The organism is Parabacteroides sp. AM08-6, from assembly GCF_003473295.1.
Classification (GTDB): Bacteria; Bacteroidota; Bacteroidia; order Bacteroidales; family Tannerellaceae; genus Parabacteroides.
The window spans coordinates 230,687-288,357 of record NZ_QRMP01000003.1 but is presented as its reverse complement, the minus strand read 5'-3'; the positions used below and the strand labels follow the sequence as shown (position 1 = coordinate 288,357).

General features: G+C 39.4%; 48 protein-coding genes and 2 tRNA genes (2 of these 50 running past the window's edge). 38 read left to right on the top strand and 12 right to left on the bottom strand.

Annotated features, from left to right (window positions below; genetic code table 11):
* The 24 genes from DW103_RS04710 to DW103_RS04595 form a co-directional block, all read left to right on the top strand.
* Window positions 1-506 carry the 3' end of a RagB/SusD family nutrient uptake outer membrane protein gene (locus tag DW103_RS04710; RefSeq protein WP_122274496.1) on the top strand. 1,318 nt of this gene lie to the left of the window's left edge, so only the last 506 of its 1,824 coding nucleotides appear in the window; its start codon lies beyond the left edge, outside the window; the stop codon is at window positions 504-506.
* A 29-nt stretch (window positions 507-535) separates the two neighbouring features.
* Complete coding sequence (locus tag DW103_RS04705) at window positions 536-1,621, top strand: DUF4959 domain-containing protein (protein WP_122274495.1); 1,086 nt, start codon at window positions 536-538, stop codon at window positions 1,619-1,621.
* Window positions 1,622-1,748: 127 nt separating this feature from the next.
* Window positions 1,749-3,809, top strand: coding sequence for a hypothetical protein (locus DW103_RS04700; RefSeq protein WP_233545602.1), 2,061 nt, complete (start codon window positions 1,749-1,751; stop codon window positions 3,807-3,809).
* 11 nt (window positions 3,810-3,820) lie between these two features.
* Window positions 3,821-5,626 carry a hypothetical protein gene (locus tag DW103_RS04695; RefSeq protein WP_233545601.1) on the top strand — a complete coding sequence of 602 codons (1,806 nt, stop codon included), beginning with the start codon at window positions 3,821-3,823 and terminating at the stop codon, window positions 5,624-5,626.
* Window positions 5,627-5,827: 201 nt separating this feature from the next.
* The gene (locus tag DW103_RS04690) at window positions 5,828-6,547 is read left to right on the top strand and encodes a type III pantothenate kinase (RefSeq protein ID WP_233545607.1); all 720 of its coding nucleotides are present in this window, start codon (window positions 5,828-5,830) and stop codon (window positions 6,545-6,547) included.
* Window positions 6,534-7,820, top strand: coding sequence for a hypothetical protein (locus DW103_RS04685; protein WP_122274493.1), 1,287 nt, complete (start codon window positions 6,534-6,536; stop codon window positions 7,818-7,820). Before DW103_RS04690 ends, DW103_RS04685 begins: the two co-directional genes overlap by 14 nt.
* A 32-nt stretch (window positions 7,821-7,852) precedes the next feature.
* Window positions 7,853-9,217, top strand: a complete 1,365-nt coding sequence (locus tag DW103_RS04680) for a lipopolysaccharide assembly protein LapB (RefSeq protein ID WP_122274492.1) — start codon at window positions 7,853-7,855, stop codon at window positions 9,215-9,217.
* Window positions 9,218-9,219: 2 nt separating this feature from the next.
* Window positions 9,220-9,891, top strand: a complete 672-nt coding sequence (gene lptC, locus DW103_RS04675) for an LPS export ABC transporter periplasmic protein LptC (protein ID WP_122274491.1) — start codon at window positions 9,220-9,222, stop codon at window positions 9,889-9,891.
* A gap of 1 nt (window position 9,892) precedes the next feature.
* Window positions 9,893-11,149: a hemolysin family protein gene (locus DW103_RS04670; protein ID WP_122274490.1), complete on the top strand. Its 1,257-nt coding sequence runs from the start codon at window positions 9,893-9,895 to the stop codon at window positions 11,147-11,149.
* 98 nt (window positions 11,150-11,247) lie between these two features.
* The gene (locus DW103_RS04665) at window positions 11,248-13,383 is read left to right on the top strand and encodes a peptidylprolyl isomerase (protein WP_122274489.1); all 2,136 of its coding nucleotides are present in this window, start codon (window positions 11,248-11,250) and stop codon (window positions 13,381-13,383) included.
* A 118-nt stretch (window positions 13,384-13,501) separates the two neighbouring features.
* Window positions 13,502-14,536, top strand: coding sequence for a 23S rRNA (adenine(2503)-C(2))-methyltransferase RlmN (rlmN, locus tag DW103_RS04660; RefSeq protein ID WP_122274488.1), 1,035 nt, complete (start codon window positions 13,502-13,504; stop codon window positions 14,534-14,536).
* 54 nt (window positions 14,537-14,590) lie between these two features.
* Entirely contained in the window at window positions 14,591-15,622 is a 1,032-nt protein-coding gene (locus DW103_RS04655; protein ID WP_122274487.1) for a DUF4837 family protein, read from the top strand.
* A gap of 16 nt (window positions 15,623-15,638) precedes the next feature.
* Window positions 15,639-16,748 (top strand): 4-hydroxythreonine-4-phosphate dehydrogenase PdxA, encoded by a 1,110-nt coding sequence (pdxA, locus tag DW103_RS04650; protein ID WP_122274486.1) that lies wholly within the window; start codon window positions 15,639-15,641, stop codon window positions 16,746-16,748.
* A gap of 292 nt (window positions 16,749-17,040) precedes the next feature.
* On the top strand, window positions 17,041-17,508 hold the full coding sequence (locus DW103_RS04645; RefSeq protein ID WP_122274485.1) for an adenylyltransferase/cytidyltransferase family protein: 468 nt from the start codon (window positions 17,041-17,043) through the stop codon (window positions 17,506-17,508).
* A 9-nt stretch (window positions 17,509-17,517) separates the two neighbouring features.
* Window positions 17,518-18,243, top strand: a complete 726-nt coding sequence (locus DW103_RS04640) for an SDR family NAD(P)-dependent oxidoreductase (RefSeq protein ID WP_122274484.1) — start codon at window positions 17,518-17,520, stop codon at window positions 18,241-18,243.
* 7 nt (window positions 18,244-18,250) lie between these two features.
* Window positions 18,251-19,138, top strand: coding sequence for a CDP-alcohol phosphatidyltransferase family protein (locus DW103_RS04635; RefSeq protein ID WP_122274483.1), 888 nt, complete (start codon window positions 18,251-18,253; stop codon window positions 19,136-19,138).
* A gap of 10 nt (window positions 19,139-19,148) precedes the next feature.
* On the top strand, window positions 19,149-19,976 hold the full coding sequence (locus DW103_RS04630) for a lysophospholipid acyltransferase family protein (protein ID WP_122274524.1): 828 nt from the start codon (window positions 19,149-19,151) through the stop codon (window positions 19,974-19,976).
* A 100-nt stretch (window positions 19,977-20,076) separates the two neighbouring features.
* Window positions 20,077-21,270 carry a sigma-54-dependent Fis family transcriptional regulator gene (locus DW103_RS04625; RefSeq protein WP_122274523.1) on the top strand — a complete coding sequence of 398 codons (1,194 nt, stop codon included), beginning with the start codon at window positions 20,077-20,079 and terminating at the stop codon, window positions 21,268-21,270.
* A gap of 3 nt (window positions 21,271-21,273) precedes the next feature.
* Window positions 21,274-21,786, top strand: a complete 513-nt coding sequence (locus tag DW103_RS04620; protein ID WP_122274482.1) for an LptE family protein — start codon at window positions 21,274-21,276, stop codon at window positions 21,784-21,786.
* 3 nt (window positions 21,787-21,789) lie between these two features.
* Window positions 21,790-22,557, top strand: a complete 768-nt coding sequence (locus DW103_RS04615) for a hypothetical protein (RefSeq protein ID WP_122274481.1) — start codon at window positions 21,790-21,792, stop codon at window positions 22,555-22,557.
* A 7-nt stretch (window positions 22,558-22,564) separates the two neighbouring features.
* Window positions 22,565-22,933, top strand: a complete 369-nt coding sequence (gene secG, locus DW103_RS04610) for a preprotein translocase subunit SecG (protein ID WP_122274480.1) — start codon at window positions 22,565-22,567, stop codon at window positions 22,931-22,933.
* A gap of 172 nt (window positions 22,934-23,105) precedes the next feature.
* Entirely contained in the window at window positions 23,106-23,411 is a 306-nt protein-coding gene (locus DW103_RS04605; RefSeq protein WP_122274479.1) for a DUF4491 family protein, read from the top strand.
* Between the two features lie 75 nt (window positions 23,412-23,486).
* On the top strand, window positions 23,487-24,662 hold the full coding sequence (locus tag DW103_RS04600; protein ID WP_122274478.1) for a glycosyl hydrolase family 28-related protein: 1,176 nt from the start codon (window positions 23,487-23,489) through the stop codon (window positions 24,660-24,662).
* 56 nt (window positions 24,663-24,718) lie between these two features.
* The gene (locus tag DW103_RS04595; RefSeq protein WP_122274477.1) at window positions 24,719-24,922 is read left to right on the top strand and encodes a hypothetical protein; all 204 of its coding nucleotides are present in this window, start codon (window positions 24,719-24,721) and stop codon (window positions 24,920-24,922) included.
* Window positions 24,923-25,009: 87 nt separating this feature from the next.
* Here the strand turns inward: DW103_RS04595 and DW103_RS04590 are convergent.
* The 4 genes from DW103_RS04590 to DW103_RS04575 form a co-directional block, all read right to left on the bottom strand.
* A tRNA-Gly gene (locus DW103_RS04590) sits at window positions 25,010-25,082 on the bottom strand.
* A 42-nt stretch (window positions 25,083-25,124) separates the two neighbouring features.
* A tRNA-Tyr gene (locus tag DW103_RS04585) sits at window positions 25,125-25,207 on the bottom strand.
* A gap of 56 nt (window positions 25,208-25,263) precedes the next feature.
* On the bottom strand, window positions 25,264-25,743 hold the full coding sequence (ribH, locus tag DW103_RS04580; RefSeq protein WP_122274476.1) for a 6,7-dimethyl-8-ribityllumazine synthase: 480 nt from the start codon (window positions 25,741-25,743) through the stop codon (window positions 25,264-25,266).
* A gap of 80 nt (window positions 25,744-25,823) precedes the next feature.
* Window positions 25,824-26,510 carry a tetratricopeptide repeat protein gene (locus tag DW103_RS04575; RefSeq protein ID WP_122274475.1) on the bottom strand — a complete coding sequence of 229 codons (687 nt, stop codon included), beginning with the start codon at window positions 26,508-26,510 and terminating at the stop codon, window positions 25,824-25,826.
* Window positions 26,511-26,647: 137 nt separating this feature from the next.
* Here DW103_RS04575 and DW103_RS04570 point away from each other — a divergent pair, with 137 nt between their 5' ends.
* Both DW103_RS04570 and DW103_RS04565 read left to right on the top strand, forming a co-directional pair.
* Complete coding sequence (locus DW103_RS04570; RefSeq protein ID WP_122274474.1) at window positions 26,648-27,751, top strand: DNA replication/repair protein RecF; 1,104 nt, start codon at window positions 26,648-26,650, stop codon at window positions 27,749-27,751.
* The gene (locus DW103_RS04565; RefSeq protein ID WP_122274473.1) at window positions 27,748-28,041 is read left to right on the top strand and encodes a DUF721 domain-containing protein; all 294 of its coding nucleotides are present in this window, start codon (window positions 27,748-27,750) and stop codon (window positions 28,039-28,041) included. The genes DW103_RS04570 and DW103_RS04565 overlap by 4 nt, the downstream gene beginning before the upstream one ends.
* 56 nt (window positions 28,042-28,097) lie before the next feature.
* Here the strand turns inward: DW103_RS04565 and DW103_RS04560 are convergent, their stop codons facing one another.
* The 8 genes from DW103_RS04560 to DW103_RS04520 form a co-directional block, all read right to left on the bottom strand.
* Window positions 28,098-28,622, bottom strand: coding sequence for a 5-formyltetrahydrofolate cyclo-ligase (locus DW103_RS04560; RefSeq protein WP_233545606.1), 525 nt, complete (start codon window positions 28,620-28,622; stop codon window positions 28,098-28,100).
* On the bottom strand, window positions 28,567-30,300 hold the full coding sequence (locus DW103_RS04555; protein WP_122274471.1) for a S41 family peptidase: 1,734 nt from the start codon (window positions 30,298-30,300) through the stop codon (window positions 28,567-28,569). Before DW103_RS04555 ends, DW103_RS04560 begins: the two co-directional genes overlap by 56 nt.
* Before the next feature lie 16 nt (window positions 30,301-30,316).
* On the bottom strand, window positions 30,317-30,751 hold the full coding sequence (locus tag DW103_RS04550; protein ID WP_122274470.1) for a dCMP deaminase family protein: 435 nt from the start codon (window positions 30,749-30,751) through the stop codon (window positions 30,317-30,319).
* Between the two features lie 79 nt (window positions 30,752-30,830).
* The gene (gene lepB / locus DW103_RS04545; protein ID WP_147381177.1) at window positions 30,831-31,664 is read right to left on the bottom strand and encodes a signal peptidase I; all 834 of its coding nucleotides are present in this window, start codon (window positions 31,662-31,664) and stop codon (window positions 30,831-30,833) included.
* A gap of 84 nt (window positions 31,665-31,748) precedes the next feature.
* Window positions 31,749-32,993, bottom strand: coding sequence for a 6-bladed beta-propeller (locus tag DW103_RS04540; RefSeq protein WP_122274468.1), 1,245 nt, complete (start codon window positions 32,991-32,993; stop codon window positions 31,749-31,751).
* 153 nt (window positions 32,994-33,146) lie between these two features.
* Window positions 33,147-34,358 carry a 6-bladed beta-propeller gene (locus DW103_RS04535; RefSeq protein WP_122274467.1) on the bottom strand — a complete coding sequence of 404 codons (1,212 nt, stop codon included), beginning with the start codon at window positions 34,356-34,358 and terminating at the stop codon, window positions 33,147-33,149.
* Between the two features lie 498 nt (window positions 34,359-34,856).
* Window positions 34,857-35,828: a 6-bladed beta-propeller gene (locus DW103_RS04525; RefSeq protein WP_122274465.1), complete on the bottom strand. Its 972-nt coding sequence runs from the start codon at window positions 35,826-35,828 to the stop codon at window positions 34,857-34,859.
* A gap of 624 nt (window positions 35,829-36,452) precedes the next feature.
* On the bottom strand, window positions 36,453-38,507 hold the full coding sequence (locus DW103_RS04520) for a M3 family metallopeptidase (protein WP_122274464.1): 2,055 nt from the start codon (window positions 38,505-38,507) through the stop codon (window positions 36,453-36,455).
* Window positions 38,508-38,869: 362 nt separating this feature from the next.
* Between DW103_RS04520 and DW103_RS04515 the strand changes: the two genes are divergently transcribed.
* The 12 genes from DW103_RS04515 to DW103_RS04460 all read left to right on the top strand — a co-directional run.
* On the top strand, window positions 38,870-42,112 hold the full coding sequence (locus DW103_RS04515; protein ID WP_370453454.1) for a SusC/RagA family TonB-linked outer membrane protein: 3,243 nt from the start codon (window positions 38,870-38,872) through the stop codon (window positions 42,110-42,112).
* Window positions 42,113-42,125: 13 nt separating this feature from the next.
* Window positions 42,126-44,042, top strand: a complete 1,917-nt coding sequence (locus DW103_RS04510) for a RagB/SusD family nutrient uptake outer membrane protein (protein ID WP_122274463.1) — start codon at window positions 42,126-42,128, stop codon at window positions 44,040-44,042.
* 35 nt (window positions 44,043-44,077) lie between these two features.
* Window positions 44,078-45,256, top strand: coding sequence for a DUF5000 domain-containing lipoprotein (locus DW103_RS04505; protein WP_233545598.1), 1,179 nt, complete (start codon window positions 44,078-44,080; stop codon window positions 45,254-45,256).
* Window positions 45,257-45,281: 25 nt separating this feature from the next.
* Complete coding sequence (locus DW103_RS04500; RefSeq protein WP_122274462.1) at window positions 45,282-46,394, top strand: DUF4998 domain-containing protein; 1,113 nt, start codon at window positions 45,282-45,284, stop codon at window positions 46,392-46,394.
* Between the two features lie 357 nt (window positions 46,395-46,751).
* Window positions 46,752-49,361 (top strand): hypothetical protein, encoded by a 2,610-nt coding sequence (locus DW103_RS04495; protein ID WP_122274461.1) that lies wholly within the window; start codon window positions 46,752-46,754, stop codon window positions 49,359-49,361.
* 167 nt (window positions 49,362-49,528) lie between these two features.
* The gene (locus DW103_RS04490; RefSeq protein WP_147381176.1) at window positions 49,529-50,158 is read left to right on the top strand and encodes a hypothetical protein; all 630 of its coding nucleotides are present in this window, start codon (window positions 49,529-49,531) and stop codon (window positions 50,156-50,158) included.
* A 145-nt stretch (window positions 50,159-50,303) separates the two neighbouring features.
* Window positions 50,304-51,749 (top strand): hypothetical protein, encoded by a 1,446-nt coding sequence (locus DW103_RS04485; protein WP_147381175.1) that lies wholly within the window; start codon window positions 50,304-50,306, stop codon window positions 51,747-51,749.
* A 101-nt stretch (window positions 51,750-51,850) separates the two neighbouring features.
* Window positions 51,851-52,942, top strand: coding sequence for a hypothetical protein (locus DW103_RS04480; protein WP_122274458.1), 1,092 nt, complete (start codon window positions 51,851-51,853; stop codon window positions 52,940-52,942).
* A 338-nt stretch (window positions 52,943-53,280) separates the two neighbouring features.
* Complete coding sequence (locus DW103_RS04475; protein ID WP_158576669.1) at window positions 53,281-53,790, top strand: DUF4488 domain-containing protein; 510 nt, start codon at window positions 53,281-53,283, stop codon at window positions 53,788-53,790.
* 295 nt (window positions 53,791-54,085) lie between these two features.
* Complete coding sequence (locus DW103_RS04470) at window positions 54,086-56,020, top strand: glycogen debranching enzyme N-terminal domain-containing protein (protein WP_122274456.1); 1,935 nt, start codon at window positions 54,086-54,088, stop codon at window positions 56,018-56,020.
* An 11-nt stretch (window positions 56,021-56,031) separates the two neighbouring features.
* Complete coding sequence (locus DW103_RS04465) at window positions 56,032-57,294, top strand: glycosyltransferase (protein WP_122274455.1); 1,263 nt, start codon at window positions 56,032-56,034, stop codon at window positions 57,292-57,294.
* Window positions 57,295-57,323: 29 nt separating this feature from the next.
* Window positions 57,324-57,671: the start of a polysaccharide deacetylase family protein gene (locus tag DW103_RS04460; protein ID WP_122274454.1), read on the top strand. It continues 954 nt past the right edge of the window; only the first 348 of its 1,302 coding nucleotides appear in the window; its start codon is at window positions 57,324-57,326; the stop codon falls past the right edge of the window.

Below are 57,671 nucleotides of genomic sequence, written 5' to 3'. Positions count from 1 at the left end.
ATAATTATAAATCAGGTATCGGGATGGATGCAGATGGCCTTATGCGTGTTTTCCGTTTGGCTGAATTATATTTGAATTTTGCAGAGGCTGCTTATCAGGCAGTCGGTCCGGATGTTCAGGTCGCTTCTAAAGTTGGAGCAGGTGCTTTATCTGCCAGAGAAGCCGTGAATAAAATTCGAACTCGTGCCGGAATTCCTGCGTTATCGGCCGGCATGTCGAAAGATGCCTTTGAAAAACGTTACAGAAATGAACGTCGCGTAGAATTGGCTTTCGAGGAACATCGTTTCTTTGATGTACGCCGTTGGAAAATTTTAAATGAAACGGATGATTTTGTAACAGGAATGAAAATTATAAAGGAAGATGATGGATCTTTTACTTATAATCGAATCAAACTGGCATCGCGTGGAACAAATACTGATAAATATTTGCTCTATCCGATTAAACAGGCAGAGGTTGCCAAAATGTTGAAACATACAGGTACTAACTGGCAAAATCCGGGATGGTAATTGAGGATATAACTTAAAAAAAGTAGACAATGAAGAAATATATTCTATTAATGATGTTCATCTCGCTTTTTATGTATTCTTGCGATGATGACGATAGTAAAGGGAGCATAGAGCCTGTCAGTAATGTGGAGTGTACACCTTTTATCGGCTCTGTAACATTGAGTTGGACGAATCCTGCTGATGCCGATTATTATTACACGCATATCTCGTATCGGAATTCACAAGGTGAAACGGTCGGTAAAAAAGTTAGTAAATTCGGTGCTGATGCAGAAAATAAAGTATCTGTGATTGTCGGAGGATTTACGGATACGGAAGAACATGAATTTGTTTTGACATCTTATGGTTATAGCGGTGCATCATCATCTTCTGTAACTGTAAAAGGGGTACCTCGCGGTATAGAGGAAGCGAAAGATTATGTAATAGGAACAGTTGAAATGGAATCCGCCAATAATGGCGCTAAACTATCTTGGACGAATGAAACGGCTGTCGGAGTTAATTTAATTGTGACATATTCTGATAAAAATAATGTAAATCAGGAAGTAACGATTGATGCAACTAACACTGGAGTCTCTATGATTACAGGGTTTATCACGGAAACTAAATTGACTGTCTATGCTGTTAATCAAGCTGATGGAAGTAAATCGGAAGAAAAAGTCTTTATGATTACTCCGACTATAGATCCTGATGATGTTATTTATGATGATATTGATTACATAACATTCGGTTCCGGTGCAAACCAAGTTTCCTATACACAGGATAATCCTGAAAATCCGTATGAATATACGTTTGTAACCTCCGGTGGAGACCCGTATCTCAATTGCAATGGGTTAAAACAGTCAATAGCTGGAAAAACTTTAGTTTTCCGTTATAAGGCTACATCTGCATTTGATTTGGAACTCTTCTGGTGTAATGCCGGAGGCGGAGCTGCTGGCGGGCGTTCGACTACAGTGACCGTTCCGAAAAATGATTCGGGAGAATGGAAAACATTCAAATATGATTATTCTGATGCTATGGCGACGCATTCATGGGCTGGAAATGTTGGTGATTTTGCTCGTTTTGATTGGGGTAGTAATTCTGGTGTTACCATTAATATCCGAAATATACATTTTGAATAATTATTGGTAGTAAGATAAATAGAGGGTGTTCATAAGTTATTTATTAAAAAAGCTTTTGTAACGCCCTCTTTTGTTTTATATTTGTAAGTCTGTGTTTTGTTTAATGAATAAATCTAATTGGAGTTGTATGGGAAAGTGGTTTAAAACGTGTATGTGTGTTGTGTTCTCATTGTTTAGCAGCATTCTTTTGGTTATCGGATTGGGAGGATGTAGTTCTAATGCAAAAATGAATACTTCTGTTATTCAGGAAGATACTTGTTGGGATGTTTATCCGGACACTTGGGTGGCAACGGATGCTCTTGGTCGGAAAATGCCGGACTTTAATGAGGTAGGAGCCGTAAAAGAAGATAAAAAAAGGGTGGTAGGTATTTTCTATATTACTTGGCATTCAGATGGATTAGCGAATTTGAAATCGCCTTATCAGGGGGATGTGAGTAAAGTATTGGAACAGTATCCTGAAGCTCGTTTGGATGCCAATCACCCAGCATGGACAGAAGGTTCTTATCATTGGGGAGAGCCGGAATTAGGTTATTTTCTGAGTCGGGATGAGTATGTGATTCGGAAGGATATGTCGATGTTGGCTGATGCTGGTGTGGATGTCTTGGTAATGGATGTGACGAACGCGGTCCGTTACTGGGATGAATGGGAGACCCTTTTTACAACGATGCAGAAAATGAAGGCGGAAGGAAATAAAGTTCCTCAATTCTGTTTCTGGGCATTTAACGGTCCGGTAATTACGGTTGTACAAGATTTATATGATAAAGTGTATAAAGAAAATAAATATAAAGATTTATGGTTCTATTGGGGAGACAAACCCCTGTTATTGTATAATGGAAAACCAACAATGGATGCAAATGGCGGTGGTGTGAAGAATCAGAATCCTCATTATGACCCGAAGGCGTTGACCGATTCGTCTCATCCTCATTATAAAGATCCCGATTATACAAGCGAATATTATACGGATTATACGCAGGATGTAAAAAACTTTTTTACATTACGAACGATGTGGTGGGGATACTATGAATGGGCCGGTGAACGTTTTGTCGGAACCGAGGGGAATTGGAGTTTCGGCTATGACTTAGGGGACGAACGTGTCTGTAAAATGGATCCATCGGAGTTGGTTGCTACTTACCAGGGTGAAAAAGAGCAGGCGGCTGTCACTCCAGCCCAACATCCTATATCCATAATTGGAAAATCCTGGACTCGTGATGAAAAAGAACCGAAATTGAATGAACGTGATATGCCTGAACCAACCTATGTACCGTGGTTAGGAAAAACCGTGGAAAATCCGACAGCTTACGGTATTTATTTTCAAGACCGTTGGAATGAGGCCTTAAAAGATGATCCTCAATTCTTATATTTGAATGATTGGAATGAATGGACAGCCGGTAAATATACATCAGGAAAGGCTCCAGGCTCAGAATTACCGGGACCGACTGAGTTTCTGGGTCGAAAAAATCCATTTTATTTTGTCGACCAGTATAATGCTGAATTTAATCGTACGATTCAGCCGATGAAAGGTGGCTATACGGATAACTATTATATGCAAATGGCTCAAAATATCCGTCGCTATAAAGGAGTTCGCCCAATTCCCGAGAATAAAGGCTATCAGACAATGAGTTTGGATGGGAAATTTGACGATTGGAATAAAGTAAAGATAGAATATCGTGATACGAAAGGGGATGTAACTCATCGTGATTATAAAGGTTATGGAGGCAATCATTATGTAAATAATTCAGGCCGGAATGATATTGTTTTATCAAAGGTAGCCGTAGATAAGGATAATGTTTATTTCTATGTAGAGACAATGGATAAATTGACCCCTTATTCTGACCCGAATTGGATGTTGTTGTTGATAGATGCGGATAATGATTCTTCAACGGGTTGGTATGGTTATGATTTTATTATAAATAAAAGTGTGTTAAACTCCGAGTCTACAGAGTTAATGCGTTATGATGAACAAACGGGGAATTGGAGAACTGTAAATACTCTGTCTTATCGTGTTAAAGGTAACCAATTGGAATTATCTGTCAGCCGTGATAATTTAGGTTTGGTCGGAGATGCTTTTGTGTTTGACTTTAAATGGGCGGACAATCCGTCTGATTTAAAAGATCCTATATCATTATGTGTAAATGGTGATGCTGCTCCTAATCGTAGGTTTAACTATCGTTGTATTTGGAAGAAATGATAATATTTGAAATGAAAAGTAGTATTTTAATAATTCTTTATGGAATTCTGAATCTCACTTTTTTATCTGCTCAAACCCCTGTAGTAAAGAGTGATGGTTGGTCGGCTACAGATGCGCTTGGGCGAAAAGTGAGAGAATATAAAGATGCCGGCGATAAGAAAAAAGATAAATATGTCGCAATCTTTTATTGGACATGGCATCAGGGAGTAGATGATACGACTTATTCGGTAAAAAATATTTCAGAGATTGTTCGTGAATATCCGGAAGCGATGTATTCGTATGACCATCCTGCATGGGGAAGTAAAAAACCTGGTTTCTTTTATTGGGAACAACCATTGTTCGGTTATTACAGGACAACGGATACTTGGGTTTTACGAAAACATGCGGAATTGTTGGCTGACGCAGGTGTAGATGCTGTGTTTTTTGATTGTACGAACGGTAGTTTCACTTGGAAAGAATCATACGAGGCTTTGATGGCCACTTGGGAACAAGCGCGTAAAGATGGAGTAAATGTTCCTAAAATAGCATTTATGTTACCCTTTGCCCCGCTCCCTAATTCTCTAGTCTCGCTTCGTCAGCTTTACCATGATATTTATCAGCCTGGCCGGTATAAAGATTTGTGGTTTATGTGGAAAGGAAAACCCTGTATTATGGCCTATCCTGACAATTTGAGTGCGGATAAAACCGATCAGGAAATTGCCGACTTCTTTACATTCCGCCCCGGTCAGCCTGATTATGTGGACGGACCTAAAAGAAACGACCAATGGAGCTGGTTGGAGATGTATCCGCAACATGGCTATATTCCGACACCAGAAGGAGGCTTTGAGCAAGTATCCGTCGGTGTTGCCCAGAATGCAAATCCGTTAAGTAAAGGACATTGCAGTGCTTTCAATTTACCGAATGCTTATGGGAGAAACTTCACAGTCAGCAAAGGTTTCGATCCCCGTGTAGATGGTTATTTGTATGGTTGGAATTTTCAGGAACAGTGGGATCGTGTTCACGAATTGGAACCGGAACTTGTTTTTGTAACCGGTTGGAATGAATATATAGCCGGTATGTGGCAACCGAAGGACGGTTGGACAGGAGAACCATTTTCTTTTGTCGATCAATATAACTGGAATTGCAGTCGTGATATAGAACCGAATAAAGGCTGGGGTGATAAAGGAGATGTGTATTATATGCAATTGGTGGATAATATCCGAAAGTTTAAAGGCATCTCCAAACCCGAACCGGCATCTGCTCCCAAAACGATAAAATTAGGGGAAAAAGGAAGTTGGGAGGATGTGCAACCTTATTATTCTACCTATAAAGGAAATACAAAGCCCCGTGATTGTGCCGGTCGCTATAATACTTATTACAAAAATACGACAGGTCGTAATGATATAGTCGGTGCCAAGGTGACACATGATGATAAATATATTTATTTTTATGTGGAGACAGCCGATAAGCTAACATCCAGTAAAGACCCGAATTGGATGATGCTTTTTATAGATACCGACCGTGATAAGAAAACCGGATGGAATGGTTACGATTATGTAATCAATCGGACAAGTCCGGATGGTAAAAATGTAGTTATTGAAAAAAGCCGTGAAGGCAAATGGATATGGGATACGGTTGGTAAAGGAAAATTTGTAGTTCGAGGCAATGTATTAGAAATTGCAGTGGAAAAGAATTTGTTCGGTTTGAATCCAACTATCGATATTGAATTTAAATGGAGTGACAACATGCAAGACGAAGGAAATATTATGGATTTCTACGTAAACGGAGATGTTGCTCCCGGCGGACGTTTTAACTTTGTCTATACATCAAAGTTTTAATGATTGACTGATAAGGTTATAAAAGAAAAAAGGGACGGTATAGACTTCAATGAGATTAGAAGTTTGTACCGTCCTTTTTTATTATTAGTCAATAGTAGACACATAAGTTATTTGTAAAGTTTTTTACTTTATGCCTTCGATATATCTGTTATCTCGTCATTTTTGTTTTTCTTTGCGGAAAATTTCAGATACGTGAATCTTATAATAGAACAAGGAAACACTTCATCGAAGGTCGCAATATACGAAAAGAGGCATTTGGTTGCTTCTTTTGTATTTAAGGAATTCGATGTGAAAATAGTCACGACTCTATTTGCAAAATATCCGTTGACACACGGTATTTTTTCAACGGTGATAGATCAGGATGACGAATTGCTCACTTATTTAAGAGGTAAGTTGGAGTATTTTGTGTTTCTGGATGAAACAGTACCTTTGCCGATATCCATACAATATAAAACACCCGAAACATTGGGGCGCGACCGTTTGGCCGCAGCTGTCGGAGCAAATTTCCTTCAGCCGGGAAAAGATTTATTGGTAATCGATGCGGGGACGGCAATAACTTACGAATTGATTGAAGCCTCCGGGGTTTATATCGGTGGAAATATTTCACCCGGTATGACAACTCGTTTTAAGGCTTTGAACTATTTTACGAAAAAGCTGCCATTGGTGTCTGAGCAGGAGGAGATACCTTGGCTTGGCACGGATACGGAAACAGCTATTCAGGCTGGAGTAGTAAATGGGATTATCTATGAGATGGACGGATATATTGAAAAGCTTCGGCTAAAATATCCTAACCTTTTGGTTTTTTTAACAGGAGGTCATTCGTTTTATTTTGAAAGACGGTTAAAAAACTCCATCTTTGCAGATATTAATTTAGTGTTGACAGGATTAAACAGAATCTTAGAGTATAATGTTGAAAATTAATAAGCTACTAATAACAAGCGTTCTTATATTCACACAGTTGTCTTTAATGGCACAAAACAATACTAATTCGCCATATACCCGTTTTGGGTATGGTGATTTGGGTGAACGTTCGTTCGGAGCAGGGCGAGCAATGGGTGGTATAGGTTACGGATTACGTTCGCCAAAGCAAATCAATCCGATGAACCCTGCATCATATAGTTGTATGGACTCTCTTACATTCCTCTTTGATTTTGGTGTATCCGGACAGCTTTCATGGTTTGACGATGGAAATACCCGTCAACATGATATGAACGGAAATGTTGAGTATATGGCATTGCAGTTTCCGATATACCGTCGTATTGCAATGAGTATCGGTTTGTTACCGTATTCGTATGTCGGATATAAGTTCGGGGCATTACGTTCGGAGAATGGAGTGAGTTATACTGAATCTTATAATGGTACAGGTGGTTTGAGTGATTTTTATGGCGGTATATCTGTTGATTTATGGCCGAAACGTTTGTCGGTAGGTGCAAATTTTGGTTTTCTTTTTGGTAATATCAGACATGAACAAGTGGTTCAGATGAGCGGGGAGGCTTCAGGTGCTTATAATACGTCCCGTAGTCAGGAACTAAGAGTTCGTGATATGAAAATGGATTTCGGTATCCAATACACCCATCCTGTTGGTAAAACGGAAAGTGTAACTCTTGGTCTCGTCTATTCTCCTAAAAAAAGCTTAAATGCAAAATCATATCAATTGACCCAGACTTATACCTCTTCCGGTTCCGGTGAGATATTGACTTCTGATACAATCAGTGGAAAAGCATTCGACTTGCCGAATACCTATGGAGTCGGTCTTTCATATGTGAAACAAAATAAATTAACGTTAGCAGCTGATTTTTCCTATGAAGATTGGGGAAAAATGCCTTACTTTGGGGAAGAAGGTCATTTTAAGAATCGGATGCGTGTAGCTGCGGGAGTTGAATATATCCCTCATTACATGAATAAATTATTCTTTAACCGGGTAAGATACCGTGCCGGCGTTCATTACGGAAATTCATATTTGCGGATGAACCAAACAACGGAGAATCCCGGTGGAGAAAGCTATAATGAATATGGCTTAAGTGTCGGTTTAGGACTGCCGTTGATTGATAATCGTTCTTTAATTAATGTTTCTTTTGAATATGTGAAAAAGAAACCGGAAGTAAAGATGAATATGATCGACGAACAATATTTCCGTTTTACATTGAACTATACGTTTAACGAGCGTTGGTTCTTTAAGAGTAAACTAGATTGATTTTTAAATCGTTAACTTTAATAGAAATAAATATGAAGGTCAAAGTTTTATTATTGGCTCTGGGATGCTCAATGATGTCGTTCGGAGCTTATGCACAAAAAGGTGTGGATACGGGAACGCCATTCGGTCATGGAGAAGATAGCGTTCGTTGTATTACCAATATTAGTTTATTTGTTCCATACGCCAAAGCCGGGAACTATAAGGATGCTGTTGAGTTTTGGAAAATTGCGTATAACGAATGTCCGGGAGCTCATAAAGATATCTACCTGTATGGCGTAAGGATTATGGATTGGTTGATTGGGAATGAAAAAGATCCTGCAAAACGGGATGCTCTCATTAACGATTTGATGACTGTTTATGATAAACGTGTGAAGTATTTCGGTGATGATAGTAAATACGGAAAAGACTGGATTATCTCTCGTAAAGCGCAAGATTATTTAAGACTGAAGGGAGATAATGCGGACGAAAAGCTCGTTTATGACTGGTTGAAAGAAGTCATTGACGAAAAAGGCAATGATATGGAAGCTCTGGGTGTTAGCTTGTTTATGTTTGCTTCCTTAAAAGAAATGCAGAATGACCCAAATCTGAAAGGAAGATATATTCAGGATTATTTGAAGTGTTCGGCTATTTTGGATGCTCAGATTAAAGCGGCAGAAGCAGCAAACAACGAAAAAGACTTGAAAGCTTTAACTAGTTTCAAGACTCCAATAGAGAGTGCTTTTGCCGGTAGTGGCGCTGCTGATTGCGAAACATTACAGAATATGTATGCCCCGAAAGTTGAAGCAGCTAAGGATAATTTGTCAGAATTGAAGTCCATTATGGCTTTATTGAGACGTGTGCGTTGTCAGGATATAGAAGCTTTCTTTGCTGCCGGAGGTTATGCGTATAAATTGGAGCCGAGTGCAGATGCTGCTGTAGGTATTGCCAAGCAAGCAGCTAAGAATAATGATTATGATAAGGCAATGCAATATTTTGAAGAGGCCGCCAATCTGGAAACGGATGCTGCTTCAAAGGCTGAAGATTATTATTTTATAGCAGTGATATGTTATGAACAAAAAAATCTAACTAAGTCTAGGCAATATTGTTTGAAAGCAATTGAGACCAATCCCAATTATGGGGCTCCCTATTCTTTGATTGGTAGTATGTATGTTCAGTCTGCTAAATCTATTTATCCGAATGATCCTGTTTTGACAAAAGCTGTTTATTATGCGGCAATTGATAAATTTGAAAAAGCAAAACAAGTAGATCCTAGTATGACTGAGGAAATGAATAAGTCAATAAATATTTATCGTGCATACCTTCCCACAGCAGAGGAGATTTTTATGCATCCGGATTTGGAAAAAGGTAAAACCTTTAAAATCGGTGGTTGGATTGGTGAGACCGTAACAATTAAGTAATTATGATTTTAAACCGTTTTCATTGTAAAACGAATATTCAAGGCATAACAACTATCTTTGTGGTAGTTGTTATGCCTCTTTTATTAATAACCGCTTGCGGAGGAGATGTGAAAGAAGTGGTGGATGTGAAGTTTGATCCGGAGACTAGTTTTACATTAAAGACTACAGACGTATCCACACTCGTTTCGGATTCCGGTATTACCCGCTATCGTATAAAAGCAAAGGTGTGGTTGATGTTTGATAAAGCCAAAGAACCTTATTCGTATTTTCCTGAGGGTTTTTATACGGAAAAGTTTGATACATTATTCCGTGCTGAAGCCAGTGTGAAGGCCGATACTGCTTACAACTATCAAAAAAAGCGTCTTTGGAAACTGATAGGAAATGTGAAAGTGAAAAGCCTTGAAGGCAAGAAACTTGAAACTTCGTTACTCTTTTGGGATGAGGCACAGGAAAAGATTTATTCCGATCAATATGTCCGGATAGAGGATGGTGAGAAAATTGTGACCGGCTACGGTTTTGATGCTAAACAGGATATGTCCGAATATAATATATATAATTCGGGAGCTGCCTTCCCTATTAATGAAGCCCCGGCGGATTCTGCTTTGTTAAGTTTACCGGATACGACTGCGATGGAACCGGAGCTAATGCAAATAGATACAACTAAAGTTCATTAATATGAATGCTTTGACATACATATTGATTTCGTTGGCTTTTTCAGCTTTTTTCTCAGGAATGGAAATAGCGTTTATTTCCTCTAATAAATTACGTTTCGAACTTGATAAGAAGGATAAAAGTTTGACAAGTAAAATATTAGAATTCTTTTATCACAATCCTAACCAATTTATTTCGACAATGTTGGTGGGAAACAATATAGCCCTGGTTGTTTACGGTTTACAGATGGCGATTGTATTGGAACCGTTTATAGCCCGTGTGGTGAATAATGAGGCACTCATTGTTTTAGTACAGTCCGTTATTTCGACAATTCTGATATTGTTTACGGGTGAATTCATTCCGAAAACAATTTTTAAATTGAATCCGAACTTTTCGTTGAGTTTGTTTTCGATTCCTCTTTTTGTTGTTTACATAATATTATATCCGATATCCAAATTATCGACACTACTCTCTTTTCTGATGCTAAAGATAGTCGGCGTTAATAATTTGTCTGATTCGACACAACGAACACTGGGAAAAGTCGACCTTGACTTTTTTATCCAACAGAGTATCGAGGACGCTTCTCAGAACTCTGATATGGATACGGAAGTAAAGATTTTTCAGAATGCGTTGGACTTTTCAAATGTCCGTTTGCGGGACTGTATCGTTCCCCGTACAGAAATTGTGGCATGTGATAAGACAGCCACTATAGAGGAACTTCGTGCGCGTTTCATCGAAACAGGTTTGTCTAAGATACTGGTATATAATGAAAATATAGATGATATTGTCGGATATATCCACTCTTCGGAAATGTTTAAAAATCCGGAGGACTGGACACAAAGTATACGAAGCGTGTCGATTGTTCCGGAAACGATGGCTGCGAATAAGTTGATGAAGCTGTTGATGCAGGACAAAAAGAGCTTGGCGGTCGTAGTGGACGAATTTGGCGGTACTTCCGGCATTGTGACACTCGAAGACCTAGTGGAAGAAATATTCGGTGAAATTGAAGATGAACATGATATTAAGTCGTATGTGGCGAAGAAGGTAGGGGAAAATGAATATCTATTATCCGGACGTATGGAAATAGATACTTTGAATGAAAAGTTCGACCTGGAATTGCCGGAATCTGATGATTATGTTACGATTGCGGGGTTTATTTTGCATTTTTACCAGAATTTCCCAAAGCTGAACGAATCAATTGTGATTGACAAGTACACATTCAAAATCATCAAAGTTACGGCTACGAAGATAGAGCTGGTTCGTATGAAAGTAGCAGAATAATGAAAAAAAAGGGAATAAAAGATGCTTCAATCTCTTTTTTTCGTATCTTCGTGCCCTTAAAATGTGAATAATAAACTTTAAAAAATAGATAAAGATAAATGGCTACGCTGGAAAAAATCAGAAGCAAAGCAGGATTACTGGTACTCATAGTGGGTCTGGCATTGTTTGCTTTTATCATTGGAGACTTTTTGAACTCCGGTTCTACTTACTTCAGGCAATCACAGGAAAGAGTTGCCAAGATAAACGGAGAAGTTATTAAAATTCAGGATTATCAGGCACGCGTTGACGAGATGGCTGAAATTTATAAAATGCAGTCTGGTTCAACCAGTCTTCCTGAAGAGTATCAGACTCAAATTCGTCAATCCGTATTTGATAATATGATACGGGAAGTCGTATTGGGTGAAGCTGTTGATAAATTGGGTATGGGAGTAACTCCGGAAGAATTATTCGATATGGTTCAGGGCGAAAATATATCCCCGATGATTCAGCAGATGCCGATGTTCGTGAATCCGCAGACCGGTGTATTCGATAAAGCTACTTTGCTGCAGTTCTTGAAGACTATTGATGATGACAATATCGCAGCTATGCCTGCCGAACAGCAGAGTCAATTGTTACAGGCACGCCAGTTCTGGATGTTTTGGGAAAAGTCTATAAAATCTCAGCGCTTGGAACAGAAATATTCAACTTTGCTAAGTAAAGCTATTTCTGCCAATAAACTGGATGCTAAAGATGCGTTTGATGCTTCAGCTGTAAGCTCTGATATTATTTATGCGATGCAATCGTATGCATCTATTCCGGATTCGACAATCCAAGTAAGCAAAAGCGAAATCGAAAAGTTGTATAACCAGCGCAAGGAACTGTTCAAGCAGAAGGAAGGCAAGGTTATTAAATACATAGCTGTAGACATTCGTCCTAGCAAAGAAGATTATGATAAAGCGAATGCAGATATTGAAGCGTTAAAACAAGAATTGGCTACATCTGAAAAAGTTGCAGATGTTGTTAATGAAAACTCCGAAATCCCTTATATGGATGCATTCTTTACGGAAAATGCATTAGACCCGGAAATGAAACAGTTTGTAAAGAATGCTGCTGTTGGGGAAGTTTACGGCCCGGTGTTTGAGAATGATAAGTATAGGATGTTTAAACTGGTAGACAAGACTGTGGCTCCAGATTCGGTAAATGTCAGTCATATCATGTTGGCCGGTGCAGACGAAGCAATATTGAAAGCTAAAGCCGATAGTTTGCTGGATGTTTTGAAGAAAGGTGGTGATTTTGCAGCTTTGGCAAAAGAGTTCTCCGCCGACCAAGCTGCTGAAAAAGGTGGTGAACTCGGATGGTTTACGGAAGCTACTGCTCTGAGAGGGGTAAACGAAGATTTTAAGAATGCTATTTTCTCGACACCGCTTAACGATTATGCAATCATTAAGTCGATGTATGGAACTCATATCGTGAAGGTGACGGATAAAACAGCCAATGTGGACAAATATAAAGTGGCTGATATCGATATGACTGTATCTCCGAGTACAAAAACTTACGGTAATATCTATAATGAACTTAATCAGTTTATTTCCAAGAATAACGATATAAAGAAATTGGATGAAGCTGCTAAAGAAGCAGGATATGAACTATTTTCAGATGTCACAGTTACCGCAGGAGACCAGACATTGGGTTCAATTAAGAATTCTCGTCCGGTTGTTCGTTGGGCATTCCAAAATGATAAAGGTAAAATCTCTGAAATCTTTGAGTGTAATGATAAGTTTGTAATTGCTGCTGTTCAAGGTACATTGCCGGAAGGGTATCGTTCGCTTGCTTCTGTTACTCCGATGCTGAAATCTGAATTAATTGCTCAGAAAAAAGGTGAAAAGATTTCACAGGAACTGGCTGCTAAAAACCTGACATCCGTAGATGCTTATGCTCAAGCGATGGGGGCTTCTGTAGACTCGGTTAAGTTTATTAATTTTGCTACCCGCCGTATTACTGGTATTGGTGTTGAACCGAAATTGAATGCAATGGTCTCTTTGGCTCAGATAGATCAAGTCAGTGCTCCGGTTGCAGGAAACAACGGTGTATATGTATTCAAGGTTTATGCACAGAACAAGGATGCTAAAGACTATGACGAAGCTACTGAAGTAAAATCTTTGGATGCAACAAACGCTTATCGTTTTGGATATCAAGCTATCCAGTCTTTAGTAAACAAAGCTGAAGTGGAAGATAATCGTATCCGTTTCTATTAATCAATTTTAGGTAGGAACGTTTCCTTCCTATTGATAAATAAAATAAGAAAGCCGTTGGACAAGTGTTCAGCGGCTTTTTTGTATTATATTTGCAACAAAAGAACAGAGTTTGTAGAATATGAGTGAGAAAAGACGTTTATTAGGCATGACGCTGGAGGAACTGAAAGAAGTTGCTGCCGAAGCCGGACTTCCCGGTTATGCAGCAAAGCAGATAGCCGATTGGCTCTATAAAAAGAAAGTGGCTTCTATCTCTGCTATGACTAATATAGCCTCTTCAAAACGTGCTTTGTTGGAAGAACATTTTGAAGTTGGTGCTGTGCCTCCTTCTGAATACATGAAATCAGAGGATGGGACCATTAAATATCTTTTTCCTGCAGGTCCCGGTAATTTTGTGGAATCTGTATTTATTCCGACAGAAGATAGAGCGACACTCTGCGTCTCTTCGCAGGTGGGCTGTAAGATGAATTGTCTTTTTTGTATGACTGGGAAACAGGGATTTACAAAGAACTTGACGGCAAATGAAATATTGAATCAAATACAATCCTTGCCGGAAACGGAGCAGCTGACAAATGTTGTCTTTATGGGTATGGGTGAACCCTTGGATAATGTGAATGAATTGTTCAAAGTACTTGAAATATTGACAGCTTCTTACGGATATGGTTGGAGTCCGAAGCGTATTACCGTTTCTACAATTGGTGTGGCAAAAGGGTTAAAACGCTTTTTGGATGAGAGCGAATGCCATTTGGCTGTTAGTCTACATTCTCCATATCCCGACGAGCGTTTATCCTTGATGCCGATAGAGAAGGCATTTCCCGCTCGCTGTATTATCGAAACAATCAAACAGTATGATTTTACACATCAGAGAAGAGTATCTTTTGAGTATATCGTTTTTAAAGATTTGAATGACAATCTGCAACATGCGAAAGCTTTGATTTGTTTATTAAACGGCATTCCCTGCCGGGTTAATTTAATCCGTTTCCATGCCATACCGGATGTTTCTTTGCAAAGTTCGGATATTAAAAAGATGGAAGCATTCAGAGATGCGCTGAATGAAGCCGGTATTGTTTGTACTATCCGGGCCTCACGGGGAGAAGACATATTTGCTGCTTGCGGTATGCTTTCTACTGCAAAGAAGCAACAAATAGGGTCATAAGAGACTCTTTTGGGGGAAAAGAATTATATTTGTATCATAAAACATAAAACGGGTATGAAAACACATTCTTTATTAATCAGTTTTCTGGCACTTTTGCTTATGATGGGGGCCTGTGGCTCCGGGCCAGTGATGAGAAATGCAACTGGTTTTGCTTACGAAATCGTTGTTGTAATGGATAAAGCGGATTGGGATGCTCCCGCCGGGAAGGCTATTAAGTCGGAATTGACATCAGCCATACCTGGATTGCCTCAGGCTGAACCTGCTTTTAAAATTACTTATGTTACGCCGGATCAGTTTAACGGTTTGTTGACGTATGTGCGTAATGTTTTGGTAGTAAAGATTGATAAGTCTTTGTACACAAAGGTTTCTTTGCGATATGAGAGAAACCGGTATGCAAAGAATCAGGTGATAATGGTAATGACTTCGCCTACGGCTGATGAAATAACAAAATATATCGAGGATAATCCGAGAACATTGGTCGATTTCTTTAGTAAATGTGAAACCAACCGCACGGTTGAACAGTTGCAGAAAGACCACAGTAGCCTTGTGAAGGAACATTTGATGGATAAATTTGATATATCTCTTTATGCCCCGTCTAATATGACTTATTATCGTGATACAACCGGTTTCTTCTGGGCTTCCAACAATGCTAAAACCGGGCGTACCGACCTCATCGTGTATGCGTTCCCGTATACAGATAAAGAGACCTTTACGGCCGACTATCTGATTGCGAAGAGGGATTCTGTGTTAAAAGCCAATTTGCCCGGTTCATTCCCTGGTTCATATATGAAAACACAGAAATATGGAACCACTTATACTCCGACAACCATCAATGGTAAATATTGTGGTGTTTTGCGCGGTTTGTGGGAAATGGAAGGCGATATGATGGGGGGACCGTTTGTCAGTCATACCTACTTGGACGAAAAGAACAACCGTGTCATTGTGGCCGAGGGTTTTGTTTTTGCTCCCGAAACGGACAAACGAAACTATATTCGTCGCATAGAATCTGCATTGCATACGCTTCGTTTGCCGGGTGACTTTGACCAACCAGTGTCGGAGCAAATGGGAATTCCCGAAGAGAACTAACAAACATACATTATACATGGAAGAACGATTGATTAAGGTGGGCATTACCCACGGAGATATAAACGGTATCGGTTATGAGGTGATACTGAAAACCTTTTCAGACACGCGTGTTGCCGAACTTTGTACGCCCATTATTTATGGTTCGTCGAAGATTGCCGCTTATCACCGTAAGGCATTGGATTTGCCTCCTGTAAACTTGAATACTATTGCCCAGGCAGAAGATGCCGGAGTGTGTCGGGTAAACATTATCAACTGCGTAGATGACGAAACGAAAGTGGAATTGTCTCAATCGACAACTATAGCGGGTGAAGCCGCTTATGTCGCCTTGGAGACTGCGGTGACCGACCTGAAGAGGGGGGCAGTGGATGTGCTGGTAACAGCTCCAATCAACAAACACAATATTCAGAATCAGCAATTCCATTTCCCCGGACATACCGAGTATCTGGAGGAATGTTTCGGAGGACTGGGTAAAAAAGCCTTGATGATTTTGATGAAGGATAGTCTTCGTGTGGCACTTGTGACGGGACATATCCCATTATCGCAGGTTGCACCGAAAATAACGTTTGAGGATATTGTTTCGAAATTGCGTATCTTTAATCAATCGCTAAAACAGGACTTTGGAATTACCCGCCCGCGTATTGCTGTCCTATCTTTGAACCCGCATGCGGGAGATGCCGGATTGTTGGGAAAAGAAGAAGAAGAGATTATCATTCCTGCCATACAGGAAGCTGAAAAAAGGGGAATCATGGCATTTGGACCTTATGCAGCCGACGGATTTTTCGGTTCGCAAATGTACGATAAGTTCGATGGCGTCTTGGCCATGTATCACGACCAGGGACTTGCCCCGTTCAAGACCTTGGCAATGGATGATGGTGTAAATTATACAGCTGGTCTGTCAATCGTCCGGACATCGCCTGCACATGGTACTGCCTACGATATTGCCGGTCAGAATGTGGCCTCTGAAGAATCTTTCCGTCAGGCATTATATGCAGCTCTCGATATCTATCGCAACCGCATCCGTTATAGTGAAGCGACGGCTAATCCTCTCCGCAAGCAATATTTCGATAAGGGAGGGGATAATGAAAAGCTGGACCTGACTAAAGACGAAGAATCCGATACTTTGTAAACAGCTTTAGTGCTGACACGCGATAAGAGTTGCTCGGTTATAGGAATATAGCCGGGCAATTTTTTCTTTACATCGGCAGTTTCCTATTTAAGGAACTCTCGTTCCTTGCACAGGAAACGATTGAAACAATATAACTGGATTTATTAGAGGTTGATGAAGGTATGTGTTTTCTTCCCGAACAAAATTTTTATAGGGTTGTGCCTTTTTCACGCTTTTTCCTGTCAATCTTTTTTTGATAGGAAAAGTTTGCGTAAGTTTGCAGTTTTAAAGTAAAAAGAGAAATTAAGAGAATATGTTTAAGGATAAAACGATTGTATATACGTCCGGAACATTCGATATGTTCCATTACAACCACCTCCGGATGATAAACTATGCCCGTAGTCTGGCGGATATCCTGATAGTGGGGGTAAGCACGGATGAATTAGTATCGTCCTATAAAGCAAAGCCGATTATTCCTTTTACAGAGCGTCTTCAGATTATTGAAGCTCTTAAAACACCGGATATCGTTATACCACAGCATACATTGGACCATTCCGAGATAGTTAAGAAGCTAAACATTGATGCTTTTGTTGTCGGTGACGATTGGTATGGCAAATACGATTATCTGGAAGATTTGGGAGTACAAGTATTTTATTTTCCGTACGGAACAGGGGTTTCTTCTTCTAATTTGAAGAAAACTATTCATGATTCGTACGAAGCAAACCTCAAGTCGCAGCGTCAATCGAAGCCGGAAACGGTAAAAGGCTTTGGCGAACAATAAGAAAAGCCAATGGGAAAATATGTATTGATTACGGGTGGAACCAAAGGTATAGGAAAAGCTGTTGCTTCCTGTTTGGGAAAATCCGGTTATAATTTAATTCTAACATATGCTTCGGATACGGCAACAGCGGAAAAGGCTTGTTGTGAGTTGCAATATCCGGGAATTCAGGTTCTTACTTTACAAGCTGATGTGTCGGAACGAACTTCCATCGAGGTCATTCATCGGTACTTGACGGAACATGATATCCATTTGGATGCCTTAGTGTTGAATGCCGGCATGACTTGTAGGGAGCCTTTCGAAACATTGTTGCCGGAGGATTGGGAACGGGTCTTTTTTGCCAATGTGCACTTCCCTGTATTCCTGTTGCAAAAGGTTGTAGGCTTGATGAATAAAGGTGGTAGTATTGTCTTTACCGGTTCTTTGATGGGTATTCAGCCTCATTCCGTATCGTTGGCATACGGGGTAACAAAAAGTGCCGTACATGCTTTGGTGAAAAATTTAGTGAAGTTTCTTGTTCCGTATGAACTACGGGTAAATGCCGTAGCTCCCGGATTTGTAGATACGGAATGGCAAAAGACAAAGCCGGCGGAGATACGGCGCAACATCGAAAATAAGGTTGCATTGGGGCGTTTTTGCGATCCCGATGAATTGGCGGAAGTGTATAAGATGTTAATAGTAAATAGTTATTTAAATGGCGAAGTGGTCGTTGTAGACGGCGGTTATTCGTATAAATAGAAGATAAATGAGTGATTTGGATAAAGAGTACGAGGCGTCACTGAAGTCGATAGAAACAGAAAATAAAATAGACCGGGTTTTTTATCGCCCGATAGGCTTTCGTATCGCTCGTATGCTTAGAGGTACAGGTATTACACCGAATATGGTGACTGTTATTTCCATTTTTGTGGGAGCAGCTGTCGGTTTCTTTTTTTATCACGATGATTTAAGTTATAATATTTGTGGTATTCTACTTTTAATATTTGCGAATATATTGGATTGCGTAGACGGACAATTGGCACGTTTGACCGGTATCAAATCGGCTATCGGACGTATTTTGGACGGTTTTGCAGGTGATATCTGGTTTGCTTCCATTTATGTGGCTTTTGCCCTTCGCCTGTCTCATGATTATGGAACACATTGGTTTTTTGCCTTGGCTGTTCTTTCCGGATTGTCACACCTTGTACAGGCAAATATTACAGATTACTATAAAACCCTTCATCTCTATTTCATCAGTAAGGACAAGGGAGCTGAATTCCAGTCGCTGGAACAGGTACGCGCCCGTCATAAAGAGATGAAATACGGCATTAATAAGTTCTTTTATTTTCTCTATAGAGGCTATACCTTATTGCAAGTAAAGGCGACCCCTTCCTTGCAGCAGATGCTTCGTTGTCTGCATACCCGTTATGGAGATAATATTCCCGATGATATTCGTGTTGATTTCCGTAAACAAAGTAAGCGATTAATGTGTTTAATAGATATGCTTACTTTTAACGGACGTACAATTGTGATGTTTATTGTTGTATTGCTCGGAGAAGTGTGGGTCTACTTTTTATATGAAATTATTGTGTTGAACATTGTCTTGCTGTTTGCTATGCATAGACACGAAAAAATGTGTGCAACATTCTGTAAATAAACCGGATTTTATGAAAGAGAGCGTCGTAGACATACAGGACTTACAACAAGCTGCCCCGTTCTTTAAAAGCAAACTCGGAATTTTCCTGGGGAAGTTGTTGATAAAGTGGTTGAGTATTGATAAGGTAAATCGTGTACATGCCAATAACTGCCGGCTAAGGGGAGCCGCTTTTACAACTGCTTTGCTGCATGATCCCTTGATTGATATAAAATATAGGTTGCATAATAGCGAAGTATTGGATAATTTGCCGGAAGGAGCTTTTACTACTGTATCCAATCACCCTATCGGTTCGATAGACGGAATTATGCTGATTGACATATTTGCATCCCGCCGTCCGGATTTTAAAGTGATGGTAAACGGTGTCCTGACAAAAATCGGGGCAATGCAAGATAATTTTATTTCCGTTCAGCCGGACTCCAATAATCAGGGTGCTAATCCTCGGAATATTAACGGTGTCCGTCTTTCCCTCCAACGTTTGAAAGAAGGACATCCGATGGGTTTTTTCCCTGCCGGAGCTATCTCCATGTATCAAAAGAAGACGAAAAAGATACAAGATTTACCTTGGACTCACAGTGTGATTCGTTTGATTAGGAAAGCAAATGTACCTGTTTATCCCGTGTATTTCGACTTTCTGAATTCCGGCTTTTTTTATTGGTTAGGACGGATAGATTGGCGTATCCGTACTTTACGTATTCCCGCAGAAGCGTTTAATAAATGTGGACGTACGGTAGATGTTTACATCGGAGAACCTGTCTCTCCTGAAGAAATCCGGAATATGCCGGACGATAAACAATTTGCTGATTTTCTCTATAACAGAACATACGGTGCTAAAAAATAAGAAAGTACCATGAGAAACCGCTTATAGATGCGGTATATTGAATTAAGATTTGTAATTTTGGCAGATAAACTGAAATAATTACAGATAAAAGATTGATATGATGATAAAGGTTGATGTGCAACAGATAAAACAGCGTTTTGGTATTATCGGAAATAATCCGGCTTTGAACCGGGCGATTGACGTGGCCCTTCAGGTTGCTCCTACGGATTTGTCTGTACTTATTACCGGTGAAAGTGGAGTCGGTAAGGAAACTTTTCCTCAGATTATACATCAGAACAGTCCGCGTAAGCATGCGCAATATATTGCAGTCAACTGTGGGGCTATTCCTGAAGGAACAATCGATTCGGAATTGTTCGGACATGAGAAAGGTTCGTTTACCGGTGCTTTGTCCGAACGGAAAGGCTATTTTGAAGTGGCCGACGGTGGTACGATATTTCTGGATGAAGTGGGAGAGTTGCCTACCCCTACACAGGCACGTTTACTTCGTGTGCTGGAAACCGGTGAATTTATCCGGGTAGGTTCTTCGAAAGTGTTAAAAACGAATGTCCGTATTGTTGCTGCTACCAATGTTAATCTGGTTCAGGCTGTGGGGCAGGGAAAATTCCGTGAAGACCTGTTTTATCGTCTCAGTACCGTACCTATTCAGATTCCACCCCTGCGGGATCGTGGCGAAGATATATTTTTATTATTCCGTAAATTTGCCGGCGATTGTGCCGAGAAATATCGGATGCCTTCTATCCGTTTGGATGAGGAAGCCCGTCAGTTGCTCTTGTCATACCGTTGGCCTGGCAATGTTCGTGAGTTGAAGAATATTACCGAACGTATTTCGGTGATTGAAGAAAATCGGGATATAACGGCCGATGTGCTGCGGGTTTATTTGCCCGACCTTAATATGGAAAAGTATCCGGTATTGGTCAAACAGGATGCGGAGCAAAAAATATTCAATAGTGAACGTGAAATTCTTTATCAGGTACTTTTCGATATGAAGAAGGATGTGAACGAACTGAAAAAGTTAGTTCATGACATTATGGGAGGTAAAATGCCAATGGCTGTTGCCGATGAAACTTCTTATTCGCATTCTATCCATACCCCCCATCCTGTTCATCCCGTACCTTCTATCCAGGAAGCAGAAGCGGTGGAAGAAGAGGAGACACTTTCGTTGGAAGAAGTGGAAAAAGAAATGATACGTAAAGCACTCGAAAAACATAATGGCCGCCGTAAAAATGCCGCTGCCGATTTAAAAATATCGGAACGCACTTTATATAGAAAGATTAAAGAATATAACTTGGAATAAACGATGTTGAAGAAAAATAAAATATGGGTGTTTTGTCTGATAGCGATGGTCGTGACGGCTTGTTCCATCTCCTACAAATTTAATGGAGCTTCCATTGACTATACGAAAATAAAGACAATCACAATCAAGGATTTTCCTAATCAGGCTCCATTGGTGTATCCGCCTCTTTCGCAGAAATTTACGGAGGCTCTAAAGGATATTTATACTCGTCAGACCCGTCTTCAATTAGTCAATAGTAATGGCGATTTGGAATTGGAAGGCGAAATCACCGGATATGATTTGACTCCTATGGCTGTGAAGGAAGATGCTTATGCTTCGCAGACTAAGTTGACAATTACTGTACGTGTCCGCTATTCTAATCGTATAACTCCGGAAAAAGATTTTGAGCAAACCTTTTCCGCTTATCGCGAGTTTGATGCGACTCGAATGTTGCAGGAGGTACAGGATGATTTATCTAAAGAAATTATAGACGAGCTTGTCGATCAGATTTATAACGCAACTGTTGCCGATTGGTAAAAAATGAAAGCAGCCGATATATATCAACTCATGGAAAATCCGGATCTGCTCACCGAGGATACGCTTCCCCGGTTGAAGCAGATAGTGGATGAATTCCCGTGTTTTCCGGTTGCCCGAATGCTTTATTTGAAAAACCTTGCGATTCTGAATGATATACGTTTTAGTGCCGAATTAAAGAAAATGGCAATTTATATACCCGATCGGAAAAAGCTCTTTACATTGATTAAGGGAGAAGAATATGGATTACAAACAAAGTTGCCGATAGGAGAGGAAGGTTCCAAAGAAGATGCTTTTTCTCTGATTGATGCTTTCTTATCCGGTCAGGAAGAAGAAAAAGAGAAAGAACCGGAGACGGGAACATCTCTTTTGTTTCAGCCTTCAGCCTCATCTGATTATATTTATTGGTCATTAACAAAAGAAAACGAATCTCAAGAAGAAAAAGAAACTATACGGCTTCAACATCATGAGTTGATTGATTCTTTCCTTAAAGATGATGAACAACGTGTCCCGGGAAGTGGCCTGAATCTCCCATCTGAAGCAGAAGATACAGCTTTACCTCCTAATGTGGCAGAGCTGGACGAAGAACATCTTAAACCCTTGAATGATTCCTATTTTACCGAAACTTTGGCTCATATTTATGTAAAACAGAAACGATATGAGAAAGCATTGCAAATTATTCAAAACTTAAACTTGAAATATCCAGAAAAAAATGTTTACTTTGCAGACCAAATCAGATTTTTGGAAAAGTTGATTATTAACACTAAAAAATAAAACAAAGATGTACGTATTTATTTCTATCTTAATCCTGATTGCGTCTCTTCTATTAATACTGATTGTATTGATACAGAACTCCAAGGGAGGAGGTCTGGCTTCGGGATTCTCTTCTTCCAACCAGATTATGGGTGTACGCAAAACCACAGACTTTCTTGAAAAAGCAACATGGACCCTTGCAGGTACTGTAGTCGTATTGAGTATTGTGATTACTGCTTTTATCCCGAGAAGTGGTCACCAGGGAACTCAATCAGAAATCAAACAACAGGTAAACGATGCTGTTTCAATTGATCCGAATACGATTGCTCCTGATTTCGGAACTGCACAGCAACCCGCTACTACTCCTGATGAAACAGAAGAAACTCCGGCAAATTAATTAAGAACAATTGCTGATATAGGAAAGGTGTTCCCCATAAGAACACCTTTTTTTGTTGTCTATTCCGATTGGGCTTGATAGATTGATAGAGGCAATCTATCTTGATTATCCATATTTCTTCGTATCTTTGTATAAACAGGCTTCAGTTGCTGATTCTGATAAATAAGTAAATATGGATATGATTAACTTTGATGGATTATTAATAGGTATTGTGACCTTTTTAATTATTGGATTATTTCATCCGATTGTAGTAAAAGCGGAATATTACTGGGGAACCAAATGCTGGTGGATTTTCCTTTTGCTGGGTATCGCAGGAACGATAGCTTCCCTGCTGGTGGAAAGTGTCTTTATTTCGGCTATTTGCGGCGTATTTGCTTTTTCTTCATTTTGGACGATAAAAGAGGTATTCGAACAGGAGGAACGTGTTTTGAAAGGTTGGTTTCCCAAAAATCCGAAACGTACATATCCAGAGAAGTAAATCTGCGTATATGTTTCATTTATAGGTGTAAATGGGAAGATAGAGTGGTTTATCAGCATAAAATAAATAGAGGATATGCAGAAATTTATACTGTTGTGGTCGTTTGTGCTTTTATTCACTGCTTGCGGTGGTATGCAAAAAGTACAAAGTAGTTCAGAAATGGATAAAGGAAAAGAAAATGCTGAACGGGTTTATAATGTGAAGGATTTTGGAGTTGCAGGAGATGGTGTAACGGATGATACATACGCAATTCAGTCAGTTCTCGATTATGTGATGGATCACGGGGGCGGAACGGTTTATTTCCCTAATGGACGATACCGGCTGGCCACTTTGCAGGAAAAGTACAATGTGAAAGCTCATTTGATTATTAAGCCGAAATCCAGTGGCTCGGGTATTCGGGATTATGTGATGATTCGAATACAAGGTGAAAATTGTGTGGTTACCCCTTGTGCTTACGCAAATCATACTTCAGAGGATCGGTCGGAAGTATGGAGTAATGGAACCGTATTGTTCTCTGATGTGTTAGGGGAACTTCAGACAGATTCGTCTATTTCTCCGACTTCTATTCTGGCAGTAGGAACAGGAAATAATCTTTATAGTTTGAATCAAGCTGTTGTGCGTTTACAGAATATTGCTTTTCAGGCTAAGTCAGAAAAGGGGAAGTATCCTTATCTATCGGGTGTTAATATGGCCTATGCTGCAACTGTCTATACAGATAACGTTTTGATTTATTCTTCAACGCGCAACACGGCCTTGATGGCCCCTTCCCATGACGGTCATTATTCGGCCGGATTTATCGGACCACGATTGTGGTGTAATCCGGAACAAGAATTAAGAAATATATATGTTAAAAGTGCATTCCGGTACGGTTTTATTTTTTCGGAGCATATGAATGGAAATAACCTTTCCGTATGGAACTGCGAAAATGCTTTTGTCTTTTCAAAAATGGATCATTCTTGCTGGTTCGGAAGAATCCATGCCCAGAATTGTACGAATATCCTTACTTCCCTGGATGTTGAATTTTGTGGTCATCTACCTGGTGCTTCATTTCTTAAGATTGAACAGGTGGGGATTGAAGTGAATAGTGGTCAAATTCCGATTGATTTTAATTATAGGAATTTTATCGTTGATCCGGAGAATAGGTTATATGGCTCTCTGTTTTATCATATTGTAAAATCGAATGAGGGAGCGAATAATTCATATTATACAGCTGAAGGAGCCTCGAATATGAAAGCGTATCCTTCATTCTGAAGCAGGGCGGACTTTCGGGATTTTTTGTATCTTTACCACGATAAATATGAATCATTATGAAGACAAAGAAGACAGATTCCCTGATGGAGTATATCAAAGCGAACCGAAAGGGAAGCAGGGAAGCGGAAATTGAGAACCATGGTCATCCGATTAATTATAACCGGGTTCAGGTTTCGAAAAAGGTTTATAATCGTAAAAGAGATAAGGCAGATGCCCGGAGGCATCTGCCTTATTCGTTTCTTTATCTTATTGTAGAGTAATTGGAAATAAGGTTGATGGTGATTTTGATATTATGCCCATGAAGAAATAAAAAAAGAGGAAAACCTTCTGATTTTCCTCTTTCTAAGAGCGGAAGACGGGGCTCAAACCCGCGACCCTCAGCTTGGAAGGCTAATGCTCTATCGACTGAGCTACTTCCGCAACATTTAAAATTGTACCGTTTAATCACTTAAACAAGTCCAGTGGGCAGTGATGGATTCGAACCACCGAAGGCGAAAGCCAGCTGAGTTACAGTCAGCCCCATTTGGCCACTCTGGTAACTGCCCCTGTTTTTTAATTGCAGTGCAAAGGTACGATTATTTTTGATACTTGCAAGCCTTTGTCAGGAAAAATTTACCATTTTAAGAGCTGTAATAGCAGCTTCATCTCCTTTATTTCCGTACTTACCGCCCGCACGGTCTTCCGACTGTTGCATGGTGTCGGTGGTTAATAAACCGAAGATGAAGGGAATATCGTACATTAAGTTTAGTTCGGTAATACCTTGTGTAACGCCGGAACATACATAATCAAAATGGGGTGTATCACCTCTGACTACGCAGCCTAAAACAATTATGGCATCCAGTTCTTTAGTTTCTGCCAGTCTTTTTGCTCCGAATGTCAGCTCAAAACTGCCCGGTACACGTTTTACATAGATATTTTCAGCCTTTACGCCATGTTTTTCCAGCGTGTTGCAAGCCCCTTCCAGTAGCTTTTCTGTAATACTTTTGTTCCATTCAGCGACTACGATACCGATTGTCATTTCAGAACCATCGGGTACACTGTTGAAATCGTACTCTGATAAATTTTGATAAGCTGTAGCCATACTATATTATTCTTAAAAGAAGAGGATGCCTTTTTTGACGAGACATCCTCTTGTTATTAATAATCACATTTTTATGATGCTCATTTGCCTTCGACAGAAGCACGGGTGATATATTTATCGATATCGGATGCTTCCATTGAATTATAATACTTTTCTTTAATGGTAGTATATGCTTTGACTGCATCTTTATATTGTTTCAGGCTTTCGTAAGCAACGCCTGCTTTTTTCAGGAATACCGGGCTTATTGTTTCATTGTCTGCTTCTTTGGCAGCTTTCTCGAAATAGCTGATGCCTTCCTTGATATTCCCCATATTTACATAACAGTCACCAATCAGACCGATAATAGTCGGAGAAATCATATTGTCTTTTGCCTTGAAAGATTTCAGTTTTTCCAATGCTTTTTCGTAGTCACCTATTTTGAAGTAGCAGATACCGGCATAAGCTTTAGCCAGATTACCGGAGGCAGTGCTTCCGTATTGGTCAATGATGGCATCGAAGCCCTCATAATCAGCTCCGTTTCCGTTTAGTGCCAGATTGAAGGAATCTTTTGCAAAATATTGTTCGCCTTTGAATAGAGCAACTGCTGCTGCCTTTTCTTTCGGAGCTAAATATCCGTGTTTGATTCCCAGAACAGCTCCAACAACGAGTGCGATAGCTATAATTCCATAAATAATTTTCTTTGAATTGTTTTCAATGAACTGTTCCGACTTCGAAACAATTTCTTCTACTTCTAACTCCTTGTTGGTTTCTTTTCCCTTAGTAGCCATAATCTTGTTATAGTTGTTTATTATTTTATCTTCGTTTTATGCCTGTGGCAATTCAAAGCGCAAAAGTAGTTTTTTTTACTGATATAATCTACACTTAGAAGTATATTTTTTAATTTTGTACGATTAATATAGTGCTGATGATACTTAAAAAGCTTTCTATACTCAATTACAAGAATATTCTCCAGTGCGAAGTTTCATTCTCTCCGGAAATAAATTGTTTTTTCGGCAACAACGGAATGGGGAAGACGAATTTGCTGGATGCCATTCATTATTTGTCATTCTGTAAAAGCCATATCAATACGCCGGATACTCAAATTATCAATAATGCTCAGGATATGTGTGTGTTACAGGGTGATTATGATTATGAGGGACGGGACGAGGAAATATTCTGTGCAATACGCCGCAGGCAGCGGAAACAGTTCAAACGGAATAAGAAGGAATATGGCAAGCTTTCGGAACATATAGGCCTTTTGCCCTTAGTGATGGTTTCTCCGGCTGATTCCGAACTGATACAAGGTGGAAGCGATGAGCGACGCCGTTTCCTGGATGTGATTATTTCTCAACAGGACAAACAATATCTGCATGCACTGATTCAGTACAACAAGGCTTTACTTCAGCGAAATATATTGTTGAGAGAACAGAGCCAGGATGCCTCTCTCTATGAAGTATTGGAAATGCAGCTTGCTATGTATGGACAGATGGTTTATGAAAAAAGACTGCAATTGGTGAGTGACTTTACTCCGATTTTCAATGAATATTATCAGATTATTTGCCGCTCTGCCGAGCATGTCGGACTACGTTATATTTCCCAGTTGGAAAAGGGGGATTTTGCCGGTTTACTGGCTGCCAACCGTGAACGTGACCGTATTTTAGGCTATACCTCATCCGGTATTCATAAAGACGAGTTAGAGATGACTCTGAATGATTATCTTATTCGCCGTGTCGGTTCACAGGGACAGAATAAAACATATTTGATTGCTCTCAAGCTGGCTCAATATGTTTTTCTGATGCGTCGCGGACAAACGACACCGGTTTTGTTGTTGGATGATATTTTTGATAAACTGGATGCGGATCGGGTGGAACAGATTATTAAGCTGGTAAGCGGCGATAGTTTCGGGCAAATTTTCATTACGGATACAAACCGGAAATATCTGGATGAAATATTGCAGACAATGAATCATGACTATGCTTTGTTCCGTGTCGAACAGGGTGAAGTTTTACCGATGGAGGAAACTGCGTGAAACGGAGGAATACACAATCGCTTGGAGAAGTTATCCGCGATTTCTTTGAGGATAATACCGAATTGTACGAGAAAATACTTGAAATTCGTATCCAGCGGGCATGGGGAGAAGTACTTGGCAAGATGGTAATGCAATATACGCGTAATATATATGTGAAGGATCGGGTTTTATATGTTTCATTAACCTCGTCCGTGTTACGTAGCGAATTGCTTTTGTGCCGGGAGAGGTTGATGAAGAGCCTGAACGAATATGCAGGCTCGGCAGTTATTCGGGATATAGTTATCCGATGAATAACGATAAAAAAGAATTTAAGAAATAGGGATTCAAAACGAAAAGAAAAAACTTATTACTCCGGAAATAAAGTTTCCTGCTCAGTAATAATCAAATCCATCTTTTTGTCGAACGGTTCGACCGGAATATTTTCTTTTAATTGAAAATCATAGCAAATGCCGATTTTCGGAGCAGATAATGTGGATAATAACCGGTCGTAAAACCCTTTGCCTCTTCCCAGACGGTTGTGTTGGCGGTCGAAAGCAACTCCCGGAACGACTATCAAGTCAATCTCTTCTTCCGGAACCGGATTGTCCGTATCGGCGGGTTCCAAAATGCCGAAAGCACCGGGCTTTAGGGAATCTTTCCCCGTATAATGTAATAGACGCAAATCATTACCTACGACTACCGGGAGTAGGATTTTTTTATCCTGATACCATTTTTCAATAAAACCGGCAGTTTGTACTTCACCGGGGATGGCGTAATATAAAGCGATGCTGGAAGATTGCCGGAAGAGTTCCGTCTCTTCCAGCCGTTCCATTATCTTAGCAGACATTTGATGCAATGCAATCTTCGTATATGATTTCTTTAACGACGCCATATCTTCTCGAAGTTGCTGTTTGGCTTTGTGCAATATCATCTTTCGTTTTATTTTTATCTTCCAACGTCGGTAAGGATTTTCCTTCGTTCAGTATTTGAATAGCACGTTTCAACGTGACATCGTCATTCTGGAAAATCGGATAGAAGCCATCTTCATCAAAAAAGTTACGTACGATATAGGCCTGTATTTGTTTTTCAATCAGTTTGCCGGAGATGTTAATCAGTGTCGGGCGCTTCTTGATACCTTTCTGTGCTGCAAAATTTGTAAAGTCGTACAACAAAGGCTGTTGTTGCAAATATTGTAGCAATTCCTGATAGGTCGCAAATGATGCTAACTTGTCATAATTGCGGTCCGAATATTCAAGTACGAACAAATTCAATACACCGGAATTGACAACATTTGTAAAGTAAGAAGTTATTCCGCTCGTATCACGTGGAATGAAAATATCCGGCATGATACCACCACCGCCGTAAACAGGGCGTCCCATTACCGTTTCATATTTTTCAAGATTGTCCTGTTTGATGCTGTCGGCCGAGTCGAATTCACCGTGCATGAGCCGGTTGTATATATCCTGTTCATAATCCCCTCCGTTGCCTAATACATATTTTTTCTGGATGCAACGTCCGGACGGAGTGTAATAGCGTGCAATCGTCAAACGGATTTCCGAACCGTCGCTCAACTGGATTGGCGATTGTACCAGCCCTTTCCCGAAAGTGCGGCGCCCGATAATCAGACCGCGGTCGTTGTCTTGGATAGCGCCGGAGAAAATTTCGCTGGCCGAAGCCGAGAACTCGTCTGTCAGTACTACAATCGGTGTATTCTGGCAAGTCCCGTTCCCGTTCGTGTAAATATCGTTCCGGGGGAATGCTTTACCTTCCGTATAAACAACCAGCCGGCCTTCCGGCATGAACTCGTTCACTAAATTGATGGCTGCATCCATATATCCGCCAGTGTTACCCCGCAAATCGATAACGAATGAGGTACAGCCTGCCTGTTTCAGTTTTGCGATAGCTGTGATAAATTCGTTGTAGGTAGTACGTCCGAACTTGCTGACTTTGATGTATCCGATACCTTTGCTCACTTCGTAAGCCACATCGACGGAGTTGACAGGGACATCTCCGCGTGTCACGTCGAAATAAATCAAATCCGGATTTCCTTTCCGCATCACGCCCAATTTGACCGTACTGTTTTTAGCGCCGCGCAGCGTTTTCATGATATACTCCTGATCACTGTGGTTGCCTGCATAAACAGAGTCATTGATAGAGATAATGCGGTCGAAAGGTTTCAGTCCCGCCTTTTCGGAAGGGCCGCCGGGGATAACATTGATTACCAGTATCGTGTCGGTCTGCATATTGAAAGATACCCCAATACCGCTGAACGAACCTTCCAAATCCTCATTTACCCGTTGTGCATCTTTTGCCGGTATATAAACCGAGTGAGGGTCCAGTTCACTGAATATCTTAGGGATTGCATCTTCCACCAATTTTTTCATGTTAACGGTATCTACGTATTGCTCGTCAATGATATCGAGTATCGCATTTATTTTATTCCCACTGGAATAAATATGCCGTTTTCCTTTTGTCAGTGCCAGGTAATGGTTGCCTATAAAAATACCCAAAGCCACACTTAATGCTATAATAACGGGAAGCCAGACTGTCAGCCTTTTGTTTTTATCCATAAAAACGTCTCTAATTTTATTCTTTTATTTCTATATAATCTATAATAACACCGGCCCGCAACAATAGGTTGCAACCATCTTCCACTCTGTATTTTTCTGAGTAGACCACACGTTTGATACCCGACTGGATAATCAGTTTGGCACATTCTATACAAGGTGCGGATGTGACATAGATTGTTGCTCCTTTACTACTGTTCGATGAAGCTGCTACTTTCGTGATAGCGTTGGCTTCAGCATGTAGAACATAGGGTTTGGTGAGATTATTTTCATCTTCACAAATATTTTCGAAACCAGATGGCGTACCGTTGTAACCGTCGGATATAATCATTTGGTCTTTGACTATCAGCGCTCCGACTTGACGTCGTTTACAATACGAGTTCTCAGCCCAGACGGCCGCCATTCTTAAATAGCGTTTATCCAACTCGAGTTGCTTATCCTTTTTATCGCACATCGTTTTCTGATTTTATACCTATAATATTGGCAAAGGTACATATATTTGGGATAAATGGAACAGATTTGATTGTTTTTGTTCAATCGACGTATCTCATAAAATGTTTACTTCGGAATGAGAAGCCCGGCCAAGTGGAAAAATCGAGGGAGAAAAAGACAAAATTAATTGTCCCTACCAAGTCCTCTTCCGGCACGAATCCCCAAAAACGACTGTCAATGGAGTTATTCCGGTTATCTCCCATCATAAAATAGTAGTTGCTTTTAAACATATACTGATTAACAGGAGTGTTGTTGCTGTAGAATTCTCCGTTTTGAAGGGTAAGGGAAACTCCTTCCTTTTGCGCCACATTCTTTATCCACGAAAAATTCTCGGCTGTTAATTCCAACGCCATCCCTTTTTGCGGAATCAGGATAGGACCGTAGTCGAGTGTAGTCCACGAGGTGTTTTCCGGGAATTTAACAGGGTTTCCATTGCGTATTTTAATTACATTTTTAGGCTGTTTCACTTGTTTGTTGTTGATATACAAATCGCCTTGTTTCAGACAAACGGTATCCCCCGGCAAACCAATCATCCGTTTTACCAATAATACTCCCGGCATTTCCTGGGAATAGAAAACGGCAATATCGAACCGTCTCGGTTTGTGCCACTCAGGCATGCGCGATGTGCCCCAATCAATCCGCGCATCGAGTTCCCTTAGCGGCTTTATCCAGGTAAAAACGTTGAATATCGGTATGTCTGCGAATCGTTTGGGCAATATAGCTCCGTAAGCAGCCTTGTTTAACCAGACATAATCACCTTCCCATAAGGTATTTTCCATGCTGGCGGAAGGAATATAGCAAGGTTGTCCGAGAAAAATCCGGATTGAAATGGCTACTAGGATAATACATCCGAGCAAACTGATATATTTTTTCATCTTTGTGAGTTGTTCTTTAATATCAATATCTATGGGCACAAAGTTATGTAAATATATTGTATTCTGGAGAACTGATTTCAATTATCAGTCTTTAAACTCGTAATAAAGTAATATCGGGTTTGATGATTCCTCGCTTATGTTTTTTAGTTCTTCGATGTTTTCAAAATTTGGGTTTAACCGGCCTTCTTCGACATACCGTTTAATCATTGAAAATCCATCAACGTTTATTACATAATAAACCCCTTTGCTGTCTGTTGTCAAATAACTGGTTATGAGATAACTGGATTCCTGCCCTTCTTTAAAAAGCAAATCATTTAATCCTGTATATTTATATGCTTGATTTTCTTGAGTATCGTAATATATATTGGTAGTTGTATATCCCTGTAAGTAAGAGAAAAATATTTTCCCATTATTCTCCATCAGATTGGCAATTCTGTATATCAGATTTTTCGTTAGCATGTAACTATAGAATGGGTCTTCGGGTCTGTTTTCATCCAAATAATCTTGAATAGTTTGTGTATTAATAAAATTGTTAGATTTAATTGCCAGATAAGGCTGGACACCTTTCGAACTGATTGACATAATTGTATCCATACACGATTGGACAAATAGGCAATGTTCCGAGCTTGTGGGGAAAAATGCGTGATTATCCGTTAAGACTTTATTGGCTCGCCCTTTGTTATATTCTGATGCAAGGAGGTAATATTCTGTAGTGTTCCCAGTATCCATCTCTATTTTTCGTAATAAATAACAACCTTTTCCAGATAAGCTTTTTCCTGTCTTGTAATAGTTATAATAAATGTCCCCATATAATTCATTTCCAATTTTGAATAAATGCAGAGGCTCTGTTTCTTCATTGAGAGGAATGGTCTTGATATATTTGCCGGTTATGTAATTGTATTCGTGGAGTTCGCTTTTGCTATCATCTAATGGATTGTCTAACAACCAGACAGAATTGCTTAAAGAATCAACGACTATATCGTCAAGTTTTGCATATTCCCCCGGCCAATTACCTTTCCTGGAAATAGTTCTTATATATTTTCCATCTTGGTCAAATACAAATAAATTATCTCCCATGAATTTGCTGAGAACAAATATTTTATCTCTACATGTATACAATTTGGAAACAAATAGGAAAGAGTTTCTTCTTACCCTTTCGAGTGGTATTATCTTTAGTGATTTGAAAAAATTGGAAAGAGGAATATCTCCCAAGTCCTTTGCGTTATCTATGTTTATATCGTATACAGTTTTTGGGCTATTTTGGCCCACTGTTAAACTGGTATTTAATATATGAAATAAGAAGAATAGTAATAATGTATTTTTTTTCATGTTTGTTTATTTTGCTTCAATTTTATTTTTTTTTGACAAAGCTGTTGTTTTGTCGAAGAATAATGCTTTTGGTATATAAGCAGAGGGGAATTGAAACATCTCTTATCTAACAATAAAACTTGATGTAAGGATAGTTTCCCTAATTTGATATATTTATTTAAATTCATAATAAAATAGTATTGGATTAGAATCTTCGTCATCTATATTTTTTAAATATTCAATGTTGCCAATTTTAGGATTCAGAAATCCTTGTTGAGCAAAATGTTTTATTACTGGAATATTATCTGATGTAACTTGATAGAAAAAACCTTCTTTTTCTGCAATTAAATAATTGGGCTGTATATACGTTATTCCTCGGTCTTTATCTAATAATAAGTCGTTGAATTGTGTATATGTGTAAGTTTTGTTCTCTAAGGCGTTATAATATGCTTTTGTTAAACCAAATCCTTGCATATATGAAAACCATATTTGGCTTTTGCTTTCAATTATTTCTGAAATCTTATATATGCTCTTGTTCTCTAACATATAGAAGGGAATATTTTCCTGTGGAGATTTACTTTCAATAAAATTATTGATAATATTATTTGTGACAAAGTTCTTGCTTTTAATGGTGAAATAAGGGGACACTCCTTCTGGGTTAATTAGCATGACTGTATCCATGAATGATTGAACAAATAAGCAATGATTTGAATATATGGGATAAAAAGCATAGCTCTCTATGAAATTTCGATTTGTCCAGCCTCTATTATATTGGTATACAGGAAAATATTTTTCGATGATATTTCCTGTTTTTAAATCTATTTTTTGTAATAGATAGCAATTATTAGCGGGAATATTTGTGTTGTAATAATATAAATCTCCATATAAAGTATTATTTATTTTAAAAATGTGACAAGGCGTTATGTCTCCTTTAAGTGATATGGATTGGATATATTCTCCTGTTATAAAATTGTATTCTATTATTTTGTGTTTCGAATTATCTAAAAGTAATATAGAATTGTTTAATGAATCTATGCAAAAAGACTCTATTTGATTGTATTCTTCTGGGCCACCACCTCTGTTCGCTATTTTTTTTAGGAATTTTCCTTCTCTGTTATAGACGAAAATAGCATTTGCTATGTTATTGTCACATATAAAAAGTCTATCACCACAAGTTTGCATTTCGTCTATTCTACCTATTAAGCAATCTTCTGTCGTTTCTAGTGGTATTATTTTTAAGGATTTGAAAAAATGAGAAATAGGAATTCTTCCTAAATTGGTGGCGTTATCTATATCTATAATATATTGGCTGCTAGAATTATTTTGAGACTCTAGCAGACCAATATTCATAAGATATATACATAATATAAAAAACTTTTTTTTCATGCTCTTACGGTTATATATTTTGACTTAAACTTTGTGAGTTTGGCTACTGGCAATGTGCAATGACTCTCTCATCTTCAGGCCTGTTACTACTAGTGCTAGTATTGGTACTTGTATTGCTATTACTAGATGTGCCCTCTCCCCATATTTTCCCAATCCAAGAGGAGTTTGCAAATGAATATCCCCTAATTGTGTATGATAGATTCATACATACCATAATTAATAGAGCTGATAATCCAAATAGTAATGATTTTTTGTTCATGATATTTATTTTATAGTTAATTAAATTCATAGTATAGTAATATGGGATTTGCATCTTCTGTATTTATATTGTTTAATGATTTGATGTTTTCTATTTTGGATTCAAAGCAGTCTTCTCTTATATATTTTAAAAAATAATCCACATTATTAGATGGTATTTGGAAATAAACACCTTTTTCATCAGCAGATATGTATCTTGGAATATATGATAGACGATTTTCTTTTTCTGATAAATCATTCTTAAAAAAAATCAAAATCAATTGTTTTGTTGTTCGTTTTATCGTATAAGATTGTACGTATTACATTTCTGTTCATTATGTATGAGAATGAAATGTGTTTATTTGTCTCAAATATTTCATTTATTGAATAAACTCCCTTTTTTAATGTAATATATATACTACTCCTTTTTGGACTATTGTATGCTTTTGATGCAGCATCTTCCATTTCTTCTTTTTTTACAAAGTTAGGATGTCTGAAACTGAAGTATGGGCTAATATTCTTTTGATCTATAAGTAAAATTGTATTCATAAAACGTTGAGCAAAGCAGAAATTGTTGTTTGCTATAGGATAAAATGCGAAAGATTCGATTTCATTTCTATTTACATAATCCATATTGAATGAAGAGTCATAAAATGCTTTGATGATATTCCCACTTTCGCAGTCTATTTTTTGAATCAAAGGTGTTTTTTTTATTTGTGGATTATATGAATATACATCAGTATATAAAAATCCATCAATATATTGCATGTGAAATGATTCGTATTGATGATTTTTTATTGAAATTTCCTTTACGCATTTATTTTGTATAAAATCATAAATGAAAATTTTATGCAAATAGTTGTCTAATAGATAAACATGTTTATTCTGTTTGTCTATTGTGAAAGTTGATAACTGCTTATATTCTCCAGGATCACTTCCTTTTCTTCCTATTTGTTTGATATAATTTCCTTCTTTATCAAAAATATGTAGAGTATTAGCCTTGAAATTATCAATTACAAAAATCCAATTATTATAAATCTCAATTTTGTTAATGCGTGCGATTAATGAGTTTTCATTTGTTTCCAATGGTATTATTTTCATTGATTTAAAAACTATGGACATTGGAATATTATTTTTGACTTCAGCTTTATTTATGTCTATTTCATATTTGACCTGTCCCCAAGCAAAAGAATAGAATGTGCTTAATATGATTATATGATATAACTGTCTCATTTGTTTATTTGCAATAATTTATATATGTCATGTCATTATATGTAAAATTATCTCCTGTGTATCAAAAAAATATACTTTGGTTCCTGCTTCGCATGGTACAAATTGTTCATCTACTTTTCCTTTTACTGTTTTTGAATTTTTCCAAACACGTGTTTGCTGGTTTGAGTAAATACTTGCCATTGGTCGTCCCAACTATCGAGAAAGTCATTACCCCAAATAGGGTAGTAAACTAGTATAACGGACAAAATGAGAAATGTAATTAATATGTTGTGTTTTTTGTACATGATATGAATATTAGGGTGTAAACGTAAGGGTAATAATTTGTATAACCAAATATTCCCCTGGGAAAAACTAAAAATATTTTTTTGTACCTGTACATTCTTCGAAAAGCACTTTACGGATTGAGAAAAAGCATCTATGGATTTTCTGATTTTGTCTCATGCTATTTTACTTTCAATAGTTGTTAAATGCAAAATAGACAATTGTTGAAATCAAAAAAGACAATTGTATTTCTTACTTTCAACAATTGTTGAAAGTAAAATTGCAAGGCACGAATCAAACAATAGCTCCTATCCGATTCGGGAAAAGGATGGGAGCTATTTTGATTTCCTAAGCAGGTAATTTCTATTTCCGTGTGATGCCGTTTCGTTTCAGTAGGGCATCGATTGTCGGATTCTGGCTGCGGAAACGTTTATATAAGGTGTCCGGCTCTTCCGTTCCTCCTTTTGAGAGGATGTTATCGCGGAAAGAACGGGCCACTTCTTTGTTGAATATTCCGGCTGCTTTGAAAACGGAAAATGCATCAGCATCCAATACTTCTGCCCATTTGTAACCGTAATAACCGGCAGAATAGCCCCCTGAAAAGATATGCCCGAAACTGCTGCTCATCAATGCTTCCGGTATTTCAGGCACGATTACGGTTTGTTTCCATGCTTCTTTTTCAAAAGAAATGATATCGCCTTCGAACGGTGAAGTCTGCGTGTGCCAGGCCATATCCAGAAAACCGAAACTTAATTGACGGCAACATGTATAGCCGACGTTAAAGTTGGCGGCATCGATTAGGTTTTGTATTAAATCCTGCGGTATCTTTTCGCCGGTCTGGTAGTGAACGGCAACTTGATCCAGGAATTCTTTCTCTGTCAACCAGTTTTCCATCAACTGTGAAGGCAGTTCTACAAAATCACGGTATACGTTCGTCCCGGACAGGCTGGCGTATTTACCCTGCGCAAACATGCCGTGCAGGGCATGGCCGAACTCGTGCAATAAGGTGTTCACTTCGTCGAATGTTAGCAAAGAGGGCTTGGTATCGGTAGGCCGTGTAAAATTCATGACGATGATGATTTGGGGGCGACTGTCCGTCCCGTCTTCATTCTGGTACTGTTCTTTGATGCCATTCATCCAAGCACCGGATTGTTTACCATCCCTCGGATGAAAGTCTGTAAAAAGTACGGATAAGAATTTGCCGTCGGCATCGTATACCTCGTATGCGTCTACTTCGGGATGATAAACGGGAATATCCTTGTTTTTTTTGAATGTGATTCCATATAATTGGGTTGCCAGGCCGAATACGCTTTCTTTTACATGGTTGAGCTCGAAATATGGACGAGTCATTTCATCGTTGACTTTAAACCGGATATCCTTCAGTTTTTCCGAATAGTAGCTCCAGTCCCAAGGCATGACGGTGATGTTTTCCTGTTCTGTTTCCATCGCGAAACCTTGTATGGCATTGTATTCGTTGATGGCCACAGGCTTGTAGGCTTCCAGTAGTTCATTTAAAAGCCGGTACACATGGGCCGGTGTTTTAGCCATTGTATGCCTTAGTTTGTATTCTGCATAGTTGGAATATCCCATCAGGTGGGCAATCTGTAACCGGATATTGACTATTTTGCGTATGATTTCTTTGTTGTCATATTCGTCACCTTTATTACCGATGCTCATATATTCCTTATATACAGTTTCTCGCAGGTGGCGTATGGACGAATAGCGCATAAACGGTATGTAGCTGGGAGCGGAGAGATTGAATAGCCAACCTTCTTTCCCTTTCTCCTTAGCCCGGTGGGCGGCAGCTTCGCGGATACTGCCAGGTAGCCCCGCCAAATCTTTCTCATCGCTAAGGAGCAGTTCGTAGCGATTTTTATCTTTTAGGACATTTTGTTCGAATGTTAGTGTCAGTGAGCTGAGTTCGGTACTTAATTTGCGATAGGTTTCTTTGTCTTCCGCATTCAGGTTGGCGCCACGAACAGAGAAAGAGTTGAATGTCTCTTCCAATAGTTTGGCATCTTCTGTCGGGAGGCTTAATTTTTCTTTTTGTTTATAAATTTCTTTAACACGCGCAAACAGTTGTTCATTCAAATATATATTGTTTGTACTTTCTGATAATTTAGGGGATACACGTTGTGAAATGTTCATCATTTCATCGTTGGCTTCCGCATTCAGAACATTGAAGAAAGCGGAACTGACTTTGTCGAGTAATTGTCCGCTACGTTCGAGTGCCACGATGGTATTTTGAAATGTGGGTAAGGCTTGATTTTTAGCAATGGAGCGTATCTCTTTGTTTAGTAGTTTAATGGCTTTATCAAAAGCCGGTTCGTAATGTTCTGTGCGGATTTCGTTGAAAGGAGGTGTGCCGAATGGTGTTGTGTATACCTTGAAAAAAGGATTGTCGCTAATTTGTTTCATATTATATTTATATTATTTGAAATAACAAATATACAAAATCCTTTGTTTAAAGAGTGAGTTCTTCAAGAACTATGTTATCGGTGTAATTTATTGTAAATCAGATGTTTGATTGAGAAATCCGTATAATCTTCAAAAGAAAACAATGATTAACATTTCGTGGATTGCAAACATACGCTAGTGTAAATAGTCAAATTAAGTTATTTATAACAAGAGACAGTGTGCCATATAAAAAAATATACTTAATTTTGCTTTTAAGATGTAATCAGTATGATGAATGACCATAGTTCTTGAAGAACTCACGTTGATAATCAACTAATTATCTAAGTTATTTCTATTTATTAACCTTAAACGTAATAATTCTAATGTTCAAATTACTAGGAATTTACGGCAATAGAAATTGCCAGTTTCAGAAGAGCAAGATTATGAAGGCTGGTGGTACCTCATTGAGGTGGATGTTCCCGGCACTGTTGTTGACGGTAGCTAACGCTCCCTGTCAATCTCTCTGGGCTGATTCGTTTCCTTTAGTGGAAAAAGTACAACAAACGGCAAAACTGAAAGGTCGAATTTCGGATGAAGGAGGTGACCCTTTACCTGGTGCCACAGTTCAAATCAAAGGTGGTACAAAAGGTGTAATTACCGATGGCGATGGAAGATTCGAGTTCGATGATTGTCCGCCAAACAGTATTTTAGTCGTGGCTTATATTGGTATGGAAACTCAAGAGGTTAAATATACCAATCAAAAAGTCTTGGATATTGTATTGAAACCAAAGGTGGATGAATTGGAAGAAGTTACGGTTGTTGCATTCTCCAAACAAAAGAAAGAAAGTGTGCTGTCGGCCATCACGACAGTTAAACCTGCGGAATTGAAGGTCCCGAGCAGTAACTTGACTACAGCTTTTGCCGGTCGTGTAGCCGGTTTGATTTCGTATCAGGTCAGTGGTGAGCCCGGTCAGGATAATGCAAGCTTCTTTATCCGCGGTATTACAACTTTTGGTGCAGAAGCAAAAAAAGACCCGCTAATCCTGATTGATGGTATTGAACTGGGTACTGAAGATTTGGCTCGTTTGAATACGGATGATATTGCTAGTTTTACCATTATGAAGGATGCCACGGCAACAGCTTTGTACGGTGCCCGGGGTGCAAATGGTGTAATTTCAGTAACGACGAAAGAAGGACGGGAAGGAAAAGTTTCTGTTAATGCCCGTGTTGAGAATTCTTTTTCCACACCGACGAAAAAGGTGAAGTTGACGGACCCCGTTACGTATATGCGTATGCAGAATGAGGCAATCAAGACTCGCGACCCGCTGGGATTGGCACTTTATTCGCAGGAAAAGATTACGATGACGGAGCGTGGATTGTATCCGAATATTTATCCGACCACCGATTGGTACGACACAATGTTCAACGACTTGACGATGAACCAGCGTGCTAATTTGAGTGTGAGCGGTGGTGGTACGGTTGCTCGTTATTATGTTGCTGCCAATATGACCCGTGATAATGGTAATGTAAAAGTGGATAAACGGAATAATTTCAATTCAAATATCAATTTGATGAAATATACAATCCGTTCGAATGTTAATGTGAACTTGACGAAAACCACAGAATTGGTACTTCGTATGAGTGCTGCATTCGATGATTATAGCGGTCCGATTGGTGGTGGCGCTTTTATGTATAAGGAGGTTATGATGGCTAATCCGGTTATGTTCAAACCTTATTATGAAGCAGACGACCAGTTTGCTTATGCCAAACATATCCTGTTCGGTAACTATGGTAATGCCAACTATGTGAATCCGTACGCACAGGCATTGAGGGGATACAATGAGTACAGTAAAAATACGATGCTTACCCAGTTTGCAGTAAACCAGGATTTGAAGATGCTTACCGAAGGTTTGAAAGCCAGTTTGCTGGTGAATATGAATCGTTATTCGGAATATTCTGTAGACCGCGCTTACGTGCCGTTCTTTTATAATATCAGCACATTCAATCTGTTGAATAATACCTATTCACTGACTCGCTTGAATCCGAGCGCGGGTACAGAATATATTGATTATCAACCGGGTAACCGTAAAATAGATAGCGGTTTGTATTTGGAAGCAAAGGCTGAATATACGCGTCTGTTTCAGGATAAACATTCTGTGAATGCTTTGTTGGTATATACCATGCAAAATAATAAAACCGGTATATCCGGTGATTTGCAACAATCTTTGCCGTTCCGTAATATCGGTTTAGCCGGACGTTTGTCTTACGATTATAAATCGCGTTATTTCGGTGAGTTTACTTTCGGATATAATGGTTCCGAACGTTTCTCCAAAAACAAACGCTGGGGTTTCTTCCCTTCCGGTGCTGTCGGATGGATGATTTCAAATGAAAGCTTTTTCGAACCGTTGAAAAAGGTATTGACCCAATTTAAATTGAAGGGTACTTACGGTATGTCCGGTCAGGACCAAATCGGTAATGCCAACGACCGTTTCTATTATCTTTCGCAGGTGGATATGAATGCGAGTCGGCCAGTTAACTGGGGTACACAGTTGAATTATAATCCAGGTGGAATCAATGTCAGCCGTTATGCAAATAATGAAATCGGATGGGAAACCTCCTATAAAATGAATTTGGGTTTTGAAGCGACTACATCGTTCGGACTTTCTGCCACTGTTGAATATTTTACGGAACGTCGTAAAAATATCCTTTTGGATCGTGTCATCCCGAATACGATGGGTATTATCCCGGCTGTAAAAGCCAATTTGGGTAGAGCAAAAGGAAATGGTGTCGATATGGAAGTCAATTTTGAGAAGAGTGTTAGTAAGGATTTATGGTTTACAGGTCGTGGTACGTTCACTTATGCAACCAGTGAAGCTGTAGAATGGGAAGAACCGGACTATAGTGCAACCCCTTGGTTGTATAAAGTAGGGCAATCATTAGGACAAACTTGGGGATATATTGCTGAGCGTCTGTTTGTAGACGAGGAAGAAGTGAAAAATTCTCCGACCCAGTTCGGTGAGTATATGGCCGGTGATATTAAATATCGTGATGTAAACAAAGATGGCAAAATATCCGAATTGGATAAGGTGCCAATCGGTTACCCGACGACTCCGGAGATAAACTACGGTTTCGGTCTTTCTGCCGGTTACAAGGGTTTTGATGCTTCTTTCTTCTTCCAAGGGTCTGCCCGTCAGTCTTTTTGGTTGGATTTAAAAAAGATTACACCGTTTATAGATGGTGATGCTGGTGAAAATGGAAATGACGGAAAAACCGGACAAAATGCTGTATTGGACGTAATAGCAAACAGTTATTGGTCGGAAAGCAATCGTAATCCGTATGCCTTTTGGCCTCGTTTGGCAAACCAGTCTATATCAAACAATACTCAGACGAGTACATGGTTTATGCAAGATGCAACTTTCCTTCGTTTGAAATCTGTCGAATTGGGTTATACGCTTCCTTCTGCTTTCACCAAAAAGTATAAGGTTCAGAATTTACGCTTTTATGTTAGTGGAACAAACTTGCTTTGTTGGAGTAAATTCAAACTTTGGGATCCGGAAATGGCCGGTAATGGTTTAGGTTATCCGGTTCAGCGTGTAATTAATGTGGGATTAAATATTGGATTCTAAAAAAAGAAAAAAGATGAAATCGTTATATAAATATATATTGTGTACATGTACAGCTCTGTCTGTAACCGCTTGTAGTTATCTGGATGTAGTTCCCGATAATGTAGCAACGATAGACAATGCATTTGCCGACCGTTATACGACGGAAAAATATCTGGCGACCTGCTATTGGGGAATGCCTAAATCGGCAGGTTGGAATGAAAATCCTGGGGTTTTCGGGGCTTTGGAAATGATATTTAATACGGAGGCCCGTAATGACCAGGGAATGAGGTTCGGTTTAGGGGTCGATAGCCCGACTGATGCCGTTATTAATTATTGGGGAGCAGGGGGCGATTACGTTCGTTCGTTATATGCCGGTATCCGTGAATGTAATACCTTTATGGAAAATGTAGTAAATGTACAAGACATACAAGAGTATGAGAAAAAACGGATGATAGCAGAAGTGAAAATGATAAAAGCTTATATGCATTTTTATCTGCTTACTTATTATGGTCCGATTTGCCCGCTTCGTGAAAATACACCGGTGAATGAATCAACACAAGGTGTACGTGTTTACCGGGAAAAAGTAGACGATTGTTTCAAATATATTTTGGAATTAATGGATGAAGTGATTTCCAGTAATGGTTTACCTGCAACTTTCCAGAATCCGACAACAGAGTTGGGACGTTTTAATTTGCCTTCAGCTTATATGCTCCGAGCTAAAGTATGGCTCTATTGGGCTAGCCCGTTGTTTAACGGTAATACGGATTATAATAGTTTCCTGGATCATAATGGCGAGCCGTTTTTTAACCAGACATATGATGCCGCCCGTTGGGATTCGGCTGCTGTTGCCTGTAAAGACGCTATTGAAATATGCGAAGCTGCCGGTATTCGTTTGTATCAGACTTCGGACTATATAGCAACCAAACAAGTTTCAGACCAAACTCTATTGGTTCAGACTTTACGCGGCTCTATCAGCGACCGTTGGAATTGTGAGTTAGTGTGGGGTAATTCCTCTTATCCGGTTAACTCAGGTTTACAAAATCAATGTATGCCTTATCTGGAGCAACCTACTTCTTTGGATAATGGAACTCGTATGAGCGTTCCATTTTCGACTGTCGATTTGTTTTATTCGAAAAATGGAGTGCCCATTGAAGAGGATAAAGAGTATGATTATGCCGGTCGTTTTAACGTCCGTACTGGAGATGAAGAACATAAATATTATATTCAGAAAGGCGAGCAAACGGCAGCCATGAATTTCGACAGGGAACCGCGTTTCTATTCTACTTTGGGCTTTGACCGTGGTAAATGGTATGGAAATTCGTATAAAAACATGCCGGATGATGATGCGGATTGTTTGTATCCGAAGAATCGTTTTGGAGAATTTTCTTCCGTGGCGAATCCCGGAAATTATAATGCAACAGGCTATTGGCCTAAGAAATTGGTTTCCATCAATTCCAGTTTCCGTGATCCCAACCAGGTAACGTGGGAAACTTACCCGTTCCCGGATATGCGTTTTGCTGACTTGTTGTTGATGTGTGCGGAAGCTTTGAATGAATCGAAAGCAGCTCCGGATGCAGAAGTTTATAAATATATCGATATGGTTCGCGAACGTGCCGGATTGGAAGGAGTGGTAGAAAGCTGGCAAAAGTATTCTAATCAGCCGACTAAACCCTCTACGAAATCGGGTATGCGTGAAATTATACAACGTGAAAGAAATGTGGAATTGGCTTGCGAAGGTCCGTATTATTGGGATAGCCATCGTTGGAAAACTGCTCAGAAAGAGCAGAACCGTTTGATACAGGGATGGAATGTGAAAGCATCCGATGTGGCTGACTATTATACTGTAGCTACTGTATATACGCAGACATTCTCTTATAAAAATTATTTTGCTCCGATACCCGAATCGGATATTGTACGTAATCCGCAATTGGTTCAGAATCCGGGTTGGTAATTTACGATTTAAATAAGAAAAAAATGAAAATGAAAATGAAATATTTGAGTTTGGTTTTGTTATCGTTGTTCATTTGTTCCTGTTCTGAGAAAAAGCTGGAACCGATAACAGATAGTTTGGGGAAACCCGGAGTAGTAACAGATATTGAAGTTACTCCGGTTCCGGGGGGAGCCGTTGTTTCGTACCGTATTCCGAATTCGGAAGATATTTTGGCTGTCGAAGGCCGGTATATATTGGCCGACGGAAAGGAACATAAAGTTACATCTTCTTTCTACGAGAATAAAGTAGAAATTTTGGGTTATAATGACATGGTGGAACATAAGGCTAAGCTATATGTGGTAAACAGGGCGCAAGAGTTTTCCGACCCGGTAGAGGTTTCTTTTACCCCTTTGGAATCATCTTTGTCGAAAACAATTAAAACGGTTGATATCATATCCGATTTTGGAGGTGCCCAGTTTAATTGGAGAAACAAAGACAAAGCTCCGTTTACTGTTGAATTCTTGGCTGAAGACTCTTTGAGCCAGATGCAGACTTTAAGAATTATGACAACAGAAGCCGATTCCGGTCGTTACAGTTTACGCGGATTTCAGCCGGAGGCCCGTCGTTTCGGAATGATTATCAGGGATTATTATGATAATGCCTCCGACACGATTTATCCGGCAGGCGGTACATTGGTTCCTTTGTTTGAAGAAGCCCTGAATAAAAAGCATATGGTCGTGATGAAATTAGGTTCTGATGCTAATTTTACCAATTGGGAAGGAATGGACAGCTATCTGATAGATGACGACCATGATACCTTTGGTCACTCTCCGTCCAATTCTTTGCCGGCGGCTTTTACTGTCGATTTGGGTTGTGTGGCTAAACCGAGCCGTGTAGTCATGTTCCAGCGTAAATATTCGGATTCTTATTATAATTGGGGAAATCCGAAACAATTTGAAGTCTATACATTTAAGGGAACCGGTGCGCCATCACAAGATGGAAATTGGGACGAATGGGAAAAAGTACTGGATTGCGAGATTGTCAAGCCTTCCGGTTCGCCAAGCGGAACGGTTACCGACGAGGATTTTACAGCCGGAGTGGAAGGACACGAATTCTCATTTGAGTTATCGCAGGAGCCGATTCGTTATATCCGTTTTAAGATTTTAAATACATGGGGCGGTTCTTCTTTTACTCATCCGGCAGATGTAGATTTCTACGGTGAAGTGGTTCAATAAATAAAAATTAAAAAAGTATATAATTATGAAGATTAAATATTGTTTGCTGGCTCTTGTCTCACTGCTATTCTTTTCGTGTGAAGACTTTATGGATGTGCACAAAGATTATATCGAGGGCGGTGAAATTATTTATTCCACCAAACCTGATTCAGTCAGTTTTGTAGCCGGAAAAGAACGTATCCAGTTTACTTGCTGGACTTACAATGCGCCGAACGTAAAAACGATAGATGTGTATTGGAACGACCAACTTGATTCGTTGCAGATACCGGTCACAATGGGTACGGGACGCGATAGTATTACCGTGATATTAGAAAATATGGAACCGAAGGCATACACCTTTAATATCCGAACTACAGATAATTTCGGCCATAAATCTTTGTTTGTTAGCGATTTCGGTACATCATACGGAGATGTGTATTACTCGACTTTAATAGATCGCCGTGTAAGGAATTTGGATCTTTCCGATAAGGGGGGTACGATTACTTGGTATTCAAAATTGGACGGACTCGTTCGTAATGAGGTTCGTTATACGAAGCAGGATGGAACTCAAGCTGTTGTTTTCATGCCGGCTGAGGATAACAGCGTTTTGTGTCCGGACTTGAAACCGGGTACAGGTTTTGAATATCGTTCTCTGTATATTCCGGAGGAAGAAGCTATCGATACTTTTGCTACAGCATGGGTGGAGTATGAAGAAGTCTTCCCGATGGAATACAAGTATGACCGTAGCGGTTGGACGGTTTTGGCCGTTTCGGATGAAACAGCCAGCGATGGCGGTGGTAAAGATGCCATTATCGATGGGGACTTGAATACCTGGTGGCATTCCAACTATACGGGAGAAAATACACCACTTCCTCATTGGGCTATTATTGATATGGAATCTGCCAAGGAAATGACAAAGATAGAATTGCATCGTCATGCGGATATTAAAACAGTAGAGATTTATGTTAATGATAAACCGGAAGCAGATGATAGTGGATGGGTAAAGATTGCCGAAGGAACTTTTGAGGGTAGCAGTCTCACCATAGACATTCCTTCATCTGTAGATACAACAAAAGGACGTTACATGAAGGTAAATATAACCGAAAGTAACCGTGTTCCATTTACAAGTCTTTCTGAGATTTATGTATATGGAGAGTGATTGGTTCTTGGAGACTTTTAGAAAAACCGCCAGCTTTTGCTGACGGTTTTTTTATTTGAAATATTTTGATTAAAAGTTTTTTTTATGGAATTTATTTTGTATATTTCGAATGTCTTATAACACTATACAATAGATAGAGCTAAAACTGTTGAATATCTTTTTGTTGATCTTAATAATCTGATTTTATTGCTACTGTTATAATCTGATATGATAGAGGAATGTTGAAGTCTTATTGTGAAGAATTAGGCTGGCTATATTTTAAATTATAATATTTATATTTCTTTATATGTACTGGATGTTAAAAGAATTATTGGTGTAAATTTGAAAAATATTGGTTTGTATATAGTCCTTTTTTTGATGAATTTCTTCTTGTTAGAAGACGTTTTTAGTGAGGTTTTGCTTGACAGCATAGCTTTTCGTTTCAATAAGCAGTTGCAGCTATATCCTCAGGAAAAGTTGTATGTTCAAACGGATAAACCATACTATATAGGCGGAGAGGATTTATGGTTCCGTGCATTCCTGACGGATTATACCTCGAATATTCCGGATACGACCAGCCGTTACATTTATACGGAATTAGTCGATCCGATGGATTCCGTATTGGTGCGTGTCAAGACAATTCCCCGTGATGGTGCTTATTATGGGAATATCCGTTTGAGTGAATTTTTGCCAGAAGGTTCGTATCAACTGCGTAGTTATACCCGTTATATGTGCGGTTTGGGAGATGAATACCTATTCCGAAAACAGATTTACATACGAAATAGTTTCTCTTCCGAATACCGTGTGCATGCTGATTTTGATTCTGAACCGGATGAAAAGAAAATACGTGGCCGTCTCCGTTTTGAAGAAATCAAGAGTGGTTTGCTTGTAGAGCCAAAACAGGTTCGTTTGCTTGATAAGAGAGAGCTTCAAATGATAGAGGATGTGGAAAAAGAACGAGTGTTGAAAATGTCGGATGATTCTATTTACCGTTTTAAAACTAATCCCGAAAAAGATTATAAAAATCGTACTTTTTGTTTGGAATGTGAATATACCGGAGGCTTCCATGAGGAATATATATCAATACCTTACCGGGATGAAGAATATGATGTCTCTTTTTTTCCGGAAGGAGGAAATTTCCCGTCCGATGTAGAAACAAGGATGGGATTTAAAGCTTTATCCCCGGATGGAATGGGAAAGGAAGTGACGGGATGTGTAAAGGATTCGTCGGGAACGATTCGTGCGGAATTCCGGAGTAATCCGAAAGGAATGGGTTCCTTTGTCATAAAATCAAAAGCCGGTGAACACTTGTATGCCGAATGTGAAAATCAAAGGAGAGAATTGAAACGCTTTGATTTGCCATTAGCGGAGTCTGATGTTTTGACTTTATCCGGTCAATGGAGCGGGGACATATTGAACATATTTGTTTTAAGTGCCCATGATGAGGCAGTTCCGGAAGGATTGTATTTGTTGCTCCATGTCCGTGGCGCATTGCTTTATTGTTCTCACTGGGATAATAGGCGTAAATATTTTCAGATGAAAAGCGAAGATTTGCCTTCAGGCATCATCGAGGCGGCATTGGTGGATGACGCTTATAATCCTGTAAGTGAACGTTTGTTTTTTAATTTGAATGAATCGGACCTGGCAAAAGTCGAGGTAAAACCAGACAGGCCGGTATATAAAACCCGTGATTCGATTCATATAGATGTTTCATTCGGGATGGATACTCTTCGTACTCCGGAAGGGACTCTTGCCGTTTCGGTTACGACGGATAAGGACGTTCATCCTGATACAATGCGGACGATATTGACGACATTTCTGTTAACGTCCGAATTGAAGGGGTATATCGAGTCTCCCGGTTGGTATTTTTCTTCGGAAAGAAAGTCGGAATTGGATAATCTGATGCTGACCCAGGGTTGGAGGCGTTATCGTCTGGAGCGTATTCTGAAAGGCGATTACGAGCATCCTTCAGGCGTATTGGAATTAGGGAGTGAAATCACCGGAAGAGTGAAAGGTGGCTTTGGATATAGGAAAAACAAGCCCGGTTGCCAGGTTTCTGCGACATCATTTGTACCACCCAGCTATAGTCTGTCGGAAACGGACGAAAATGGGAGGTTCCGTTTAACGGATATTGAGATGCCTGAAAATACCCGTTTTTTGGTTCAGGCCCTAACCTCTGCAGGAAAAGAGAATGTCGAATTGACTCTTGACCCGATAAGTAGCTATCCCCCGATATCGCTCCGCTATCCGTGTGAATTTAATCCGAATAAGGAGTCGGAAGAGTTCACAAGCTGGGTTAATGAGCAGTATGCTGAAGCGGACGGAATTGGAACTATACATTTGAAAGGAGTAGTGGTGAAAGCGAAGAAATATGGAAAATCGCCTTTGTCGAGCGGAGAAGGACGTATTATTTCTCAAAAACAATTGGATAATTTAAATGTCGCTACTTTATCTATTTTGCTACAGGCGAAGCCAAGCCTAAACTATCCGTTGATTATAGATGGAATATCTCATGCTGGAATTTATAATAATCCAGAGTTTATTAATAATATACCTAAGGATTGTATAGAAGAATTGGAAATTGTAGAACCATATTCAAAGGGTGCTTTTTATATACAAGCTAAAATATGGCCACCTGCGGGTTATAATGTCGTAAGATACGGTGCTTTACTTGTTACTACGAAAGATCGAAATGGAGGATTTCCCGTTCGTGAAGGATTTAATAAAAAAAGTATTCTTCCATTAGGATATCAGCGTGTGAAAGAATTTTATGCTCCTCATTATGAAACAGCAGAAGACCGAAAGAAAGTAGCTTCGGATTTGCGGACCACCTTGTATTGGAATCCGTGTGTGAAAATACAAAATGGGAAAGCTGCATTTAATTTCTATTCGGCGGATACTCCGGGAAGTTATACGGTTCGAATAGAAGGAGTAACACAGGATGGGAAGTTGATATATAGTTTAAGCAAAGTAATGATTAAAAATTGATTTGAATATACGGAGATTGAAAATTATTATTCGAAAAAAATATATTTATAAATTTTGTATCTAAATTATTATAGATTATGAGAAATATAATGTTGTTAATCAGTCTTTTCTGTTTGAATGTTACGGCACAGAATGTTTGTGTGCCTTTAATACAGAAAAATTTTGCAATGCCGGATACTCTTTTTGAGACATTCCGTGCGATGTCTTTGACCTTTACTCCTCCGGTTGATGATTTTGATTCGAATACGGGCGGTCAAAATTTTTATAATCTGCCTCATCTGTATCGATTACATGGTACGATGTATGCCTTGGAATCGAAAGATTCCGAATTCTTTTGCTGTGTCTTTGCTAAATTTATTGATAACGATGCGGTAATGACGCGTTGTGAGGCAAAAACAAATGTGGCGCATGATATTATAGTAACTAAACGTTTTCCAACACAACAAAGTGCGAATCCATCACTGATAAAAGATATTTCACCTTTTGTCTCTTATTATTCTCCGGAAAAAGCTAAAGAAATTTTTAATGCTGATACTGTGATTTGTTATAGTATTGATATGTATGGCCTTAATTTGTCTATGAATAATAGAAGAAATAAATTATTTAATTATTCAGAAAATAAAGTTTTATTGTTGCAGAAAAATGATAGAGGATTTATAGCGCTCTATTGTTTTTATACAAAGAAAGGACAGAAAAAGTTGAAAAAGTATATGAGGTTGATTGAAAATACATTCTGGTTTATTGATTATTGTCCTACCGGATCAGACGAAATAAAAATTGTTCCGGTAATCCGTTGAATAAGTGGATTTCTGAATTGTGGATAAGAGTGGAATACCGGGATTTGAAGGGTGATAATATGGCTGAACGTTAGTTGGCTATAGGATGTCTGATATATGGTTTAAGCAAAGTGAATGTTGAAAATTGATTTGAATAGCTGGAATTATGAAACGAATCGCAAAATGTAATTTGTTGATATCAATGTTAATGATATCCTTGTTCTGTAATGCTTCCGATGAGGTTTTGCCTGATAGTATTGCGATTCGTTTCAATAAACAGTTACAGCTATATCCTCAGGAAAAGTTGTATGTTCAAACGGATAAACCATACTATATAGGCGGAGAGGATTTATGGTTCCGTGCATTTCTGACGGATTATACCTCAAATATTCCGGATACGACCAGCCGTTACGTTTATACGGAATTAGTCGATCCGATGGATTCCGTATTGGTGCGTGTCAAGACAATTCCCCGTGATGGTGCTTATTACGGGAGTATCTTATTGCGTGAAGATTTGCCTGAAGGAATGTACCGATTGCGTAGTTATACCCGTTATATGGAAGGGTTGGGGGAGGATTATTTTTTCCGGCGTAATATCTATATAGGTGATTCGCTTTCTGCGGATTACCGGACTTTAGCAGATTTTACCTTTGATAATGAGGAAAAGGAATTACGTATCCGACTACGTGTAGAGGAAATAAAAACCGGTAGTTTGTTTGAGGCGAAAGAATTGCGTGTACAAAACCGGAAAGGGGAAATGCAAGTACTGAAAATGTCTGAAGACTCGATTTATCGGTATAACTGCCGTGTGGAAAAGGATTTGCAGAACCGCTTGCTTTATATTGAATATGATTATTTGGGCCGTTACCATAAACAATATATTCCGGTGCCTTATCCAGAAACGGAATATGATGTATCTTTTTTGCCTGAAGGGGGATGTTTCCCCTCGGAGACGAGTGTGAAAATAGCCTTTAAGGCGTTGTCCGGAGATGGTCTTGGAGAGGAGATAACCGGTGAAGTTTTGGATTCGGTCGGTATTGTCAGGGCGAAATTTGAAAGCAATGTTTTAGGGATGGGGACTTTTTCTTTGAAAGCAATGGCGGGAGAACGTTTATATGCCAACTGTAAAAATCGTGCCGGTGTGGTGAAACGTTTCGAACTGCCTGTAGCCGAGCCGTCTGTCTGTACGTTAGGAGGGCAATGGACCGGTAACATTCTGAATTTGTATGTAACAGTGGCTTCGGATGCTGTGGTTCCGGATAGTTTGTATCTGTTGATTCATACCCGTGGGGCTTTGCTTTATTGTGCGGTATGGGATGGGAATCGTAAGTATTTGCAGATAAAGAATAGTGAATTGCCATCCGGAGTGTTACAGGCTGTCTTGGTGGATAGTAATATGGTTCCGTTGAGCGAACGTTTGTTTTTTAACCTGAACGAGGCTGATTTGTGTAACTTGGAATATCATACGAATAGTTCTGTCTATCATAAAAGAGAACTGATTGATACGGAAGTGAAAGTAGAAGAGAATGATAGCATTCAAGTGTCAGGAAATTTTTCAGTATCGGTAACATCAGATAAGGATATCACCCGGATACATCGAATACGGTTCTGACCACATTGTTATTAACATCCGACTTAAGAGGAAATATAGAAAATCCCGGAAGATATTTTTCCGGGTCAGTTATTAGTGAGCCTCAGGAATTGGATAATCTGATGTTGACGCAGGGATGGAGCCGTTATAACATCCGACATATTTTAAGTGATAGCTTGGATTATCCGAAAGGTCAGTTGGAAATAGGTCCTGAAATAACGGGAACGGTAGCCGGCGGGATAGGTTATCGCATAAAAAAAGCGGGTTATCAGGTTTCTGCTACGACATTCGTTCCTTCGTCTTATATGATGACGGAAACGGATAAGGATGGTCGTTTTCGAATTACCGGTATGGAAATGCCTGAAAATACCTGCTTTTTAATACAGGCATTGACGAATAAAGGGAAAAAAGGTTTGGAGTTGACATTGGATTCTGTTTATTATCCCCGGGTCTCTGAAGGGTATCGTTATTGGCGTTATGGCAGGGACAGAAACAAAGAGAATTATATGCGTAATGCGGAAGAGCAATATACAAAAATGAATGGAATGCGCATGATTTATCTGGATGAAGTGGTTGTTAAAGCTCGTAAACGGGGAAAATCGTTTCTTTCAATAGGAGATTCGCGGATAATACCTTTGAGTAAGATAGAGAATATCAATGCTGCGACATTATCTATTTTATTGAAGTCTATGCCTTCTATAGCTAAATATCCTCTGATAATAGATGGAGTATCTCCACTTGCTGGAGAGTGGACTAATTATGAGCTTGTAAACAATATGCCAAAAGATTTTATTGAGGAATTAGAAGTAGTTCTTCCTCACTCTAAGGGTGCTTCTTATATTGCTTCGCATTTGTGGCCGCCGGTAGAATTCAATGTTGTTAGGACTGGAGCTTTACTTGTTACTACAAAAGCTCGAAACGGAGGTTATCCTGTTCGTAACGATGTAAATAAAAGGACCCTTGTTCCATTGGGATACCAGCGCGTGAAAGAATTTTACGCCCCTCGTTATGAAACAGTCGAAGATAGTAAGAAAGTAGCTTCGGATTTGCGGACCACCTTGTATTGGAATCCGTGTGTGAAAATACAAAATGGGAAAGCGGAATTTGATTTCTATTCGGCGGATACTCCGGGAAGTTATACGGTTCGAATAGAAGGAGTAACAGAGGAGGGGAAGTTGATATATGGTTTAAGCAAGTTGAGTGTTGAAAATTGATTTATACGCGAAGTAAATTAACGCCAGAGGAGTACCCCCCCCCCTAATTATTGAAAGTGTTGACAACTATGTTTGAAAACATAGCTATAGGGAGTATTTGTTTTCTAACATTTTATCAATCAGTTCGTTTAGCGGATATGAAAAATAAGACTCTCTGAATAAATATGAAAGTAAATTTGTTTTTTATTTTTCTTGTGATACTTGTAGACTTTATTTTTGTACATTTCGAACGTTTTATAACAAAGAGCAGTAGATCTATTGAAACTTGCCAAATACAATTTTTGTTAATCTTGTCTCTGGGTTATAAATTATCAATGTTAAATAAAAAAATAATTCTTATGAAAAAGTCTCATGTATGCTGTTTGGTGATTATTTTTTCTTTATTTGTGTTGAATGGTTTTGCTCAACAAGACGTAAAGAAGAACCGTGAGTGCGGACTTGAAGGTTTGTGGCAACAATGCCAAGATGTGGAAATGACTGAAGGTCCTGAACCGAAGATTAAAAAAATAATAGCCGTATTGCCCTTATTTAAACGATTGGATAAAGACGGGAAAATGTGTAATATGATAATGGATCAACGTTCCGGAGCAATGTTTGTTTCGACTGAAGGGACATATAAGCTAACTTCAGATTCTACTTATGTAGAACAGTTGGAGCAATCCATATATCCGAATTTGGTAAATGTGGACAGTAAATTGAAATTCAAAATAATAGATGATGATTATTTATTCTTGTCTTTTTATCTGGAAAAAGATGGTCTCGGCAATCCATTGAATAAATGGATTTCGGAATTATGGATAAGAGTAAAATATCGAAATTTGCATGAGGGAAACATGGCCGAACGTTAGCCGGGTGAATGAAACGTTTGATTTTTCAGAGTTAAAGCAATCTTATCTTATGTCAAATCTCTGATAAACATGTTAGAAAACACAGCTATAGAGAATATGTGTTTTCTAACTTTTTATCAATCAGTCCTTTCTATTTTGATAAAAAACAGGTTTTATGAATAAATATGAAAGCAAATTTGTTTATTTATTTTTTAAGTGATACTTTTGGTCAGGATATGATGTCAATTTATTGTTATCTATGGGATATCGATTTATTGTAATCACGTTAAAGCGAAAACTTAAAACCAAATAAAATATGAGTTATCTTAAATTTGACAAGACAGTAATGATAAACCTTGAAGAGTCGTTGACCCGCGAAGTTCTTCGGACCAACAGGAAAGGAGCCTATCATTGTACCACTGTTGTTGACTGCAATACGAGAAAATACCACGGATTGCTGGTAATGCCGGTACCAGCCATAGATGACGATAATCATGTGCTGTTATCTTCTATGGATGAAACGGTTATTCAGCATGGCGCGGAATTTAATCTCGGATTACATAAGTATCAGGGCGATAATTTCAGTCCTAAAGGACATAAATATATCCGTGAATATACTTGCGATACTGTTCCACGGACTGTTTATCGTGTAGGTGGTGTTATTTTTTCGAAAGAAAAAGTATTTTCTCTTTATGAAAACCGGATTATGATTAAATATACATTGGAAGATGCCCACTCGGCAACTACCTTGCGTTTTCGGCCTTTTCTTGCTTTTCGGAGTGTAAAGTCGTTGACACAGGCCAACGGTAATGTCAACCAATCCTATCAGGAAGTTCCTAACGGTATAAAGACTTGTATGTATTCGGGTTATCCTGAATTATTCATGCAATTCAGCAAGAAGGTGAAATTTGTGTACGAACCCTATTGGTATAACGGTATCGAATATCCGAAAGAGCAGGAGAGGGGATATCCTTATAAGGAAGATTTATATGTGCCCGGCTATTTTGAAGTTCCGATTAAGAAAGGTGAATCAATTATTTTCAGTGCCGGCGACAGCCAAGTGGCGACTACCCGGCTGAAAAGCTTGTATGAAAACGAAGTCAATGTGCGTACACCACGTACCAGCTTCTTCAATTGCCTGAAAAATTCAGCTCAACAATTCTATTTCCGTCCGAAAGAAGATGATGCCTATCTGCTGGCCGGCTATCCTTGGTTTAAAGTTCGTGCCCGCGATTTGTTTGTCGCTCTTCCTGGTTGTACGCTTTCGATAGATGATCCGGTCCGTTTCGAGAAGATTATGAATACAGCTGTCCCTGTCGTACAGGCTTACATGCAATCGAATCGTTTTGACAACGTGATTCGGGAGATAGAGCATCCTGATGTCACCCTATGGGCTATCTGGGCTATTCAGCAATATGCAAAAACCGTCGGGATAGAGCAGGCACGCGAACGGTATGCCGACTTTGTACATGAAATACTGGAGTATATTTCCGGTCAGAAACATCCGGATATGAAGTTGATGGATAACGGATTACTCTTTGCTAACGGACGTGATAAAGCGATAACGTGGATGAATTCTACGATTAATGGTAAACCTGTTGTCCCGCGTAGTGGTTATATCGTTGAGTTTAATGCTCTGTGGTATAATGCACTCTGTTTTTATACAGAGTTGACTGGAGGGATGCCGATTGAAAAGTATGACAAGATAATCAAAGCGATGGATGCTTCGTTCCCCGAAACATTTGTGAACGGGTATAACTACCTGTTCGATTCGGTGAGTGGTTCCTCGATAGACTGGAGTGTCCGTCCGAATATGATATTTGCTGTAGCGTTGCCCTATTCCCCGTTGACGAGAATGCAAAAACGCGCAGTTGTCGATATTGTGACGAAAGAGCTGTTGACTCCTAAGGGGTTGCGCTCGCTGAGCCCGAAAAGTGAGGGATACAAGCCTTACTATGTAGGACCGCAGTATGAACGGGATTTGGCTTACCATGAAGGAACGGCTTGGCCGTGGATGTTGGGGGCTTATTTGGAAGCTTATTTGCGTGTTTTCGGGAAAGGAGGAGTTCCGTTTGCCGAACGAATGTTGATAAGTATGGAGGAAGAAATGTCGTTGCATTGCATTGGTACGATACCTGAATTGTTTGATGGTAATCCACCGTTTACCGGACGCGGAGCAATTTCGTTTGCGATGAATGTAGCAGCTATTCTCCGGGTAGTAGATTTGTTGAAGAAGTATAACGCCGAATAAAACAGTACCGAATGAAAGCATTAATGTTTGGATGGGAATTCCCTCCTCATATTCTGGGAGGTTTAGGTACGGCCAGCTATGGGCTTACACGTGGTATGGCCATGCAGCCGGATATGGATATAACTTTTTGTATTCCGAAACCCTGGGGTGATGAGGACCAGAGCTTCCTGAAAATTATAGGAATGTGTAATGTCCCGATAGTGTGGCGGGATATTGAGATGGACTATGTGAGAAGCCGTTTGTCCAAATTTATGGACCCACAAAAGTATTATGATTTCCGCGACCATATCTATGCCGACTTCAGTTACCGGTATGTGAATGATTTGGGTTGCATGGAATTTTCAGGACGTTACCCTGACAATCTGCTTGAAGAGATTAATAACTATTCGATTGTAGCAGGAGTGGTTGCACGTACGGAACAATATGATATTATCCATGCGCATGACTGGTTGACTTATCCGGCCGGTATCCATGCCAAGAATGTGAGTGGTAAACCGCTTGTCATCCATGTACATGCAACCGACTATGACCGTAGTCGCGGAAATGTGAATCCCGATGTGTATGCGATTGAGAAAAACGGCATGGACAGTGCCGATCATATCATAACGGTAAGCAATCTGACACGCCAGACAGTTATTGAAAAGTACCATCAGGACCCGGGCAAGGTGACAACCGTTCATAATGCCGTCGAGCCCCTGAGTCCCGAAATTCTGGCTATTCAGGACAAGAAAGGTGTGAAAGACAAAGTGATAACTTTTCTGGGACGTATCACGATGCAGAAAGGCCCTGAATATTTTGTGGAAGCAGCCGCCAAAGTATTGGCAAAAGCTCCTTACGCCCGCTTCGTGATGGCAGGTAGTGGTGATATGATGGATCAAATGATTCGTTTGGCCGCTGCCCGTAATATCTCCGACCATTTCCATTTCACCGGATTTATGAAGGGAAAACAAGTTTATGAGGTACTCAAAGCGAGTGATGTTTATGTGATGCCTTCCGTATCCGAACCCTTCGGTATTTCTCCGCTGGAAGCGATGCAATGTGGAGTGCCTTCCATCATTTCCAAACAATCAGGCTGTGCCGAAATTCTCGACTACGCCGTAAAGGTGGACTATTGGGATATCGAAGCTTTGGCAGATGCTATGTATGCGATTATAACATATCCTGCCATGCATGAATTCCTGAAAGTGGAAGGAAAGAAAGAAGTGGACAACATTAAATGGGAATATGCCGGTCAGAAGGTACGCCGCATATACGACCAGGTAATAAATAAATAGCGCAAGACAAAAATTAAAACAACATACATATGAAAACTATCTGCTTTTATTTTCAGATACATCAGCCGTTTCGACTGAAAAGATACCGTTTCTTCGATATCGGTAACGATCATTACTATTATGATGATTTCCGGAATGAGGAAATTATCCGTCGTATCGCCGAGCGTTGCTACCTCCCGGCTAATAAGACTATTCTGGAAATGATTAAGACAAGTGGCGGCAAGTTTAAAGTGGCCTTCTCTATTTCCGGCATGGCTTTGGAACAAATGGAAATTTATACGCCGGAAGTAATTGACAGTTTTAAGGAATTGGCGGCAACCGGAAATGTTGAATTTCTGTCTGAAACATATGCCCATTCGCTATCCTCGTTGGGTGAT

What these genes read in the sequence shown, in the direction of transcription:
- DW103_RS04625 (WP_122274523.1), top strand. Translation starts at nt 20,077, where the DNA reads ATGATAAAGGTTGATGTGCAACAGATAAAACAGCGTTTTGGTATTATC.
- DW103_RS04575 (WP_122274475.1), bottom strand. Translation starts at nt 26,510, where the DNA reads ATGGCTACTAAGGGAAAAGAAACCAACAAGGAGTTAGAAGTAGAAGAA.
- pdxA (WP_122274486.1), top strand. Translation starts at nt 15,639, where the DNA reads ATGGAAGAACGATTGATTAAGGTGGGCATTACCCACGGAGATATAAAC.
- DW103_RS04490 (WP_147381176.1), top strand. Translation starts at nt 49,529, where the DNA reads ATGCCGGATACTCTTTTTGAGACATTCCGTGCGATGTCTTTGACCTTT.
- DW103_RS04620 (WP_122274482.1), top strand. Translation starts at nt 21,274, where the DNA reads ATGTTGAAGAAAAATAAAATATGGGTGTTTTGTCTGATAGCGATGGTC.
- DW103_RS04635 (WP_122274483.1), top strand. Translation starts at nt 18,251, where the DNA reads ATGAGTGATTTGGATAAAGAGTACGAGGCGTCACTGAAGTCGATAGAA.
- DW103_RS04645 (WP_122274485.1), top strand. Translation starts at nt 17,041, where the DNA reads ATGTTTAAGGATAAAACGATTGTATATACGTCCGGAACATTCGATATG.
- DW103_RS04705 (WP_122274495.1), top strand. Translation starts at nt 536, where the DNA reads ATGAAGAAATATATTCTATTAATGATGTTCATCTCGCTTTTTATGTAT.
- lepB (WP_147381177.1), bottom strand. Translation starts at nt 31,664, where the DNA reads ATGAAAAAATATATCAGTTTGCTCGGATGTATTATCCTAGTAGCCATT.
- DW103_RS04630 (WP_122274524.1), top strand. Translation starts at nt 19,149, where the DNA reads ATGAAAGAGAGCGTCGTAGACATACAGGACTTACAACAAGCTGCCCCG.
- DW103_RS04555 (WP_122274471.1), bottom strand. Translation starts at nt 30,300, where the DNA reads ATGGATAAAAACAAAAGGCTGACAGTCTGGCTTCCCGTTATTATAGCA.
- DW103_RS04550 (WP_122274470.1), bottom strand. Translation starts at nt 30,751, where the DNA reads ATGTGCGATAAAAAGGATAAGCAACTCGAGTTGGATAAACGCTATTTA.
- DW103_RS04525 (WP_122274465.1), bottom strand. Translation starts at nt 35,828, where the DNA reads ATGAGACAGTTATATCATATAATCATATTAAGCACATTCTATTCTTTT.
- DW103_RS04520 (WP_122274464.1), bottom strand. Translation starts at nt 38,507, where the DNA reads ATGAAACAAATTAGCGACAATCCTTTTTTCAAGGTATACACAACACCA.
- DW103_RS04695 (WP_233545601.1), top strand. Translation starts at nt 3,821, where the DNA reads ATGAAAAGTAGTATTTTAATAATTCTTTATGGAATTCTGAATCTCACT.
- DW103_RS04560 (WP_233545606.1), bottom strand. Translation starts at nt 28,622, where the DNA reads ATGGCGTCGTTAAAGAAATCATATACGAAGATTGCATTGCATCAAATG.
- DW103_RS04495 (WP_122274461.1), top strand. Translation starts at nt 46,752, where the DNA reads ATGAATTTCTTCTTGTTAGAAGACGTTTTTAGTGAGGTTTTGCTTGAC.
- DW103_RS04540 (WP_122274468.1), bottom strand. Translation starts at nt 32,993, where the DNA reads ATGAAAAAAAATACATTATTACTATTCTTCTTATTTCATATATTAAAT.
- DW103_RS04515 (WP_370453454.1), top strand. Translation starts at nt 38,870, where the DNA reads ATGTTCAAATTACTAGGAATTTACGGCAATAGAAATTGCCAGTTTCAG.
- DW103_RS04485 (WP_147381175.1), top strand. Translation starts at nt 50,304, where the DNA reads ATGAAACGAATCGCAAAATGTAATTTGTTGATATCAATGTTAATGATA.
- DW103_RS04505 (WP_233545598.1), top strand. Translation starts at nt 44,078, where the DNA reads ATGAAATATTTGAGTTTGGTTTTGTTATCGTTGTTCATTTGTTCCTGT.
- DW103_RS04670 (WP_122274490.1), top strand. Translation starts at nt 9,893, where the DNA reads ATGAATGCTTTGACATACATATTGATTTCGTTGGCTTTTTCAGCTTTT.
- DW103_RS04475 (WP_158576669.1), top strand. Translation starts at nt 53,281, where the DNA reads ATGAAAAAGTCTCATGTATGCTGTTTGGTGATTATTTTTTCTTTATTT.
- DW103_RS04465 (WP_122274455.1), top strand. Translation starts at nt 56,032, where the DNA reads ATGAAAGCATTAATGTTTGGATGGGAATTCCCTCCTCATATTCTGGGA.
- DW103_RS04480 (WP_122274458.1), top strand. Translation starts at nt 51,851, where the DNA reads ATGTTGACGCAGGGATGGAGCCGTTATAACATCCGACATATTTTAAGT.
- DW103_RS04605 (WP_122274479.1), top strand. Translation starts at nt 23,106, where the DNA reads ATGGATATGATTAACTTTGATGGATTATTAATAGGTATTGTGACCTTT.
- ribH (WP_122274476.1), bottom strand. Translation starts at nt 25,743, where the DNA reads ATGGCTACAGCTTATCAAAATTTATCAGAGTACGATTTCAACAGTGTA.
- DW103_RS04615 (WP_122274481.1), top strand. Translation starts at nt 21,790, where the DNA reads ATGAAAGCAGCCGATATATATCAACTCATGGAAAATCCGGATCTGCTC.
- DW103_RS04500 (WP_122274462.1), top strand. Translation starts at nt 45,282, where the DNA reads ATGAAGATTAAATATTGTTTGCTGGCTCTTGTCTCACTGCTATTCTTT.
- DW103_RS04665 (WP_122274489.1), top strand. Translation starts at nt 11,248, where the DNA reads ATGGCTACGCTGGAAAAAATCAGAAGCAAAGCAGGATTACTGGTACTC.
- DW103_RS04700 (WP_233545602.1), top strand. Translation starts at nt 1,749, where the DNA reads ATGGGAAAGTGGTTTAAAACGTGTATGTGTGTTGTGTTCTCATTGTTT.
- rlmN (WP_122274488.1), top strand. Translation starts at nt 13,502, where the DNA reads ATGAGTGAGAAAAGACGTTTATTAGGCATGACGCTGGAGGAACTGAAA.
- DW103_RS04570 (WP_122274474.1), top strand. Translation starts at nt 26,648, where the DNA reads ATGATACTTAAAAAGCTTTCTATACTCAATTACAAGAATATTCTCCAG.
- DW103_RS04510 (WP_122274463.1), top strand. Translation starts at nt 42,126, where the DNA reads ATGAAATCGTTATATAAATATATATTGTGTACATGTACAGCTCTGTCT.
- secG (WP_122274480.1), top strand. Translation starts at nt 22,565, where the DNA reads ATGTACGTATTTATTTCTATCTTAATCCTGATTGCGTCTCTTCTATTA.
- DW103_RS04535 (WP_122274467.1), bottom strand. Translation starts at nt 34,358, where the DNA reads ATGAAAAAAAAGTTTTTTATATTATGTATATATCTTATGAATATTGGT.
- DW103_RS04685 (WP_122274493.1), top strand. Translation starts at nt 6,534, where the DNA reads ATGTTGAAAATTAATAAGCTACTAATAACAAGCGTTCTTATATTCACA.
- DW103_RS04600 (WP_122274478.1), top strand. Translation starts at nt 23,487, where the DNA reads ATGCAGAAATTTATACTGTTGTGGTCGTTTGTGCTTTTATTCACTGCT.
- lptC (WP_122274491.1), top strand. Translation starts at nt 9,220, where the DNA reads ATGATTTTAAACCGTTTTCATTGTAAAACGAATATTCAAGGCATAACA.
- DW103_RS04470 (WP_122274456.1), top strand. Translation starts at nt 54,086, where the DNA reads ATGAGTTATCTTAAATTTGACAAGACAGTAATGATAAACCTTGAAGAG.
- DW103_RS04640 (WP_122274484.1), top strand. Translation starts at nt 17,518, where the DNA reads ATGGGAAAATATGTATTGATTACGGGTGGAACCAAAGGTATAGGAAAA.
- DW103_RS04680 (WP_122274492.1), top strand. Translation starts at nt 7,853, where the DNA reads ATGAAGGTCAAAGTTTTATTATTGGCTCTGGGATGCTCAATGATGTCG.
- DW103_RS04595 (WP_122274477.1), top strand. Translation starts at nt 24,719, where the DNA reads ATGAAGACAAAGAAGACAGATTCCCTGATGGAGTATATCAAAGCGAAC.
- DW103_RS04655 (WP_122274487.1), top strand. Translation starts at nt 14,591, where the DNA reads ATGAAAACACATTCTTTATTAATCAGTTTTCTGGCACTTTTGCTTATG.